The organism is Streptomyces sp. NBC_01546 (assembly GCF_045208355.1).
Lineage (GTDB): Bacteria > Actinomycetota > Actinomycetes > Streptomycetales > Streptomycetaceae > Streptomyces.
In genome coordinates, this window is the sequence record NZ_CP109379.1 from 5,096,940 (window position 1) to 5,151,373 (window position 54,434).

Annotated in this window: 60 protein-coding genes, 2 tRNA genes, 1 pseudogene and 1 riboswitch (2 of these 64 cut by a window edge); of the genes and pseudogenes, 45 read left to right on the forward strand and 18 right to left on the reverse strand. The window is 70.8% G+C overall.

The window, feature by feature from the left end:
* Both OHA89_RS23255 and OHA89_RS23260 read left to right on the forward strand, forming a co-directional pair.
* On the forward strand, positions 1-130 hold the final stretch of the coding sequence (locus tag OHA89_RS23255) for an immune inhibitor A domain-containing protein (RefSeq protein ID WP_406368567.1). Its footprint begins 2,219 nt before the window's first position; 130 of the gene's 2,349 nt are visible here — the last part of the coding sequence; the start codon falls outside the window, past its left edge; it ends in the stop codon at positions 128-130.
* Positions 131-242: 112 nt separating this feature from the next.
* The gene (locus OHA89_RS23260; protein ID WP_215140324.1) at positions 243-554 is read left to right on the forward strand and encodes a hypothetical protein; all 312 of its coding nucleotides are present in this window, start codon (positions 243-245) and stop codon (positions 552-554) included.
* Between the two features lie 7 nt (positions 555-561).
* Here the strand turns inward: OHA89_RS23260 and OHA89_RS23265 are convergent, their stop codons facing one another.
* Positions 562-1,146: a nicotinamidase gene (locus OHA89_RS23265; protein WP_266609572.1), complete on the reverse strand. Its 585-nt coding sequence runs from the start codon at positions 1,144-1,146 to the stop codon at positions 562-564.
* 115 nt (positions 1,147-1,261) lie between these two features.
* Positions 1,262-2,590, reverse strand: coding sequence for a nicotinate phosphoribosyltransferase (locus tag OHA89_RS23270; protein ID WP_266609573.1), 1,329 nt, complete (start codon positions 2,588-2,590; stop codon positions 1,262-1,264).
* Positions 2,591-2,670: 80 nt separating this feature from the next.
* Between OHA89_RS23270 and clpS the strand changes: the two genes are divergently transcribed.
* The 7 genes from clpS to OHA89_RS23305 all read left to right on the forward strand — a co-directional run bounded on the left by clpS (position 2,671) and on the right by OHA89_RS23305 (position 7,350).
* On the forward strand, positions 2,671-2,985 hold the full coding sequence (clpS, locus tag OHA89_RS23275) for an ATP-dependent Clp protease adapter ClpS (protein WP_030717942.1): 315 nt from the start codon (positions 2,671-2,673) through the stop codon (positions 2,983-2,985).
* The gene (locus tag OHA89_RS23280; protein ID WP_215140321.1) at positions 2,985-3,587 is read left to right on the forward strand and encodes a DUF2017 domain-containing protein; all 603 of its coding nucleotides are present in this window, start codon (positions 2,985-2,987) and stop codon (positions 3,585-3,587) included. Before clpS ends, OHA89_RS23280 begins: the two co-directional genes overlap by 1 nt.
* Positions 3,588-3,914: 327 nt before the next feature.
* Entirely contained in the window at positions 3,915-5,354 is a 1,440-nt protein-coding gene (locus tag OHA89_RS23285) for an amino acid permease (RefSeq protein ID WP_266609574.1), read from the forward strand.
* Between the two features lie 77 nt (positions 5,355-5,431).
* Positions 5,432-5,854 carry a M67 family metallopeptidase gene (locus tag OHA89_RS23290; RefSeq protein WP_266609575.1) on the forward strand — a complete coding sequence of 141 codons (423 nt, stop codon included), beginning with the start codon at positions 5,432-5,434 and terminating at the stop codon, positions 5,852-5,854.
* 77 nt (positions 5,855-5,931) lie between these two features.
* Positions 5,932-6,039, forward strand: a complete 108-nt coding sequence (locus OHA89_RS23295) for a putative leader peptide (protein WP_312847437.1) — start codon at positions 5,932-5,934, stop codon at positions 6,037-6,039.
* Between the two features lie 82 nt (positions 6,040-6,121).
* Positions 6,122-6,400: a MoaD/ThiS family protein gene (locus OHA89_RS23300; protein ID WP_215140318.1), complete on the forward strand. Its 279-nt coding sequence runs from the start codon at positions 6,122-6,124 to the stop codon at positions 6,398-6,400.
* The gene (locus tag OHA89_RS23305; RefSeq protein ID WP_266609576.1) at positions 6,400-7,350 is read left to right on the forward strand and encodes a PLP-dependent cysteine synthase family protein; all 951 of its coding nucleotides are present in this window, start codon (positions 6,400-6,402) and stop codon (positions 7,348-7,350) included. Before OHA89_RS23300 ends, OHA89_RS23305 begins: the two co-directional genes overlap by 1 nt.
* A gap of 152 nt (positions 7,351-7,502) precedes the next feature.
* Here OHA89_RS23305 and OHA89_RS23310 read toward each other — a convergent pair whose 3' ends face one another.
* A complete protein-coding gene (locus OHA89_RS23310) occupies positions 7,503-7,850 on the reverse strand; it encodes a DUF488 domain-containing protein (protein ID WP_406367006.1) in 348 nt (115 codons plus the stop codon).
* The gene (locus tag OHA89_RS23315) at positions 7,847-8,272 is read right to left on the reverse strand and encodes a hypothetical protein (RefSeq protein WP_215140315.1); all 426 of its coding nucleotides are present in this window, start codon (positions 8,270-8,272) and stop codon (positions 7,847-7,849) included. Before OHA89_RS23315 ends, OHA89_RS23310 begins: the two co-directional genes overlap by 4 nt.
* Before the next feature lie 195 nt (positions 8,273-8,467).
* Between OHA89_RS23315 and OHA89_RS23320 the strand changes: the two genes are divergently transcribed.
* Complete coding sequence (locus OHA89_RS23320) at positions 8,468-9,220, forward strand: MBL fold metallo-hydrolase (RefSeq protein ID WP_215140314.1); 753 nt, start codon at positions 8,468-8,470, stop codon at positions 9,218-9,220.
* A gap of 68 nt (positions 9,221-9,288) precedes the next feature.
* Here OHA89_RS23320 and OHA89_RS23325 read toward each other — a convergent pair whose 3' ends face one another.
* Entirely contained in the window at positions 9,289-10,515 is a 1,227-nt protein-coding gene (locus OHA89_RS23325) for a PTS transporter subunit EIIC (RefSeq protein WP_215140335.1), read from the reverse strand.
* Between the two features lie 321 nt (positions 10,516-10,836).
* On the reverse strand, positions 10,837-12,138 hold the full coding sequence (locus OHA89_RS23330) for a PTS transporter subunit EIIC (protein WP_266609578.1): 1,302 nt from the start codon (positions 12,136-12,138) through the stop codon (positions 10,837-10,839).
* Positions 12,139-12,391: 253 nt separating this feature from the next.
* Between OHA89_RS23330 and OHA89_RS23335 the strand changes: the two genes are divergently transcribed.
* The 4 genes from OHA89_RS23335 to rdgB all read left to right on the forward strand — a co-directional run bounded on the left by OHA89_RS23335 (position 12,392) and on the right by rdgB (position 14,590).
* Complete coding sequence (locus OHA89_RS23335) at positions 12,392-12,625, forward strand: PTS glucose/sucrose transporter subunit IIB (protein WP_266609579.1); 234 nt, start codon at positions 12,392-12,394, stop codon at positions 12,623-12,625.
* 119 nt (positions 12,626-12,744) lie between these two features.
* Positions 12,745-13,470: a ribonuclease PH gene (rph, locus tag OHA89_RS23340; protein WP_266609580.1), complete on the forward strand. Its 726-nt coding sequence runs from the start codon at positions 12,745-12,747 to the stop codon at positions 13,468-13,470.
* Between the two features lie 88 nt (positions 13,471-13,558).
* Entirely contained in the window at positions 13,559-13,945 is a 387-nt protein-coding gene (locus tag OHA89_RS23345; RefSeq protein ID WP_215140310.1) for a hypothetical protein, read from the forward strand.
* 30 nt (positions 13,946-13,975) lie between these two features.
* A complete protein-coding gene (rdgB, locus tag OHA89_RS23350) occupies positions 13,976-14,590 on the forward strand; it encodes an RdgB/HAM1 family non-canonical purine NTP pyrophosphatase (protein WP_406367007.1) in 615 nt (204 codons plus the stop codon).
* A gap of 45 nt (positions 14,591-14,635) precedes the next feature.
* On the opposite strand, the gene OHA89_RS23355 is transcribed toward rdgB, so the two are convergent.
* From OHA89_RS23355 to bcp, 3 genes are all read right to left on the reverse strand, one after another.
* A tRNA-Leu gene (locus OHA89_RS23355) sits at positions 14,636-14,711 on the reverse strand.
* A gap of 535 nt (positions 14,712-15,246) precedes the next feature.
* A complete protein-coding gene (locus tag OHA89_RS23360) occupies positions 15,247-15,885 on the reverse strand; it encodes an HNH endonuclease signature motif containing protein (RefSeq protein WP_266609582.1) in 639 nt (212 codons plus the stop codon).
* A gap of 147 nt (positions 15,886-16,032) precedes the next feature.
* A complete protein-coding gene (gene bcp, locus OHA89_RS23365; RefSeq protein WP_406367008.1) occupies positions 16,033-16,500 on the reverse strand; it encodes a thioredoxin-dependent thiol peroxidase in 468 nt (155 codons plus the stop codon).
* Positions 16,501-16,614: 114 nt separating this feature from the next.
* Here bcp and OHA89_RS23370 point away from each other — a divergent pair, with 114 nt between their 5' ends.
* The 3 genes from OHA89_RS23370 (at position 16,615) to OHA89_RS23380 (ending at position 17,790) form a co-directional block, all read left to right on the forward strand.
* The gene (locus tag OHA89_RS23370) at positions 16,615-16,932 is read left to right on the forward strand and encodes a DUF3618 domain-containing protein (protein WP_266609584.1); all 318 of its coding nucleotides are present in this window, start codon (positions 16,615-16,617) and stop codon (positions 16,930-16,932) included.
* Positions 16,933-16,978: 46 nt separating this feature from the next.
* On the forward strand, positions 16,979-17,320 hold the full coding sequence (locus tag OHA89_RS23375) for a co-chaperone GroES (RefSeq protein WP_030239046.1): 342 nt from the start codon (positions 16,979-16,981) through the stop codon (positions 17,318-17,320).
* A gap of 47 nt (positions 17,321-17,367) precedes the next feature.
* Positions 17,368-17,438, forward strand: a riboswitch (guanidine-III (ykkC-III) riboswitch).
* Between the two features lie 31 nt (positions 17,439-17,469).
* Complete coding sequence (locus OHA89_RS23380; RefSeq protein ID WP_215140305.1) at positions 17,470-17,790, forward strand: multidrug efflux SMR transporter; 321 nt, start codon at positions 17,470-17,472, stop codon at positions 17,788-17,790.
* 4 nt (positions 17,791-17,794) lie between these two features.
* Here OHA89_RS23380 and OHA89_RS23385 read toward each other — a convergent pair whose 3' ends face one another.
* The gene (locus tag OHA89_RS23385) at positions 17,795-20,287 is read right to left on the reverse strand and encodes a transglycosylase domain-containing protein (protein ID WP_406367009.1); all 2,493 of its coding nucleotides are present in this window, start codon (positions 20,285-20,287) and stop codon (positions 17,795-17,797) included.
* Between the two features lie 198 nt (positions 20,288-20,485).
* On the opposite strand from OHA89_RS23385, the gene OHA89_RS23390 reads away from it, so the two are divergent.
* The 6 genes and pseudogenes from OHA89_RS23390 (at position 20,486) to OHA89_RS23415 (ending at position 25,873) form a co-directional block, all read left to right on the forward strand.
* A complete protein-coding gene (locus OHA89_RS23390; RefSeq protein ID WP_406368569.1) occupies positions 20,486-21,289 on the forward strand; it encodes an ABC transporter permease in 804 nt (267 codons plus the stop codon).
* Positions 21,282-22,157 carry an ABC transporter permease gene (locus OHA89_RS23395; RefSeq protein WP_406367010.1) on the forward strand — a complete coding sequence of 292 codons (876 nt, stop codon included), beginning with the start codon at positions 21,282-21,284 and terminating at the stop codon, positions 22,155-22,157. The genes OHA89_RS23390 and OHA89_RS23395 overlap by 8 nt, the downstream gene beginning before the upstream one ends.
* A 2-nt stretch (positions 22,158-22,159) precedes the next feature.
* Entirely contained in the window at positions 22,160-23,128 is a 969-nt protein-coding gene (locus tag OHA89_RS23400) for an ATP-binding cassette domain-containing protein (protein ID WP_406367011.1), read from the forward strand.
* A 58-nt stretch (positions 23,129-23,186) separates the two neighbouring features.
* A pseudogene (locus OHA89_RS23405) lies at positions 23,187-23,666 on the forward strand (IS200/IS605 family accessory protein TnpB-related protein); the annotation flags it as partial.
* A gap of 54 nt (positions 23,667-23,720) precedes the next feature.
* Positions 23,721-24,380: a DUF1707 domain-containing protein gene (locus tag OHA89_RS23410; protein ID WP_406367013.1), complete on the forward strand. Its 660-nt coding sequence runs from the start codon at positions 23,721-23,723 to the stop codon at positions 24,378-24,380.
* A gap of 134 nt (positions 24,381-24,514) precedes the next feature.
* Positions 24,515-25,873 (forward strand): DUF445 domain-containing protein, encoded by a 1,359-nt coding sequence (locus OHA89_RS23415; RefSeq protein ID WP_406367014.1) that lies wholly within the window; start codon positions 24,515-24,517, stop codon positions 25,871-25,873.
* A gap of 37 nt (positions 25,874-25,910) precedes the next feature.
* On the opposite strand, the gene OHA89_RS23420 is transcribed toward OHA89_RS23415, so the two are convergent.
* Both OHA89_RS23420 and OHA89_RS23425 read right to left on the reverse strand, forming a co-directional pair.
* Complete coding sequence (locus OHA89_RS23420) at positions 25,911-26,210, reverse strand: hypothetical protein (protein ID WP_215140301.1); 300 nt, start codon at positions 26,208-26,210, stop codon at positions 25,911-25,913.
* Between the two features lie 81 nt (positions 26,211-26,291).
* Positions 26,292-26,471 carry a hypothetical protein gene (locus tag OHA89_RS23425; RefSeq protein WP_215140337.1) on the reverse strand — a complete coding sequence of 60 codons (180 nt, stop codon included), beginning with the start codon at positions 26,469-26,471 and terminating at the stop codon, positions 26,292-26,294.
* 176 nt (positions 26,472-26,647) lie between these two features.
* Here OHA89_RS23425 and OHA89_RS23430 point away from each other — a divergent pair, with 176 nt between their 5' ends.
* The gene (locus OHA89_RS23430) at positions 26,648-27,184 is read left to right on the forward strand and encodes a GNAT family N-acetyltransferase (RefSeq protein WP_266609589.1); all 537 of its coding nucleotides are present in this window, start codon (positions 26,648-26,650) and stop codon (positions 27,182-27,184) included.
* A 247-nt stretch (positions 27,185-27,431) separates the two neighbouring features.
* Here OHA89_RS23430 and OHA89_RS23435 read toward each other — a convergent pair whose 3' ends face one another.
* Together OHA89_RS23435 and OHA89_RS23440 are read right to left on the reverse strand one after the other, a co-directional pair.
* Entirely contained in the window at positions 27,432-27,602 is a 171-nt protein-coding gene (locus OHA89_RS23435; protein ID WP_266609590.1) for a hypothetical protein, read from the reverse strand.
* A 124-nt stretch (positions 27,603-27,726) separates the two neighbouring features.
* Positions 27,727-29,454, reverse strand: coding sequence for a hypothetical protein (locus tag OHA89_RS23440; protein WP_406367017.1), 1,728 nt, complete (start codon positions 29,452-29,454; stop codon positions 27,727-27,729).
* Positions 29,455-30,027: 573 nt separating this feature from the next.
* Between OHA89_RS23440 and OHA89_RS23445 the strand changes: the two genes are divergently transcribed.
* The gene (locus tag OHA89_RS23445; RefSeq protein WP_406367019.1) at positions 30,028-31,131 is read left to right on the forward strand and encodes an MrcB family domain-containing protein; all 1,104 of its coding nucleotides are present in this window, start codon (positions 30,028-30,030) and stop codon (positions 31,129-31,131) included.
* A 77-nt stretch (positions 31,132-31,208) separates the two neighbouring features.
* On the opposite strand, the gene OHA89_RS23450 is transcribed toward OHA89_RS23445, so the two are convergent.
* Positions 31,209-32,207 (reverse strand): SEC-C metal-binding domain-containing protein, encoded by a 999-nt coding sequence (locus OHA89_RS23450; protein ID WP_406367021.1) that lies wholly within the window; start codon positions 32,205-32,207, stop codon positions 31,209-31,211.
* A gap of 74 nt (positions 32,208-32,281) precedes the next feature.
* Here OHA89_RS23450 and OHA89_RS23455 point away from each other — a divergent pair, with 74 nt between their 5' ends.
* From OHA89_RS23455 to OHA89_RS23470, 4 genes are all read left to right on the forward strand, one after another.
* Entirely contained in the window at positions 32,282-33,052 is a 771-nt protein-coding gene (locus OHA89_RS23455) for a class E sortase (RefSeq protein WP_406368571.1), read from the forward strand.
* 95 nt (positions 33,053-33,147) lie between these two features.
* Positions 33,148-33,459, forward strand: coding sequence for a DUF6412 domain-containing protein (locus OHA89_RS23460; protein WP_251064008.1), 312 nt, complete (start codon positions 33,148-33,150; stop codon positions 33,457-33,459).
* A gap of 119 nt (positions 33,460-33,578) precedes the next feature.
* On the forward strand, positions 33,579-34,244 hold the full coding sequence (locus OHA89_RS23465; RefSeq protein WP_257556180.1) for a YidC/Oxa1 family membrane protein insertase: 666 nt from the start codon (positions 33,579-33,581) through the stop codon (positions 34,242-34,244).
* Between the two features lie 123 nt (positions 34,245-34,367).
* Positions 34,368-35,225, forward strand: coding sequence for a fumarylacetoacetate hydrolase family protein (locus tag OHA89_RS23470; RefSeq protein ID WP_257556181.1), 858 nt, complete (start codon positions 34,368-34,370; stop codon positions 35,223-35,225).
* 77 nt (positions 35,226-35,302) lie between these two features.
* Here the strand turns inward: OHA89_RS23470 and OHA89_RS23475 are convergent, their stop codons facing one another.
* The gene (locus OHA89_RS23475; RefSeq protein ID WP_406367023.1) at positions 35,303-36,508 is read right to left on the reverse strand and encodes an ALF repeat-containing protein; all 1,206 of its coding nucleotides are present in this window, start codon (positions 36,506-36,508) and stop codon (positions 35,303-35,305) included.
* 88 nt (positions 36,509-36,596) lie between these two features.
* A complete protein-coding gene (locus OHA89_RS23480) occupies positions 36,597-37,700 on the reverse strand; it encodes a Gfo/Idh/MocA family oxidoreductase (protein ID WP_406367024.1) in 1,104 nt (367 codons plus the stop codon).
* Positions 37,701-37,755: 55 nt separating this feature from the next.
* Here OHA89_RS23480 and OHA89_RS23485 point away from each other — a divergent pair, with 55 nt between their 5' ends.
* The 13 genes from OHA89_RS23485 to OHA89_RS23545 all read left to right on the forward strand — a co-directional run bounded on the left by OHA89_RS23485 (position 37,756) and on the right by OHA89_RS23545 (position 50,831).
* Complete coding sequence (locus OHA89_RS23485) at positions 37,756-38,919, forward strand: ROK family protein (RefSeq protein ID WP_406367025.1); 1,164 nt, start codon at positions 37,756-37,758, stop codon at positions 38,917-38,919.
* Positions 38,920-39,240: 321 nt separating this feature from the next.
* Positions 39,241-40,002 (forward strand): hypothetical protein, encoded by a 762-nt coding sequence (locus tag OHA89_RS23490; protein WP_266609597.1) that lies wholly within the window; start codon positions 39,241-39,243, stop codon positions 40,000-40,002.
* Positions 40,003-40,035: 33 nt separating this feature from the next.
* Positions 40,036-40,800, forward strand: a complete 765-nt coding sequence (locus OHA89_RS23495; protein WP_215140284.1) for a GntR family transcriptional regulator — start codon at positions 40,036-40,038, stop codon at positions 40,798-40,800.
* 148 nt (positions 40,801-40,948) lie between these two features.
* A complete protein-coding gene (locus OHA89_RS23500) occupies positions 40,949-42,070 on the forward strand; it encodes a TIGR03364 family FAD-dependent oxidoreductase (RefSeq protein WP_266609598.1) in 1,122 nt (373 codons plus the stop codon).
* A gap of 5 nt (positions 42,071-42,075) precedes the next feature.
* Positions 42,076-42,771: a phosphonatase-like hydrolase gene (locus OHA89_RS23505; RefSeq protein ID WP_406367026.1), complete on the forward strand. Its 696-nt coding sequence runs from the start codon at positions 42,076-42,078 to the stop codon at positions 42,769-42,771.
* Entirely contained in the window at positions 42,768-43,817 is a 1,050-nt protein-coding gene (locus OHA89_RS23510; RefSeq protein WP_406367027.1) for an ABC transporter ATP-binding protein, read from the forward strand. The genes OHA89_RS23505 and OHA89_RS23510 overlap by 4 nt, the downstream gene beginning before the upstream one ends.
* Positions 43,810-44,742 carry a 2-aminoethylphosphonate ABC transporter permease subunit gene (locus OHA89_RS23515; protein WP_406367028.1) on the forward strand — a complete coding sequence of 311 codons (933 nt, stop codon included), beginning with the start codon at positions 43,810-43,812 and terminating at the stop codon, positions 44,740-44,742. Before OHA89_RS23510 ends, OHA89_RS23515 begins: the two co-directional genes overlap by 8 nt.
* Positions 44,729-45,526: an ABC transporter permease gene (locus tag OHA89_RS23520; RefSeq protein WP_406367030.1), complete on the forward strand. Its 798-nt coding sequence runs from the start codon at positions 44,729-44,731 to the stop codon at positions 45,524-45,526. The genes OHA89_RS23515 and OHA89_RS23520 overlap by 14 nt, the downstream gene beginning before the upstream one ends.
* 72 nt (positions 45,527-45,598) lie before the next feature.
* On the forward strand, positions 45,599-46,681 hold the full coding sequence (locus OHA89_RS23525; RefSeq protein ID WP_406367031.1) for a 2-aminoethylphosphonate ABC transporter substrate-binding protein: 1,083 nt from the start codon (positions 45,599-45,601) through the stop codon (positions 46,679-46,681).
* 135 nt (positions 46,682-46,816) lie between these two features.
* Positions 46,817-48,340, forward strand: coding sequence for an alkaline phosphatase family protein (locus OHA89_RS23530; protein ID WP_406367032.1), 1,524 nt, complete (start codon positions 46,817-46,819; stop codon positions 48,338-48,340).
* A gap of 119 nt (positions 48,341-48,459) precedes the next feature.
* Positions 48,460-49,239, forward strand: a complete 780-nt coding sequence (locus OHA89_RS23535; RefSeq protein WP_406367033.1) for an HAD-IIA family hydrolase — start codon at positions 48,460-48,462, stop codon at positions 49,237-49,239.
* A gap of 244 nt (positions 49,240-49,483) precedes the next feature.
* On the forward strand, positions 49,484-50,095 hold the full coding sequence (locus OHA89_RS23540; RefSeq protein WP_406367034.1) for a hypothetical protein: 612 nt from the start codon (positions 49,484-49,486) through the stop codon (positions 50,093-50,095).
* Between the two features lie 46 nt (positions 50,096-50,141).
* The gene (locus OHA89_RS23545; protein WP_266609606.1) at positions 50,142-50,831 is read left to right on the forward strand and encodes a class F sortase; all 690 of its coding nucleotides are present in this window, start codon (positions 50,142-50,144) and stop codon (positions 50,829-50,831) included.
* 94 nt (positions 50,832-50,925) lie between these two features.
* Here OHA89_RS23545 and OHA89_RS23550 read toward each other — a convergent pair.
* A tRNA-Lys gene (locus OHA89_RS23550) sits at positions 50,926-50,999 on the reverse strand.
* A 221-nt stretch (positions 51,000-51,220) separates the two neighbouring features.
* Here OHA89_RS23550 and OHA89_RS23555 point away from each other — a divergent pair.
* The 3 genes from OHA89_RS23555 to OHA89_RS23565 form a co-directional block, all read left to right on the forward strand.
* Positions 51,221-52,540, forward strand: a complete 1,320-nt coding sequence (locus OHA89_RS23555; RefSeq protein ID WP_266612388.1) for a peptidoglycan-binding protein — start codon at positions 51,221-51,223, stop codon at positions 52,538-52,540.
* Complete coding sequence (locus OHA89_RS23560) at positions 52,537-54,195, forward strand: SPFH domain-containing protein (protein WP_266609607.1); 1,659 nt, start codon at positions 52,537-52,539, stop codon at positions 54,193-54,195. The genes OHA89_RS23555 and OHA89_RS23560 overlap by 4 nt, the downstream gene beginning before the upstream one ends.
* A 202-nt stretch (positions 54,196-54,397) precedes the next feature.
* A protein-coding gene (locus OHA89_RS23565) for a lytic polysaccharide monooxygenase (protein ID WP_215147630.1) crosses the window boundary here: on the forward strand, positions 54,398-54,434 show its beginning. It continues 557 nt past the right edge of the window; only the first 37 of its 594 coding nucleotides appear in the window; its start codon is at positions 54,398-54,400; the stop codon falls past the right edge of the window.

Here is a 54,434-nt window from a genome sequence, read left to right on the forward strand (position 1 = left end):
CAAGTACTACTACGACGAGAACCCGACCGGCTCGGTGAAGGTCACTGACACCAACACCAAGATCAAGATCGCCAAGGAGACCTACGACGGTCTCGTCATGACGGTCGAGGTCGGTCCCGCCTCGAAGTAATTCGGTAAAACCGCAGGTCAAAGCATGATCGGCCGTCGCCCTCTAGCGGGCGGCGGCCGATCGCGTTTAGATGCGTGGTGCGAGTTTCTTATTGACGGGGGAGATGACAGCCATGCCCGGTGGAGGTTTCGTCAGATTGCCAGGCGGCAGCGTGGTGGTCGCGCTCACGCTGCCGAGGCCGTCCGGAGAGGACGGCGAGAGCGGCAATGTCCGCGTGCTGGTGCACGCCGCGAACCGGGCCCGCGCCCTGACCAGGCTGCGGAACCTCGGAATGCGGGCGGTGTACCTGCGGGGCAACGCACAGCCGCCGACCCCGGACGAGGTCACGGCCGTCCTGCACCACCCGGACGGCCTGCTCTGGCGCTGTGCGCCCGACGTCGCGGAGGAGCTCTGGCACCCGATCCGGGCCCTGCTGGGCACCTAGCGGGTCCCTAACCGCCGACGAGGGTGACTCCGGCGGTCCGGAGCTCGTCCAGGGCGCGGGCGGTGGTGTGCGGGGCCACGGCGGCCGTCAGGTGCAGCAGCACGCGGGTGGTGAAGCCCGCGCGGGCGGCGTCCAGGGCGGTGGCCCGGACGCAGTGGTCGGTGGCGATGCCGACCACGTCCACCTCGGTGACGTGCCGCTCCCGCAGCCACCGGGCGAGGTCCGTCCCGTTCTCGTCGGTCCCCTCGAACCCGCTGTACGCGGCCTCGTACGCCCCCTTGTCGAAGACGGCGCCGACGGCGCCGGACGCGACGGCGGGGGCGAAGTTCGGGTGGAAGCCGACGCCCTCGGTTCCGGCGACGCAGTGGACGGGCCAGGAGGTCTCGTAGTCCGGCTCGGCCGGGGGGTGCGCGAAGTGGCCGCCGGGGTCGATGTGGTGGTCCCGGGTGGCGACCACGTGCCGGTAGCCGGGGGTGGACTGCCCGATGAGCTCGGTGATGGCGGCGGCGACGTCGGCTCCGCCGGTGACCGCGAGGCTGCCGCCCTCGCAGAAGTCGTTCTGTACGTCGACGACGATCAGTGCGCGGTGCATGACGTGTCCTTCTGCTCGTGGTGGTGTGCGGCGCCGTTGCCGGGGGCTCTGCCCCCGGACCCCCGCGCCTCAAACGTCGGCGAGGCTGGATTGTGCCCAGCAGCGGCCCGCAGGGTTACGCGTACTCCGTCGGGATGACGGCCTCGCCGCGCGAGAGCTGGGTCGCCGAGAGGGGGAGCCCCGCGAGGACGGCCCGGTGGCGGTCGCGCGCGGCCTCCAGCGGCTCGCGGGCGACCACCTCGCCGGCCTTGACCAGCTGTACGAGCAGCTGCGTGTCCGCCAGGGCCGAGGGGACCGGGCCCACGCCCACGACCTCGGCCTCCGGGATCCCCTCGGAGTCCAGCCGCCGCGCCGCCCACTTGCGGCCGCCGATGGAGGTCTTGCCGCCCGTGGACCTCTTCGCCACCGGCGCCAGCGCCGCCTTCGGGTCCGCCGACGTCGCCCGCGCCACCAGCTTGTAGACCATCGAGCACGTCGGGTGCCCGCTGCCCGTCACCAGCTGCGTGCCCACGCCGTACGCGTCCACCGGCGCCGCCGCGAGCGAGGCGATGGCGTATTCGTCCAGGTCCGAGGTGACCACGATCCTCGTCTCCGTGGCTCCCAGCTCGTCCAGCTGCTGGCGCACCCGGTGGGCCACCAGCAGCAGGTCGCCCGAGTCGATCCGGACCGCGCCCAGGCCGGTCCCGGCCACCTCCACGGCCGTCCGTACCGCCTCGGCGACGTCGTAGGTGTCCACCAGCAGGGTGGTTCCGCTGCCGAGCGAGGCCACCTGCGCCGTGAACGCGTCCCGCTCGCTGTCGTGCAGCAGCGTGAAGGCGTGGGCGCTGGTACCGACCGTCGGGATGCCGTACCGGAATCCGGCCGCCAGGTCCGAGGTCGAGGCGAAGCCGCCGACGTACGCGGCGCGGGACGCGGCGACGGCGGCCAGCTCGTGCGTGCGCCGGGCGCCCATCTCGATCAGCGGCCGGTCGCCGGCCGCCGAGGACATCCGGGACGCGGCCGCGGCGATCGCCGAGTCGTGGTTCAGGATCGACAGGATCACGGTCTCCAGCAGCACGCACTCGGCGAAGCTGCCCTCGACCCGCAGGATCGGCGAGCCGGGGAAGTAGACCTCCCCCTCCGGGTAGCCCCAGATGTCGCCGGAGAAGCGGTACGAGGCCAGCCAGTCCAGGGTCCGCATGTCGACGATCGCCCGCTCGCGCAGGAAGTCCAGCACCGCGCCGTCGAAGCGGAAGTTCTCCACCGCGTCGAGCACCCGGCCGGTTCCGCCGACCACGCCGTAACGGCGTCCCTCGGGCAGCCGCCGGGTGAAAACCTCGAAGACCGAGCGGCGGTCGGCGGTGCCGTTCGCCAGGGCGGCCTGCAGCATCGTCAGCTCGTAATGGTCCGTGAAGAGCGCTGTCGACGGCACGTCCACCGGCAGGCCCAGGTCCGCAGGGTTCATGTCCAGGATGCTAGCGCACATTTCGTCAAAGTGACGAGATCTAGGACCCGTTTGTGCGACGGGCCCGTCACGGTGGCAGCATGGGACAAGTGAGTGTTGCTCCTGTAGAGATCGAACGCACCGAATCGGCCGAAGAGACCTTCGCGGTCCCCGAACCCGACGTCCCCTGGGTGACCCTGGTGCACAACGACCCGGTCAACCTCATGAGCTACGTGGCGTACGTGTTCCAGGCGTACTTCGGCTATTCGAAGGACGTGGCGCACAAGCTGATGCTCGACGTCCATCACAAGGGGCGGGCGGTCGTGTCCAGCGGCACCCGCGAGGAAATGGAGCGCGACGTGCAGGCCATGCACGGCTACGGCCTGTGGGCGACCCTCTCCCAGGACCGCAACTGATGGGCGGCACGTTCCAGTCCCTGAAGGGCGGCGGCTCCGCCATCGCGCTCGACGAGATCGAGATCTCCATCCTGCGCTCCCTGGCCGTCCAGCTGCTGGAGCTGATCGGCCCCGGCGAGCCCGAGCCCGCCGAGGACGCCGACCCGCTGGCCGCGCTGTTCGCCTCCGACGGCCCCACCGAGCCCCCGTCGGACCCGGCGCTGGCCCGGCTCTTCCCCGACGCCTACGGCGGCCCGGGCGGCCCGGGTCCCAAGGAGGACGCCGAGGAGCTGCGCGCCCGCTCGGCGGAGTTCCGCCGCTTCACCGAGAACGACCTGCGCACCCGCAAGAGGGAGGACGCGCTGGCCGTCGTGCGCAGCCTGGACGGGCTCACCCCGGCCGGCGACGGGGCGGCGGTGCTGGAGCTGACGGGGGAGCTGCCGCTGCGCTGGCTCGGAGCGCTCAACGACCTGCGCCTGACCCTCGCGGCCCGCCTCGACATCACCGAGGACGACGAGAGCGCGGTGCTGTTCCGGCTGCCGGACGACGACCCGCGCAAGCCGATGGTGATGGCGTACCTGTGGCTCGGTGGACTCCAGGAGACGCTCGTCGAAACGCTGTGACCCTCTGAAGATCCTCAAGGGCGAACAGTGTTCGCTCAGCGGACGCTCAAATCCGGATAACGATCAGATCACCGCGATGCGGTGGTCTGATCCATTTCTGGATCTTTGTTCCGAATTTCCTGTGCCCCACGTCACATTTCGTGCCCTCGGTCGCCCATAAACCCGTGATAAATCTTCACGACCGCCGCCGGGACGCCACCCCTGTCCCGCGGCCTGCTTGGACCGGCGGATCGCCGGCGTGCAACTCCATCCGTATCCGGGGGGATCGAGGACCCGATCCGCAGCCACCAGAAGGCGCGGGTCGGCGTGGAGAAAGGCGCACCAGACATGACCTCTGTGCAGGTCGAGCAGCACGGCAAGACGCCCGGCGAGGGCACTCAGGGCGAGGGCGGCGAGGGTTACCACCGCACGCTCGGCGCCCGCCAGATCCAGATGATCGCGATCGGCGGAGCCATCGGCACCGGCCTCTTCCTGGGCGCCGGCAAGGCGATCTCCAAGGCCGGACCCAGCCTGATCCTGGCCTACGCCATCGCGGGCCTGGTCATCTTCTTCATCATGCGGGCCCTGGGCGAGCTGCTCATGTACCGCCCCGTCGCGGGCTCCTTCTCGGACTACGCCCGCGAGTTCCTGGGCCCCTTCTGGGGGTACGTGACCGGCTGGACGTACTGGCTCTTCTGGGTGGTCACCGGCATCACCGAGGTCACCGCGGCCGCGCAGTACATGTCGTACTGGACCCACGACAGCTTCCCGCAATGGGCCTACGCGCTGATCTTCACGGTCATCCTCTACGCCGCCAACCTGATCTCCGTGAAGCTCTTCGGTGAGCTGGAGTTCTGGTTCTCCATGGTCAAGGTCACCGCCATCGTCGGCATGATCCTGATCTGCGCCGGCATCCTCACCATCGGGTTCTCCGACGCCGCCGACACCGCGACCGTCACCAACCTGTGGAACGACGGCGGCTTCTTCCCCAAGGGCATCGGCGGCACGCTGATGACCCTGCAGATCGTGATGTTCGCCTTCCTCGCGGTCGAGCTGGTCGGCGTCACCGCCGGCGAGTCCAAGGACCCCGAGAAGACCCTGCCCAAGGCCATCAACACCGTGCCGTGGCGCATCGCCGTCTTCTACGTCGGCGCGCTCATCATGATCCTGTCGGTCGTCCCGTGGACGCACTTCCAGCCGGGCGTCTCGCCCTTCGTTGCCGCCTTCGAGCGCATGGGCCTGGGCGTCGGCGCCGCGATCGTCAACTTCGTCGTGCTGACCGCGGCCCTTTCCTCCTGCAACTCGGGCATGTACTCCACCGGCCGCATGCTGCGCGACCTCGCGCTCAACGGCCAGGGCCCGAAGTTCTTCACCAAGCTGACCAAGAGCGGCACCCCGCTGATCGGCACCACGTTCTCCGCCGCGCTGATGCTGGTGGGCGTCTGGATCAACTACGTCGCCCCGGGCAAGGCCTTCGACTACGTCGTCTCCTTCGCCACCATCTCCGGCATGTGGGCCTGGATCATGATCCTGGTCTGCCAGATCCGCTACCGCGCCAAGGCCGACCGCGGCGAGCTGCCGCAGTCCGCCTTCCGGGCGCCGGGCGCCCCCTGGACGAGCTGGTTCGCCCTGCTCTTCATCGGCATGGTCATCGTGATGATGGGCATCGACAAGGACGCCCGCGTCTCGCTGTACTGCGCCCCGCTGTGGGGTCTCATCCTGGGCCTGTCCTACCTGGCCCTGAAGTCCCGCAACCCGCGCGGCGCCGCCTTCGCCAAGGCCTCCTGAACCAGGTCTGTCCACCATTCGGGCCCTCCCGTACCACTCCTCGGTACGGGAGGGCCCGTCTGCTTATCCTGTCGCTCATGCTGACCATCACCCAGGCCCTGTACGACCAGATCGTCGAGCACGCCCGCCAGGACCACCCCGACGAGGCGTGCGGTGTCGTGGCCGGCCCGGCGGGCACCGGCCGTCCCGAGCGCTTCATCCCGATGCTCAACGCGGCCCGCTCGCCCACGTTCTACGAGTTCGACTCGAAGGACCTGCTGAAGCTCTACCGCGAGCTGGACGACCGCGACGAGGAGCCGGTGATCGTCTACCACTCCCACACCGCGACCGAGGCCTACCCCTCGCGCACGGACATCACGTACGCGAACGAGCCCGAAGCGCACTACGTGCTGGTCTCGACGGCGGACAAGGACGGCCTCGGGGAGTTCCAGTTCCGCTCGTACCGGATCGTCGAAGGCGTGATCACCGAGGAGGAAGTGCAGGTCGTCGAGGCCTACTGACCACCATGTGAGCACATAGCGTCCACGATGCGGGATACCACTCCAAACGTGGGACCGGGAATCGTTAACATGACCGCATGGTTTCCCACGACGTGAGCATCGAGACGCCCGGCAGGCTGCTGCTCGTGGCGCGGCTGCACGTCGACCTGTGCCGCCTCGCCAGCGCGATCTGTCCTGCCGTCTGAGCACCAGAGCCCTCTCGCGCGGGGGGCCGACGCACCGCGCGCCTTCACGTTCTCACGCCTTCCTTCACGACTGGAGCCAGCCATGGCCATCGAGGTCCGCATCCCCACCATCCTCCGCACCTACACCGACGGCGAGAAGGCCGTGTCCGGTCAGGGCGCCACCCTCGCCGACCTGTTCTCCGACCTGGAGACGCGGCACAAGGGCATCGAGGAGCGCATCGTCGACGGCGGCCAGCTGCGCCGCTTCGTGAACGTCTACCTCAACGACGAGGACGTCCGCTTCCTCGACGGCATCTCCACCGCGCTGACGGACGGCGACAGCGTCACCATCCTTCCGGCCGTGGCCGGCGGCGCTGTCTGATGCGTTACGACTCCCCGCTGGCAGCCGTGGGCAACACGCCGCTGGTGCGGCTGCCCCGGCTGTCGCCGTCGGACGACGTCCGCATCTGGGCGAAGCTCGAGGACCGCAACCCGACCGGCTCGATCAAGGACCGCCCGGCGCTCCACATGGTCGAGCAGGCGGAGAAGGACGGCCGGCTGTACCCCGGCTGCACGATCCTGGAGCCCACCTCGGGCAACACCGGAATCTCCCTCGCGATGGCGGCCAAGCTCAAGGGCTACCGCATCGTCTGCGTGATGCCCGAGAACACGTCGCACGAGCGCCGCGACCTGCTCGGCATGTGGGGAGCCGAGATCATCTCGTCGCCGGCGGCGGGAGGATCCAACACCGCGGTGCGGGTGGCCAAGGAACTGGCGGCCGAGCACCCGGACTGGGTGATGCTCTACCAGTACGGCAACCCGGACAACGCGGGCGCCCACTACGCCACCACGGGCCCGGAGATCCTCGCGGACCTTCCGTCCATCACCCACTTCGTGGCGGGCCTGGGCACGACCGGCACCCTGATGGGCGTCGGCCGCTACCTGCGCGAGAACGTGCCCGGGGTCAAGATCGTCGCGGCGGAGCCGAGGTACGACGACCTGGTGTACGGCCTGCGCAACCTGGACGAGGGCTTCGTCCCGGAGCTGTACGACGCCTCCGTGCTCACCACCCGCTTCTCGGTCGGCTCGGCGGACGCGGTCACCCGGACCCGGGAACTGCTCCAGCTGGAAGGCATCTTCGCGGGCGTCTCCACCGGGGCCGCGCTGCACGCGGCGATCGGTGTCGGCCGCAAGGCGGTGGCCGCGGGTGAACCGGCGGACATCGTCTTCGTCGTGGCCGACGGCGGCTGGAAGTACCTGTCGACGGGCGTCTACACGGCCGCGACGACCGAAGAGGCCATCGAGGTCCTCCAGGGCCAGCTCTGGGCGTAGCCGCCGCGGCGCCGTTGCTGGGGCTCCGCCCCAGACCCCGCGCCTCAAACGCCGGCGGGGCTGGATTTTGGCTGAGGCCGTCTGCTTTTGCGGGGCTGGATTGCGCGCAGCGCAATTCCAGCCCCGCCGGCGTTTGAGCGGGTGCCGCTGCGCTAGCCGTCCAGCAGCTCCGCGAGCACCGCGGCGTGGCTGGACGCCGGGTCCTTGACCGAGGTCAGGAGGGTCAGGGGCCCCGCCGCAGCCAGGCTCCGCAGCCGGTCCAGCTCCGCCACCGACTCGGGAGCGGCCAGCTCCGCCTCGTACCGCCGCCGGAACTCCACGGCGGAGCCACCACCGTGGAACCACTTCCGCAGCTCCGTCGACGGGGTCACGGCCCGCGGCCACTCGTCCACCGCGGCCGCCTCCTTCGCCAGCCCCCGCGGCCACAGCCGGTCCACGAGCACCCGGACGCCGTCCGCCCCCGGCTCCGGGGGGTCGTAGATCCGCCGGATCCGGATCACCGCCCGCCTCCCAGTCCCTTGACCTCGTCCCAGACGGCCGGATCCAGCATGCCCACCCGCCTGCGGAACTCCCACAGCGACACTTCCTCCGGCCGGTCCGCCTCCAGGTAGCTCGTCCGGCCCTGCGCCCCCACCGTCCCCGGGGGCAGCGGGATCACACCGGCCCGCCGGTCGTCGTACTTCCCGGTGATCCATACGACGCGCGCCCGGTGCCCCCGTACCTGCGCGATCGCCATGACCAGGCAGAGCCTGCCGTCCGCCAGGGACCACAGCTCACCCGGCCGGGGCCGCGGCGGCGGCCCGGGACCGTGCGCGGGCGCGGGCCTGGACCGGCGGGGGAGACCGAGCCGCCTCCCGGCGACCAGCACCACCAGTGCCAGGGCCACGACCGCGGCCACCGCGGGCCACCAGGACGTGTCCATGTTTCGACCGTAGCCGTGCGGGAACGCCCCGGCATGGCAACGCCCGTGCCCATGAGCACTCCCCCGAGTGACAGCACAGGTGATTCCCCCCACAACGGCCCGCCGTGGAGGAGCGACCGGTCGTTTCGCGCCTTACGCTCGACCCACGCACGGCCCGCATTCCGTCCACGGACCGTCCACGGAGGTTCACGCTCCATGAAGCTCACCGTCGTCGGCTGTTCGGGCTCGTTCCCGTCCGCGGAATCGGCCTGTTCGAGCTACCTCGTCGAGGCCGACGGCTTCAGGCTGCTCCTCGACATGGGCAACGGCGCCCTCGGCGATCTCCAGCGCCACATCGGTCTCTACGACCTCGACGCGATCTTCCTGAGCCATCTGCACGCCGATCACTGCATCGACATGTGCGCGTACTTCGTCGCCCGCTTCTACCGGCACGAGGGCGGCCGCTGCGGCACCATCCCCGTCTACGGCCCCGAGGGCACCGAGAAGCGCCTGACCGCCGCCTACGACGACGTACCCGACGAGCGCTCGATGAGCGAGGTCTTCGACTTCCGCACCCTGAAGTCCGGCACCTTCGAGATCGGCCCCTTCCAGGTCCGCACCGAGCGGGTCGCCCACCCCGTCGAGTCGTACGGCATCCGCGTCGAGCACGGCGGCCGCTCGCTCACGTACTCCGGCGACACCGGAACCTGCCCCGAGCTGGCACTGCTCGCCGAGGGCACCGACCTCTTCCTCTGCGAGGCCTCCTTCACGCACGGCAAGGAGGACATCCCCGACCTCCACCTCAACGGCCGGGAGGCCGGGCAGTACGCGCAGGGCGGCGGGGTCGGCCGGCTCGTCCTGACCCACATCCCGCCGTGGACGGACGCGCAGCAGAACATCGCCGACGCCCGCGCGGTCTACGACGGCCAGGTCGACCTGGCCTACGCGGGCGCCGTCTACGAGGTCTGACTTTCCCGAACACGCGGAAGCCCCCGCCCTCCCTTCCGGGAGTGCGGGGGCTTCGACGTGTGGCGGGCTTACTTGGCCTCGGCCTTCGCCAGCTCGGCGAGCTCCTCGTCGGACTCGCGGCCCGGGGTGGGGAGGTTCCACTTGGTGATCGCGAAGCGGAAGACGAAGTAGTAGACGACCGCGAAGCAGAGGCCGACGCCGGCCAGGCCCAGCGGGTTGTCGGCGATTCCCAGGTTCAACAGGTAGTCGACGAGGCCGGCGGAGAAGCCGAAGCCGTCACGCATGCCCAGGGCCCAGGTCAGCGCCATGGAGACACCGGTCAGCACCGCGTGGATCGCGTACAGCACCGGGGCGATGAACATGAAGGTGAACTCGATCGGCTCGGTCACACCGGTGACGAAGGAGGTGAGCGCGAGGGAGAACATCATGCCGCCGACGACCTTGCGCCGCTCGGGGCGCGCGCAGTGCACGATCGCGAGGCAGGCCGCCGGGAGGGCGAACATCATGATCGGGAAGAAGCCGGTCATGAACTGTCCGGCGGTCGGGTCGTGGGCGAGGAAGCGGCCGATGTCGCCGTGGACGGCGCCGGTCGGGGTGTCGAAGGAACCGGCCTGGAACCACGGGAAGGAGTTCAGGAGGTGGTGCATGCCGATCGGGATCAGTGCGCGGTTGGCGACACCGAAGATGCCCGCGCCGACGGCGCCGGAACCGGTCAGCCACTCACCGAGGCCGTGCAGACCCGAGCCGAGGACCGGCCAGATGAGACCGAAGACGATACCGGTGGCCAGACCCGCGAGGGCCGAGAGGATCGGGACGAGGCGGCGGCCGCCGAAGAAGCCCGCCCAGTCCGGCAGCTTGGTCCGGTAGAACTTCTGGTAGAGCAGGGCGGTGATGATGCCCATCACGACACCGCCGAGGACACCGGCGTTGACCGGGGCGTCCAGCATGACGATCTTGCCGCCGACCACCTTGGCAACCTGCGGCAGGTTGCTGTCGGTGAAGGTGGCGAGCACCTTCTGGAAGACCAGGTAACCGGTGACGGCCGCGAGGGCGGTCGAGCCGTCCGACTTCTTCGCGAAGCCGATCGCGATGCCGACGGCGAACAGCAGCGCCATGTTGTCGAGGATCGCGCCACCACCGGCGGCCATGTACCCGGCGATCTTGAGGACGAACGTCGGGAAGACGTCCTTGTCGCCGAGCATGTCGTCCGCGCCCAGGCGGAGCAGGAGTGCGCCCGCAGGCAGCACGGCTACGGGGAGCATGAGGCTCCGGCCGATGCGCTGCATGACGGCCATCACGCCAGCGCCCTTCTTCTTCTCCGCCGCGGGGGCGGCAGCCGTGGTCACAACTTCCTCCAGTGGGCAAGGCGCCGCCAGGGGTGAGCCGGGGGACGGCGACGTCTCGTAAAAGGGGGGGACGCGAGCGCAGACAGGCCCACGTGGTCTACACCAGTTGATGGTGTAGACCAGTTGTAACACGGTCGGGGTTAGATAAGGAACCTTCGATTTCCTGTGGTCTACACCACAGGAGGTTCGTACATGCCCAAGGCCCCCGGATCCGAAGATCCGAGGGCCTTGGCGGCGGGCCGAAGGGCCCGGCGCACTGCCGGACGGGGCCTACGCCTTGACGTTCTCCTTCTGCATCTCCTCGATCTCCTCGTCCGACTCCCGGCCCGGCGTCGGGATGTCGAACTTCGTGATCGCGAAGCGGAAGACCGCGTAGTAGACCACCGCGAAACCCAGACCGATCGGAATGATCAGCCATGGCTTCGTCGCCAGACCCCAGTTGATGACGTAGTCGATCAGCCCCGCCGAGAAGCTGAACCCGTCGTGCACGCCCAGGGCCCACGTCACCGCCATCGACACACCCGTCAGCACCGCGTGGACCACGTACAGCATCGGCGCCACGAACAGGAACGAGTACTCCAGCGGCTCCGTGATGCCCGTGACGAACGAGGTCAGGGCGACCGACAGCATCAGACCGCCGACCTCCTTGCGCCGCTGCGGCTTCGCGCAGTGCGTGATCGCCAGCGCCGCCGCCGGGAGGGCGAACATCATGATCGGGAAGAAGCCGGAGAGGAACTGCCCGGCGTTCGGGTCGCCCGCCAGGAACATCGGGATGTCACCGTGCACGACCTGGCCGTCCTGGTTCGTGTAGCTCCCGAACTGGAACCACACCGGCACGTTCAGGAACTGGTGCAGGCCGATGACCAGCAGCGCGCGGTTCGCCACGCCGAAGATGCCGGCGCCCCCGGAGCCCAGGCCCACCATCCAGTCGGAGAAGCTCTCCAGCCCGTCACCGATCGGCGGCCAGATCCACAGGCACAGCACCGCGAAGGCGATCCCGACGAACGTCATGATGATCGGGACCAGCCGGCGGCCGTTGAAGAAGCCCAGCCAGTCGACCAGCTTCACCCGGTGGTAGCGCTGCCAGAACCAGGCGGACAGCAGGCCCATGACGATCCCGCCGAACACCCCCGGGTTCTGGAAGGTGTACTCGGCGAGGGTGTAGTCGGGCCCCAGGCAGCCGCCCCCGACGTCCCTCGTCCCCTCCGGGCAGGCCGTGGGGAAGACGCGCAGCACGCTCCGGTAGACGAGGAAGCCGACCACCGCCGCCAGAGCCGTCGAACCGTCCGCCTTCTTGGCCATGCCGATCGCGACACCGACGCAGAAGAGCAGCGGCAGACCGAGGTCCGCGTTCAGCAGCGCACCGCCCGCAGCCGCCATCACCTTGGCGACGTCCGTCCAGCCGAGGCCGTCCTTGCCGAACACGTCGGGCTGGCCCAGGCGGTTCAGGATGCCCGCCGCGGGCAGCACGGCGATCGGCAGCTGGAGGCTGCGCCCCATCTTCTGCAGCCCCTGGAACAAGCCGTTCCACCACTGGTGACGTGGCTCTGCTGCGGCGCTGCTCGCGCTCATCGGCGTCCTCCCTGACCGGCCCGTTTTTGGCAGTCGCAACACGTGCGGCACACTGGTGTAGACCAGTCGTGGGCAGGCTGCTGCTGATCGTTATCATTCGGTAGATACCGGTCATGCGCTCGCGTAGCTGGGCCAACCGTGCGTTACCGTGACAAAGCGGCCTGCATGGGCAGTTGCCCGCGCACCGGACGCCGAGACTCGTTCTTCGTAACTCCCCCAGACTCCGTCCGGGGGGACCCCCAAGGAGAAACACATGGCCACCAAGGCTGAGAAGATCGTCGCCGGGCTCGGCGGTATCGACAACATCGAAGAAGTCGAAGGCTGCATCACCCGCCTGCGCACCGAGGTCCACGACGCGAACCTGGTCGACGAGGCCGCCCTGAAGGCCGCCGGCGCCCACGGAGTCGTCAAGATGGGCACCGCCATCCAGGTCGTCATCGGCACCGACGCCGACCCGATCGCCGGCGAGATCGAAGACATGATGTGAGCTGAGCCCACCCGCTCGGCCCCGCACCGCAATACCACCCGCCGCAGTACCACAGGACCCCGTCCCGGACATCCGGACGGGGTCCTCGCGTTCCACTGCCAGGGACTAGGCTCGGAGCCATGTCTCGCATCGACGGCCGTACGCCCGAACAGCTCCGCCCGGTCACCATCGAACGCGGATGGAGCAAGCACGCCGAGGGCTCCGTCCTCATCTCCTTCGGAGACACCAAGGTCTTCTGCACCGCCTCCTTCAGCGAAGGCGTCCCGCGCTGGCGCAAGGGCAGCGGCGAAGGCTGGGTCACCTCCGAATACTCGATGCTGCCCCGCTCCACCAACACCCGCGGCGACCGCGAATCCGTACGCGGCAAGATCGGCGGCCGCACCCACGAGATCTCCCGCCTCATCGGCCGCTCGCTGCGCGCCGTCATCGACTACAAGGCCCTCGGCGAGAACACCATCGTCCTGGACTGCGACGTCCTCCAGGCCGACGGCGGCACCCGCACCGCCGCGATCACCGGCGCCTACGTCGCCCTCGCCGACGCCGTCGCCTGGGGCCAGCAGAAGAAGCTCATCAAGGCCGGCCGCAAGCCGCTCACCGGCACCGTCGCCGCCGTCAGCGTCGGCATCGTCGACGGCGAACCGCTCCTCGACCTCTGCTACGAGGAAGACGTGCGCGCCGAGACCGACATGAACGTCGTCTGCACCGGCGACGGCCGCTTCGTCGAGGTCCAGGGCACCGCGGAGGGCGAGCCCTTCGACCGCAAGGAACTCAACGCCCTCCTGGACCTCGCGGCCGGCGGCTGCGCGGACCTGGAAGCCATCCAGCGGGGCGCGCTGGAACTGTAGGGTCGGCAATCCGCGTCTGTCCGGGTACGGGCGCACGGTGTCACAGCCGTGTGCCCGTCCACGCATACCGAGTTCTTGGGGGACCCAGATGAAGCCGAAGCACCGCGTCGCCGCCATAGCCCTGGCCGCCGCTCTGACCCTCCCGGCCCTTTCCGCCTGCGACGCGATCTCCACGGCGATGGACTGCGCGAACACGGCCGTGGCCATCACGGACGGCGCGAACGACCTCCAGCAGGCGGTCTCCCAGGCCGGCAACAGCCCGCAGGACGCCCAGAACGCGCTCAACCAGATCGAGACGAACCTCAAGAAGATCGGCGACCAGACGGACAACGCCGACCTGGGCAAGGCCATCAACTCGATGAACACGGCGGTCAAGAACGTCCGCACCGCCATCGAGAACGGCGACGCCACCCCGGACATCCAGCCGGTCGCGGACGCGGCGAGCGAGATCTCCAAGGTCTGCACCCCGGGCTGAGGGGCTTCGGCGGGCCGGAATAATGACGCCATGACCTCCACGCCGCCGCGCCTGATCCTGGCCACCCGCAACGCGGGCAAGATCTCCGAACTCCACGCCATCCTGTCCGACGCCGGCCTGCCGCACGAGCTGGTCGGCGCGGACGCGTACCCCGAGATCCCGGACGTCAAGGAAACCGGCGTCACCTTCGCCGAGAACGCCCTCCTCAAGGCCCACGCCCTGGCCCAGGCCACCGGCCTGCCGGCCGTCGCCGACGACTCGGGCCTGTGCGTGGACGTCCTGAACGGCGCCCCCGGCATCTTCTCGGCCCGCTGGGCCGGCGCCCACGGCGACGACGCCGCGAACCTGGCGCTCCTGCTGGCGCAGCTCGGCGACATCGCCGACGAGCACCGCGGCGCCCACTTCTTCTGCGCGGCGGCCCTGGCCCTCCCGGACGGCACCGAACGCGTCGTCGAGGGCCGCCTCCTGGGCACCCTCCGCCACACCCCGTCGGGCACGGGCGGCTTCGGCTACGACCCGATCCTCCAGCCCCTCGGCGAGTCCCGCACCTGCGCGGAACTCACCCCGTCGGAAAAGAACGCCATCTCCCACCGCGGCCAGGCCTTCCGAGCCCTGGTGCCGGTGGTGCGGGAACTCCTGGGCTGACGCGGCGCGGCCGGGTCCCCTGATCTCGGGGGCCCGGCCGCGTCCTGGTACGCCCGGTCGGATTCGAACCGACATACGTGGCCACCTAAAGACCACCGCTAACCAGGTCGCGTACGGGCGCAAGCAGAAACACTCTACTGCGCATGCCACGCGTGTCGCTGACGCACCCGCGATTTAACGACTACGCCGTCCTCCTCGGCACCAGGTGTCCGTCACCGCGTGGCAGTTGGGGCAGAGGAGCCGCAGATTTTCCGCGCGGTCGTCGCTCCAGTCACCGTTCACGTGGTCGACTTCCAAGGTCATGGGCCGCCCACCCCACTCGGGCGACGTCCCGCACATGTCACAGCACTCCGGAACCCCGGTCTCCCGCAGGGCGCGCCGCAGCATGTAGGTCCGAGTCCTTCGCTTGCCGTCGTGCTTGACCAGGATCTCCGCCGCGGGCCTCAGGGGCCCGGGCCCCCGCTTGCCGAGCTGGTGTCCCTGCCCGAGGAAGTGCGATGTGTCGTGCCCTCCCTCCGCGATCCAACCGCGCAAGTGGGCGCGCTGGCCGCCGTGGTCGGGAAAGCCCAGGACTCGAAGGGTTCCGGCAATGCTGACCGACTGGGCTATCGCCTGCGCCAGTTCTTCTCGCGACGGCCGTTCATGGCGTCGGCTGTTCACGGTCGCACCTTGCCCCTGCCTCGGTACGAGTCCGTCGTGGAGTGGCAGTTGGGGCACAGAAGCCGCAGGTTCTCCGGCAGGTTGTTGCGCCAGTCGCCGTCGATGTGGTCCACCTCCAGGGGCAGCGGATAGCCCTGCCAGGTCGCCGGCATGCCGCACATCCGGCACGCGTTCGGAACGCCGAGCGCGGTCAGGGCCTGCTTCAGCTGCTCGCTCTGTGCGCGACGGGCATGAGGGCCGTCCTGCTTGACCAGAACGTTCTCCGGGCTCCGGCGGACCTTGGTGCGACCGGCAGGCGAGGGCAGCTTGAAGTGCGAGGTATCTATGCCGAAGGCCCTCACCCTGCGGGTGATGTGAGTGTGGTGCCCGCCCACGACGTCGAGGCCGAGCCGCCGGAGCACGTCGCACATGGTCGTCGAGGCGGCGACCGCCTCAGCCAGCACCTCCCTGGTCCACTTCACCCCGTCCTGCTCGAAGTGCGATATGTCCACGCCCAGCTTCCGCATTCGGTCGTGCAGATAGCGCCGCGAGCCGCTCTTCGGATCCACCCCCAGGTGCTCCAACGCCTCCGTCAGCGTGCGCGACGCACTCGCCGCCTCCGCCAGGCGTTCCCTCGTGTACGGACTGATCGGCATCCGCGTCCCCCTCCGTGTACCGGCCGCGCGTGCGGCCCTCGTACGGAGTAACGGACCGATAGTCGGACGGTTACGGCTCAATTCGTCCGATAAACGGAGCGGCCCGCACCGGTTGGGTGCGGGCCGCTCCGTTCGGGAGAGGGCGGGTCAGATGCCCAGGTCCTTGATGATCTTGGCTACGTGGCCCGTGGCCTTGACGTTGTAGAAGGCGCGCTCGACCTTGCCGTCCTCGTCGACGACCACCGTCGAGCGGATGACCCCGGTCACCGTCTTGCCGTAGAGCTTCTTCTCGCCGTACGCGCCATAGGCGGTCAGGGTCTCCTTGTCCGGGTCGCTGACCAGGGTGACCTTCAGGTGCTCCTTCTCGCGGAACTTCGCGAGCTTCTCCGGCTTGTCCGGGGAGACGCCGATGACGTCGTAGCCGGCCGTCGCCAGGACGTCCAGGTTGTCCGTGAAGTCGCAGGCCTGCTTGGTGCAGCCCGGCGTCATCGCGGTCGGGTAGAAGTAGACGATGACCTTGCGACCCTTGTGGGCGGCCAGCGAGACCTCGTTGCCGTCCGCGTCGGGCAGGGTGAAGGCGGGGGCGGTGTCGCCCGGCTGAAGTCGCTCGCTCATGTCGGCAGTCTCCTCACGAGGGGATCGGTATGGCACGAGACTAAGCTGCTGACAGACTGTTCATGGCGGACTACGCCCCCACGGACGACCCACGACCACGACGGAGGCAGCGCGGTGCCGGAAGCCAGGACCCCCGCACAGATCGAGGCGGACATCGTTCGCCGCCGCGAGCAGCTCGCCGAGACGCTCGACGAGATCGGCGTGCGCATGCACCCGAAGACGATCATCGGGGACGCGAAGGCCAGGGTCGCCTCCACGATCGACAACACCGCCGGGCGAGCCTTCGTCGCGGCGAACCGTCTCGTGACGGACATGAAGGACGGCCTGCGCCACGACGACGGGGCCCCGCGCGTCGGGCGGATCGTGCCCGTCGCGCTGCTCGCGGCCGGTGTGGTCGGGCTGCTCGTGGTCGCGGCGCGGCGCAAGCGCTGATGACCCTGCGGAGCGCGGGTCTTACGAGGGCAGGTAGGTTCGGGACGTGAGCGAGAACACCACCCACGACAAGCTGCCCATCCGGATGCTGCACGACCGCGTGCTCGTGAAGTCCGACCTGCCGGAGGGCGAGCGCCGCTCGGGCGGCGGCATCCTCATTCCGGCGACGGCCGCGGTGGGCAAGCGGCTGGCCTGGGCTGAGGTGGTCGCGGTCGGGCAGAACGTACGGAGCGTGGAGCCCGGTGACCGGGTGCTGTACGACCCCGAGGACCGGGCCGAGGTCGAGGTGCGGGGTGCGACGTACGTGCTGATGCGCGAGCGGGATCTGCACGCCGTTGCCGCCGAGCGGCTGGAGGGGTCGAAGGACTCCACGGGCCTTTATCTCTGACCGTTGATTCGTGGACGGGGCTGGTGGCCGAGGTCACCAGCCCTTTTCGCTACCCTTTGCTACGGTTGAGGGGAACCCGACGAGACGCGCCGTACCGGGTACGACAAGACGACGCACCCCGTATCGCTTGATGTCTCGGAGGTGCCGTCATGGCCTGGGTTCTGTTGCTCGTCGCCGGTCTGATCGAGGTCGCTTGGTCGATCGGGATGAAGTTCACCGAAGGTTTCACCCGGCTGTGGCCCAGTGTGTTCACGGGCGCCGGGATCGTCGCCAGCATGGTGCTGCTCTCGTACGCCGCCAAGACGCTGCCGATCGGTACGGCGTACGGGGTGTGGGTGGGCATCGGCGCGGCCGGTGCGGCCGTGCTCGGTATGGCGGTGCTGGGTGAGCCCGTCACCGCCGCCCGGATCTTCTTCATCTGTCTGCTGCTGGTCGCCGTGGTGGGGCTGAAGATGACCTCCGGTCACTGACCTGTCATTCCAGGAACGCGGACGGCGGGCGCCGGCCCCCGGTGGCGCCGCCGTCCGTGCCCTGCCCGCCCTGGGTGGTCTGGCCCTGAGTGGTGCCCCCTTGGGTCTGTCCGCCCTGGGTCTGTCCGCCTTGGGTCTGTCCGCCTTGGGTCTGCCCGCCCTGCGTCTGTCCGCCCTGCGTCTGTCCGCCCTGGGTCTGGCCACCGTTGTTCTGGCCTCCCTGGTTCTGCCCGCCTTGGTTCTGGCCTCCGTTGTCCTGGCCTCCGTTGTTCTGCCCGCCGTTCGGCCGGGTCGGCGGGAAGGGCGGGCTCGGCCGTGCCGGGGCGGTCGGCGTGCCGTCGCCGTCCGGTGTCTCCTCCGGCTCGCCCGACTCGGTCGACGACGACGGCGGCGACGGCGGGGGCTGGGCCGCGCCCGGCTGGAGTTCCAGGTCGAAGTCGACGGGGTCGGTGCCCTCCAGGGCCGTCTTCGTGTAGGCGGCCCAGATCCGCGCCGGGTAGCCGCCTCCGCCGATGCGGGACTCCCCGAGGGCGTTGTACAGCGACTCCAGGGAGCCGGTGTCCGGGTCCTGGCCCATCATCGAGACCACCGTGACCAGGTCCGGGGTGTACGCCGCGAACCAGGCGGAGCGGTCCAGTTCGCCGGTCCCGGTCTTGCCGGCCGCCGGGTGGCCGGCGGCGAGCGCCGCCGTGCCGGTGCCGTTGTCGACGACGCTGACGAGCATGGAGGTGGTGGTGTCGGCGGCCTCGCGGCTGACGGCCTGGGTGGCGGCGCGCTCGGGCAGCGCGATCGTGTCGTCCTCCTTGGTGATCTTCTCCAGGAAGGTGTACGGGGTGCGCCGGCCGTGGTCCGCGAGGGTCGCGTACGCCTGTGTCATGTCCAGGATGCTGGCTTGCAGGGTGCCGAGCGCCATGGCCGGGACGGGTTCAAAGTTGGGGGTGTCCTCGGGGACGCCGAGGGCGACGGCCGTCTCCTTGACCTTGCGGGTGCCGACGTCGACTGCCATCTGTGCGTACACGGCGTTGACGGAGAGGTCGGTGGCGGTGTTGACGGTGATGTTCCCGTACGAGACCTGGCCCTCGTTCTCGGGGGCGAAGCGGATCCGGCCGCCGACGACCGGGCGCTTGTTGTCGCCGTTGTAGACGGTGTTCGGGGTGATCCGGCGGCCGTCCTGGGTGCGGGAGTCGTTCTCGACGGCGGCGGCGAAGACGAACGGTTTGAAGGTGGAGGCGACCTGGTAGTCGTGCCGGGTCGCGTTGTTCACGTACTGCTTGGTGTAGTCGATGCCGCCGTACATGGCGACGACCTTGCCGGTGGCCGGGTCGATGGAGACCCCGCCGGCCCGGACCACCCGGTCCGCCTTGCGCTTCTCCGGGTCGAGTTTGCCGACCATCTGGCTGTCGACGGCTTCGACGAAGGCGTTCTGGCGGCGTCTGTCGATGGTGGTGGTGATGCGGTAGCCGCCCTCGGCGAGGGTCTTGTCGTCGAGGATCTTGTTTTCGGTGATGTAGTCCTTGACGGCCTCCACGAGGTACCCGCGCTGGCCGGACAGCCCGGCGGCCGCGCGGACCTTGCCGGGTTCGGGGAACTTCGTCGTGGCGCGTTCGGCCGCCGGCAGCCAGTCCTTCTTGACCATGCCGTCGAGTACGTAGTTCCAGCGGGCGAGGGCGCGGGGGCGGCTCTGGGGGTGCGAGACGACGTCGAAGGCGCTGGGAGAGTTGAGGAGGGTGGCGAGGTACGCGCCTTCGGCGGTGGTGAGGTTGGCGACGTCCTTGCCGTAGTAGGCCTGGGCGGCGGCCTGGATGCCGTAGGCGTTGCGGCCGAAGTAGCTGGTGTTCAGGTATCCCTCGAGGATGTAGTTCTTGGACTTCTCGCGGCCGAGTTTGATCGCGATGAAGAACTCCTTGACCTTCCGTTTGATCGTCTGTTCCTGGCCCAAGTAGTAGTTCTTGACGTACTGCTGAGTGATCGTCGAACCGGACTGGGTGCCCTTGCCGGTCGCGGTGTTCCAGGCAGCGCGGAGCATCGCCTTCGGGTCCACTGCCCGTTCGGAGTGGAAGTCCCGGTCCTCGGCGGCCAGTACGGCCTCCTGGACGGTCCGCGGGATCTGTGAGAGCGGCACGTTGACGCGGTTGACCTCGCCGTCGCGGGCGAGCTGGGAGCCGTCGGAGTAGAGGTAGACGTTCGACTGCGCGGTCGCGGCGGCGTTGGCCGGCGGAATGTCCACGAGCAGGTACCCGGCGACGAGGGCGCCGCCGAGCAGCAGGGCGAGGAGCAGGACGGCACCCAGGACCATGCGCCAGGTGGGGAGGGCGCGGCGCCAGCCGGTCCGCTTCCGGCGGGCCTTCTTTCCGGGCCTCGGTGCCGTGCCGGGCGGCCCCTGTGCCGTGCCGGGCCTCCGTGCCGCGCCGGGCTGTTGCGGTCGTGTCGGCGATCCCTCGGGCGGTGTGTCCGGGTCGCGAGGGGTCCAGCCCGGGGGTGGTGACTGGTCGCTCATCTCCAGGACTCCTCGACGCCGTGCGAAATATCCACTTCTGTACCTCATGGTGTCTACCCGATGACCGGTGATTACGCGCCGGACGGGGGTAAATCGGTCGCGTGGCTCGCCCCTCCGCACTAAGCTCGCGCGCTTTGGCCGACGTAGGAACGACGTGGGAAACGGAGGGATACGGTGCGTCAGAGAGCGTGTGATCGGGTGCGGCTCTACCTGGCTGTCGGGGCAGGCGGATTCCGGCGCTACGCCACTTACGGGACGGCGACGGCGGCCGGTGTGTTCACCAACACCGTGTTCGGTTTCATCGTCGCGTACACGTACATCGCGCTGTGGGACGAGCGGCCCGGACTCGGCGGCTACGACCAGGCGCAGGCCCTGACCTTCGTGTGGGTGAGCCAGTCGTTGCTCGCCGCCGGGGCGTTGATCGGGGGCGGTTTCCAGGAGGAGCTCCAGGAGCGTGTCCGTACGGGGGACATCGCCGTCGACCTGTACCGGCCGGCGGACCTGCAGATGTGGTGGCTCGCGGCCGACCTGGGGCGGGCCGCCTTCCAGTTGGCGGGGCGGGGCGTGGTCCCGCTGGCGGTCGGGGCGCTGGCGTTCCGGCTGGCGCTGCCCGCCGATCCGTTGCGCTGGCTGCTCTTCCTGGTCTCCGTCGTGCTCGGGCTGACGGTGAGTTTCGCGCTGCGCTATCTGCTGGGGCTGGCGGCGTTCTGGCTGATGGACGGGTCCGGGGTCAATCTGATGGCGAACGTCGTCGCGATCTTCTTCTCCGGGGTGCTGCTGCCGCTGACCGTGTTCCCGGGCGGCTTCGGGGAGTTGGTCCGGAGCCTGCCGTGGTCGGCGATGCTCCAGGTCCCGATGGACGTGCTGCTGGGCGAGCATTCCGGAGCCGGGAGCGCCGCCGGAGCGCTGGGGTTCCAGGGCGCGTGGGCGTGCGTACTGCTGGGCGCGGGGCGGCTGTTGCAGTCGGCGGCGACGCGGAAGGTGGTGGTCCAGGGTGGCTGAGGCGGTGCTGGAGCGGGAGCCGGCGCGGAAGTTCGATGTCGTGGAGGTGCCCCGGCGCGGCCGGGTGCGGGAGGGGCTGCGCGGTTACGGGCTGATCGTCGCGATGTGGATCCGGTCGACGATGACGTACCGGACGTCCTTCTTCCTCTCGGTGTTCGGGAACGCGGCGATCCAGATGCTCGACTTCATCGGGATCTGGATCATGTTCCGGCACGTGGACGCGCTGGGCGGCTTCTCGCTGCCCGAGATCGCCCTGCTGTACGGGTCCTGCTCGGCCTCGCTGGGACTGGCCACCCTGCTGCTCGGCAACACCGACCGGGTCGGCGTCCGCGTCCGCGACGGCTCGCTCGACACGATGCTGGTGCGCCCGGTTCCGGTGCTCGCGCAGGTCGCGGCGGACCGGTTCGCGCTGCGCCGGCTGGGGCGCATCGGGCAGGGGCTGGCGGTGCTGGGCTGGGCGGTGTCGGCGCTGGACGTGGACTGGTCGGTCGGGAAGGCGCTGTTGGTGCCCGTCATGATCGTGGCCGGGGCGGCGATCTTCGCGGCGGTGATGGTGGCCGGGGCCGCGTTCCAGTTCGTCGCCGGGGACGCGGCGGAGGTGCAGAACTCCTTCACGTACGGCGGGAACGCGATGCTCCAGTACCCGCCGACGATCTTCGCGCAGGACCTGCTGCGCGGGGTGACCTTCATCGTCCCGCTGGCCTTCGTCAACTGGCTGCCGGCGCTGTACGTGCTGGGGCGGCCCGACCCGCTGGGGCTGCCGGGGTGGGTCGCGTTCCTGAGCCCGCTGGTGGCCTTCGTGGTGTTCCTGCCCGCGTCGCTGGCGTGGCGCGCGGGAGTCCGTTCGTACCGAAGCACGGGGAGCTAGCTGTGTCGGATGCGTTGATCTCGCTGGACGGGGTCGAGAAGGTCTTCGGAGTACGGCGTCGAGTGGGCCTGATGCGCCGGGAGAAACGCCAGGTCAGGGCGGTGGACGGGATCAGCTTCGAGGTGGCTCGGGGCGAGATGGTCGGCTACATCGGGCCCAACGGCGCCGGGAAGTCGACCACGATCAAGATGCTGACGGGGATCCTGACCCCGAGCGGCGGCCGGCTGCGCGTCGCGGGCATCGACCCGGCGCGGGAGCGGTTGCGGCTCGCGCACCGGATCGGGGTGGTGTTCGGGCAGCGCACGACGCTGTGGTGGGACCTGCCGCTGAAGGACTCGTACGGTCTGATGCGGCGGATGTACCGGATCCCGCGGGCGCGGTTCGAGGAGAACCTGGATCGCTGCGTGGAGCGGCTGGACCTGGCCGAGCTGCTCGACGTACCGGTGCGGCAGCTGTCGCTGGGGCAGCGGATGCGCGGGGACATCGCGGCGGCGCTGCTGCACGATCCGGACGTGCTGTACCTGGACGAGCCGACGATCGGGCTGGACGTGGTGAGCAAGGCGAAGGTACGGGGCTTCCTGCGGCAGTTGAACGAGGAGCTCGGCACGACGGTGCTGCTGACCACGCACGACCTCCAGGACATCGAGCAGCTGTGCGAGCGGGTGATGGTCATCGACCACGGGCGGCTGATGTACGACGGGGCGCTGGCCGGGCTGCACTCGGCGGGGTCGGTGGGGGAGAGCGAGCGGACCCTGGTGGTCGACCTGGAGCGGGAGCTCGCGCCGATCGAGGTGGCGGGCGCGCGGGTGGTGAAGGTGGAGGGGCCGCGGCAGTGGCTGGCGTTCCCGGCGGGGGCTTCGGCCGCGCCGCTGGTCGCGGCGGTGGCGGCGCGGTACCCGCTGGTGGACCTGTCGGTGCGGGAACCGGACATCGAGGACGTGATCGCGCGGATGTACGCGGGGCGGGGGTAGCGGGCGGGGGATGGCGGGCCGGGGGTTACGAGCTGTTGGCTTGTAAGACCACTCTTGTGAGAAGCATGGCCGCAGGAAGCGGTTCCGGCAGCTGATCTCCGGCATGCCGACCGGCAGACTCAAGGCCCGGCTTGTCTCGATGGCTGCCGAGCACGGTCTCGCGATTGTCGCGGTCGACCCGGCCTACACCTCGAAGTGGGGTGGCCGGCACTGGCAGAAGCCGCTGGCCACTTCGCGCCGAAAGATGTCCCGTCACGATGCCGCCGGTATCGCGATCGGACGACGCGCCCTCGGACACCCGATCCGGCGACGGACGGCACCGCCCCGCGACGACCAGAGCGATCGTCGCGGGCATCGGACCGCCCAGGCCAGGCCGAGTGACTGGGGGCGTGAGGGAAACCGCCCACCCGCCACGGACCACGCCCCCAGAGACGTGTCGCCGAACGGGAAGAGAACGCGGAGACCCAGCGCATCCAAAACCGTTCGGGATGCACGCAGTGACAGGCTGTGGGTCCAAGACTCACTCCTGCTCACTTGATAGGAACGGTTCAAGCCGTACAACTCCCCGGGTTCCCTGCATAGGCTGGTCCGCATGAGTGACGAGCGGCCGGAGAAGCCGTTGCCGGAGCTGAGGGCGTCGGATGCCGACCGGGACCGGGTGGTGGAGCGTTTGCGGGACGCCGTCGCCGAGGGCCGGCTCGACATGGAGGAATTCGAGGAGCGGCTGGAGGCGGCGTACAAGTCGCGGACGTACGCGGAACTGGAACCGCTGACGCGGGACCTGCCGGCGGTGGGGGCGGTCTCCGCACCCGCCCCGGTGGGCGTCCCGGCCGGCGCCTCGTCCTGGCCGGCGAGGATCGGGGGGACGGCGACGTCCACCACGGCCGTGGCCGTCATGTCGGGGTTCCAGCGCAAAGGGGCGTGGACGGTTCCCGCCCGCTTCGACGCGGTGGCGTTCTGGGGCGGCGGGGAGCTGGACCTGCGCGAGGCGAACTTCGCGCAGCCCGAGGTCGTGATCAACTGTGTCGCGATCATGGGCGGTATCGAGATCACGGTGCCACCGGGCGTGGCCGTCGACGTCCGGGGCATCGGCGTCATGGGTGCCTTCGACCAGCGTGTCGGCAGCGGTCCGACGGAGCCGGGCGCTCCGCGTGTGGTCGTGACGGGCTTCGCGTTCTGGGGCGGGGTGGACATCAAGGTCAAGTCGCCGAAGCGCCCGAAGTCCGGGCCATCGCTTGAAAAGGGGCTGTAGCAGGGGCTTGTAGTGCCCGCCCCCCCCACGCCGAGCCTCGGGGCGCGAAACGGCGTGCCGGGAACTCCTGGCGGCTCCCAGGAGTCGGATGCTATGCAGACAAAACCGGCGCCCCCGGGGGAAGGCAGGACCACGTGGACCACCGCACCACCGTCGGAGGTGCCGCCCCACCGCCACCGACACCGCCACGGACACCACGAGCGGCGGCGACCCCGCCCGCCCGCGGCGCGTTCGTGTTCAGCGCCGCCGACGAGGAGCGCCGTCGCGGCGTACGCCGGATGAAGACCACCGCGACCGGCCTGCTGATCCTGGTCGCGCTGGTCTACGTACTGGCCAAGTACGCCCAGCACGCATGGGGCGCCGGCGGCTGGGCCGACTACGTCGCGGCCGCCGCCGAGGCCGGCATGGTCGGCGCGCTCGCGGACTGGTTCGCCGTCACCGCCCTGTTCCGGCGGCCCCTCGGCCTGCCCATCCCGCACACGGCGATCATCCCGACCAAGAAGGACCAGCTCGGGATCTCCCTCGGGGAGTTCGTCGGCGAGAACTTCCTGTCCTCCGACGTGGTCAAGGCCCGACTCCATTCCCTCGGCATCGGCGGCCGCCTCGGCGCCTGGCTGGCGGAGCCCGCGCACGCCGACCGGGTCACCGCGGAGCTGGCCACCGCCCTGCGCGGAGCGCTGACCGTACTGCGCGACGCCGACGTGCAGGCCGTCGTCGGCGAGGCCATCACCCGGCGCGCGGAGACGGCCGAGATCGCGCCGGGCATCGGCAAGACCCTGGAGCGGGTCGTCGCGGACGGCGGCCACCACCGCGCCGTCGACCTCGTGTGCGCCAAGGCCCACGACTGGCTGGTCACGCACGGGGAGTCGGTGATGGACGCGGTGCAGGGCGGGGCGCCCGGCTGGACCCCGCGGTTCGTGGACCGCAAGATCGGCGACCGCGTGTACAAGGAGCTGCTCCGCTTCGTCACGGAGATGCGGGACATGCCCGAACACCCGGCGCGCGGGGCGGTGGACCGGTTCCTGACGGACTTCGCGGCCGACCTGCAGTCGGACACGGAGACGCGGGCGCGGGTCGAGCGGCTCAAGTCCGAGCTGCTGGCGCGCGGCGAGGTCCAGGACGTGATCGCCTCCGCCTGGACCGCGATCCGATCGATGATCATCTCGGCGGCGGAGGACGAGCAGAGCGAGCTGCGCCTGCGGGTCCGTTCCTCACTGATGTCCCTGGGGGCGCGGCTGGCCACCGACGGGCGGCTCCAGGACAAGGTGGAGGGCTGGATCGAGGGCGCGGTCGTCTACGTCGTCACCAACTACCGGACCGAGATCACCTCGCTGATCACGGACACGGTGGCGGGCTGGGACGCCGAGCACACCTCCCGCAAGATCGAGGCCCACATCGGCCGGGACCTGCAGTTCATCCGCATCAACGGCACGGTGGTCGGCGCCCTGGCGGGCCTGCTGATCTACACGGTGTCCCGGGCGTTCGGCGCGTAGGCTCAGCGCCTTACCGGGCCTCAGGGGCGGTCGGCGATCAGGGGCGGTCGGCGACGGCCCAGGACGCGGCGGCCACGACCCCGGCGGCCCCGAAGACGGCCGGCCACGCGCCGACCTTCTTGGCCAGCGGGTGCGCGCCCGCGAAGCCGGCCAGGTACAGCGCCCCGAGCCCGGCGGCCGCGGGCGCTCCGCCCCGACGGTGCCACTCGCGTCCGGCGGCGAGCCCGGCGGCGCCGAGGACGACACCGCCCAGGGGCCGCTTCTTGGTCCACCGGGCGACGGCGTAGCCGCCGACCAGCCCGGCGGCCGCCACCACGGAACTCGGTACCCGCGCCATGTCGAACTCCTCGGTTTCTCTTGCTGCGTCGGTGGCCGTATCGGTGGCCGTGTCGACGGTCGTGTCGATGTTCCTACGAGGCTAACGCGGGCGCCCGGCCATCCGGCGGGCGCCCAGCACCCACACCACCACGACCACGGCTCCGCCGATCAGGGCGTCCGGCACGGCGTCCCGTACGGCGCGCGGCAGCAGCGCCACGACGCCCAGGACGAGAAGAAAGGCGAGCGCGCACCGGCCGGCCGCCCGAAGCAGTCTGTCCACGGCTGCTCAACGCGGGCGCCGGGCCTCCCGACACGGAGGGCGGGGAGGGGATTTGTCGCACACTCGCCGGATCCGTGCGGTGTGCGCTCCGGGAACCCGAAGGGCATAAATTCACTCTCCCCACCCAAAGGGGAAAATCCACACTCCCCGCTACCACTCTCAGGAGCCAGGACATCGTGATCTGCTACGGACAGGCCGTCCTCGACCTCGTGGACGAACTGGTCGACGCCTACGCCGACGTCTTCTCCGGACCACCCTGGAACGAGGACGAAGAAACCATTCGCCAGTTCGCCGCCCGCCTCCCCGTGGACGCCCGGCGCCGTGGCTTCCGTACGGCCCTCGCCCAGTCCGCGACCGGCATCGACGGCTTCGCCACGGGCTGGATCACGCCGGCCACCTTCCCCAAGAACCGCGCATACGCGCAGGTCGCGGCGCAGCTGGGCCCGGACCGCGTGAAGGAGCTCCTGACCGGGGCGCTGGAGATAGACGAACTCGCCGTACGCCCGTACGCGCGCGGCCGCGGCACGGGCCGGGACCTGCTCACCGAGATCACCGCCGACGCCCCGGACCGGCGCGCCTGGCTGCTGACCTCCCGCCTGGCCACCGACACCGTGGCCACGTACCGCCGCCTGGGCTGGCACGAGGTCCCGGCCCGCCCGGGCACGGAGACGGGCGTGATCGTCTTCCTCTCCCCGGACCACCCGAACCGCTAGCACCTGCGGTGTCCGCCGGACCCCGGCGGGGCATACCCGCCGCATGATCACGACCCGGCAGACCCAGCAGCAGACCCGGCAGCAGGCCCAACAGCAGGCCCGGCAGACCAAGCCGCCCCAGTCGGCCCGGCACGCCCGCGCGCCCCGGCGCCAGCTCAACGTGGCCACGCGTCACCAGCTCACCGCGGCCGGCGTCCCCGACGGCACGATCACCTCCCGCACCCGCCCGGGCGGCCCCTGGCAGCGCTTACTGCCCCGGGTCTACCCCCTCCAGACCGGGCCCCCGGACCACCGTCAACGCGCCCTCGCCGCCGTCCTGTACGCCGCCGAGCCCGCCGCCGACCCCCTTTCCGGCGACACGGCCGCCCTCACCGGCGGCGCCGCCCTCGCCCTCCTCGGCATCCGCGAGGCCCCGCACACCCCGGCCGACGTCCTGATCCGCGCCCCGCGCAGGCTCACCGGCACCCCGGCGGTCCGCCCGCTCCCCACCTCGCGCTGGCCGCCGCGCACCATCACGGTCTGCGGCATCCCCAGCACCGCTCCTATGCGAGTTGGCCAGTGTTGGCCGAATCGCGATGAACCGGGCCAGGCGCTGGGCGTCTGGTACCGGGTGTCTCCCGAACGGTCTTGGAGACGGGGAACAGCACGAGCTGATCGCTTCGGCTCCAGCAGGTCTTGGTGCCCTGGTGGGGCGTGCCTGTGGTCCTTGGCGGGCTTGCGGTCCCGCGTGCCCTTGGTCGGGGGACGGTCTGGCCGGTAGCTCTCCGCGCCACGATCCTCTGGTCGTGTGCGGTCACACCTGGCCGACGCCGTGCCCCGTGTCCGAGGGCGCGCCTGCCGATCGCCGTCGCGGCCGCGTGGTGGCCGGTGACGACGGTGGTCTTCGATTGCTGCTGGAGAGGGTGCTGCCAGTGCTGAGCTCCCCAGCGGGAGGTGTACGCGGGATCGACCGCGACGACGAGCAGGCCTGCGTGGTGGGCCATGCCGGACAACCGCTCCCGGAACTTCGCGGTCGGCAGACCGGCGACGATACGCCGGAACGTCTTGCCACGCTTACCGCGTCCCATGGTTTCGCGGCCGGTGGCGCGGGTGTCGGCGAAACCGAGGTTCTCGATGGCCAGACCGGCGCAGTCGTTCGCCCTGGCGAGGTCGATCAGTGTGGTGATCGCGGCCCGCAGACGGCCGTCACGCTGCGATGAGGGTCCGGTCAGGGCGGTGGGCACGGTGACCGGCTCGCCGACGGGGTTCCCGTGCGCATCCACGACGCACGCGGCGAGATGGTCTGCGTTGAGGTCCACGGCCAGCAGCCGGACACCGGAGGCGGCCAGCTCGACGGGAGTCGGCAGCACCGTGTGCGGGGTGGGCCAGGACGCGTCCAGGTACCAGCGGCCGCGTTCGGGGTCGCAGGCGATTTTGTAGCGGACCGACTGGTTGGCGGTGGCACGGTCCAGCCACTCGTCCCGACGGTGAGTGAAAGTCACCTTCGCGGTGAGCCGGTATCGGCCGCGCGAGGCGTTCGCCAGGTGCCGCATAGGTTCGGGCAGGACGATCGTGACCGTGCCGTCGCCGGGATCGACGGTGATCGTGTAGTTCCCGTACGGCGCGCCCGACTCTCCGTCGGCGGCCAGGAACATGCGTTCCGCGTCCCACCGTTCCCGCCACTCGGCGTCGGCGAGACCGGCATCGGCGAGGTTATGGCGGATCTTCGCGAGCCGCTTTCCGCCGACAACGATCGCCGGGTGCCCGGCCTCGATACGTGCCTCCACTTCGGCCAGGCGTGCGGTGAGCACCTGCAACCGGTACTGCTTCTGAGCTCGCTCTTTTTGGTCCGGGTATCCGCGAACACCGCCCACGCGCTGCCCGCACGGCACCGTCAGACGATCACGGATCTTGGCGATGGTCCGGCGCAGGGACGCCCGCTCGTCGAACAGACAGCGCAGGCTGAGCTGGTACTGATCCTCAGAGGCGCGGGTGATCGCACCCGCCCAGCGCGATGACGACACCTTCGTCAGTGCCCGCTTCCGCTCCGCCCGTCGATTGTCCTTCACCGGCACCCGGCCGATACGGACACGCTCCGCCAGATCGGCACGGGCGTGATGACCGAGGTGATGACCCAGGAGTGTCAGGACCTTCTCATCCGACGAACTCAGGCACAGACGGTCCCGGATACGAGCACCGGTAGGGGGCGCGACCGTGAACGGATCGGTCAGCGTGCGCAGTTCCCGCTTCTTTCTACGTGCACCGCGTGCCACCCGCAGCCCCCTGTCCACCTACCACCGCGACCACACCGCCCCCGCACAGGCAACCAGTCCAGCCAGGCCGCAAGCCCTGTATCACCACCCACGTTCACCCATATGAGCTACTCGATGGCCGACCATCTCGATCACGCTCGACAGGAGCGATGGCTCGGATCTCGCCGAAGGTGCCGAGGATGCTCGGCGCGTCTTCTAGACACGAGGCGAGACACGGACCCCAGTTCTAAATCACGCCTAAGCCCTTGCCTTCGATGGCCTCGGCGCCACCCACGTCACCTCGACGGCCTTTGTCCACAACACGGTTTCCCGAGTTGTCTCCCGAAGGCTCGGCTACCGGCCAACTGGGGCGCACCGCACCGCACCGCACCGCACCGCATCGCAGTCGACGGCCGAGCCATGGGCGCCCACGAAGAATGTCTTGTGCTTGTTTGGTGTTCATTCACGCTGGGATGTTGGCCAGGTGACCTTCGGTTTGCCTACGAACCTCCGCCGGTAGCGGTTCGTTGTGACATATCCAGCCATCGGTCAATGCGTGGCCGGATCCCGCCTACTTGTGAGCACCCGGCCGTGATCATCTAAGGTCTGGCCATGGGTATACGGGATGTGCTCCTTGCGGTGGCCAGCACCTACGACCGAAGGGCGGGGACGGGCCGCGGCGTAGTGGCTCAAGACCTGCTGAGAGGGCTCCAGGCGCGGAGCGATTTGGGGGCGCCGGCAGGTCTCCTTCTGAAGGGATATGGCGGAAGCGGTAGCGCCAGCAGCACTCCATGGATTGGGGTGTATGACCCCGATGTGACGATAGATCCGAAGGAAGGGCTCTATCTTGCCTACATCTTTGCTTCGGACCTCACGTCCGTAACGCTGACGCTCCAGCAGGGAGTTACCCAGCTTGAGAAGCTCTACGGGGCTCATCGCGACCTGTATGGGGCTCTTGAGCGCAAGGCCTCCGTTCTGCTTGCGGCACTGCCCGGGCCTCAGGTCGAAGGTTGGATCGCCAAACCAGAGTTGCGGGGAGACGGTTGGAGGCCGCGAGCCTATGAGGCGAGCAGCGTGGTGGCGCGACGCTACGACCTTGCCGTGCTTTCGTCGGAACAGAAGCTCATCGACGACCTGTGGCACGCCAGTGGACTACTCCAGCTCGCCGCAGGTGTCGAGAAGAGCATGGTTTACCAAGCTGAACCGGATGGTTTGGCCGTGCACTTTGCTCCAAGCCGGCACGATCCGCGGGACTTGCTGGATGGTTTCAAGCCCAAGAATAGTAGCGACTATATTGCGGAGATCCAAGCAAGAAGACAGAGGAAGAGTCGCCGCCACGAGTATCTGATCGCGGAGTTTGGGCCGTACGCTGAGGAGCGTGGGTTTAAAGCGACGACCGAGAAGCAGCACCCGAGGGATCTCGTGCTAACGCGCCAACTTGGCGGCAGATCGGAATGGTTGGTTGAGGTGAAGGTTGTTGAGAGTGGAAGTCCGACCCGTGCCGTGCGTGACGCACTTTCGCAGCTGCTTGAGTACAGTTACTTCCTTTATGGGGATCAAGGGCCCGAACACCTCCACCTCGTAGGTCTTTTCACTGAAGATATTGGTCCTGCCTTCACTGCCTATCTAGAGAAGTACAAGATCGCTTCCGTGTGGAGAACAAGGGACGGTTGGAGTGGATCACCACTGGCGAAATCGTGGGGGCTCACTCCATAGCAGAATCGTTTAGCCGCGCTGCTCTTGTCGTGCCTGCTGAGATGGCTGATGCCTCTCAGTAGGCAGAGCGGCTCGACCTAAACGACCCCGTGGCACTCCGCGTAGGGCTTGCCTGAGGTGCACCAGCAGGGGTTGGTGGGCGTGGGGGGCCAGGGGGTGGCCTTGCCGCGGGCGGCCAAGGTGGTGGCGTATTCCGCGAGGAGGGACGGGGAGGCCGGGGAGGTTTTCTCCGAGGCTGCGAAGGCCTCGTACGACGGGACGCTTCCCGTGACGATGCCGAGGTTCGTCGTGCCCGAGGCGGCGAGGGCGCGGAGGGAGGATTCCACCTGCGTCAGGTGGACCTCGTGCGAGGGGTACTCCGCCGCGAGGGTGGGGTACGAGGTCAGGAGTTCCGCCAGCTCGCGGGCCGGCCAGTGGAGGATCGCCACCGGGAAGGGGCGGGAGAGGGCCGCGCGGCGGTCGCCCAGTTCGGCACGGAGGCGGGCGATCTCGGCGCGGAGTTCGGCCGGGTCGTCGGAGCCCAGGGCCCAGATGCGCTTCGGGTCGTGGAGTTCGTCGAGGGGGATCGGGCCGATGTGGCGGGTGTCGGCGACCATGTCCCAGTCGTCGTGCGGACGCCCGAGCAGGCGGCGGACCCGGTGGCGGCCCGTCAGGAGGGCGGTCGTGGCCGGGGTCAGCGGGTCGTTCTCCGAGATGAGGAGGGTCGCCGCCTCGGTGAAGCAGTCGTGCGAGGCCTCCAACTCGTCGTGAGTCTCGAGGGCTTCCGCGATGACCTCCCACGGCGCCGGGTCCTTCGGGGAGGCGGCGCGGATGCCCGAGATCAGGGCGCGGGCTTCCGGTTCGTGGCCGTACTCCCAGAGGTTCGCCGCCTGCAGGGCCTTGATCAGGTGCGGGTTGGCCGGCGAGGCGGAGAGCAATTGGTCGTACAGCGCGCTGGCGCGGTCCCGTGCGTCTGCCAACTCGAGGTGGGCAGCGGCCTGGAGGAGCAACGGCTCCTGGTCCTCGGGATAGCGGGTCGCCGTGCGGATGAGGCGCTCGGCTTCGGCGATGTGCTCGGCAGGCGTGTCAGGGCGCATGGATCACACCGTACTGCTGCTGGTCAGTTGACGGGGGAGGACTTAGGGTGCCGCCCGTGCGGGATCCCATACCTGTGGTGGTTCAGGGGAGCGGCCGGCGGGTGCGCCGGGCCGGTCTCGCGGGGGTGCTGTGGGTGGCCGCCGAGCTGACCGTCACCGTGGGGGTGGTGGTCCTGTTGCTGGTGGTGCATCAGGTGTGGTGGACCAACCGGCAGGCCGTCGCCGCCGCGCAGGAGCGGGTCAGGGAGTTGGAGAGTGACTGGGCCCGTGCGCCGGATGGTCCGGAGGAGCCCGCCGATCCGGTTGCTTCCGCTCCTTCCGGCGACGAGGAATCCGTTTCGTCGCCGTCGCCGAAGGTCTCTGCGACCGTGCCGGCCCGTGCCCCTGCGGCCAAACCGCCGGCCCGGGACCAGGCGTACGCCGTGCTGCGGATCCCCCGGCTCGGTCTCACCGTCCCCGTCGCTCAGGGGATCGACAAGCGGGCCGTGCTCGACAAGGGGTACGCCGGGCAGTACCCCGGGACCGCCCGTCCCGGGGAGCAGGGGAACTTCGCGCTGGCCGGGCACCGCAATACGCATGGGGAGCCGTTCCGGTACATCAACCGGCTGCGGGCCGGGGACGAACTGATCGTCGAGGTGCGCGGGCAGCGGTACACGTACGTCGTCGGGAAGGTGCTCGGTGAGACGACCGAGCGGGACACCGGGGTCATCGCGCCGGTGCCGCGAAGCCTGGTGAAGCCGGACTACGGGTACAGCGAGCCCGGTGCGTACATCACGCTCACCACCTGCACGCCCGAGTACACGTCCAAGTACCGGCTGGTGGTGTGGGGGACTCTGAGGTCTTGATCCGACCTCGTTGTCAGTGGGGCCGGTTAGTATCGATCACAAGGAGCGGGTCTCGTACGGAGGTTCGCGCGGGGGAGTGGAAGGGGGAGGTCCGAATGGCTCGGCGCTTTCTTCTTCTGTTTGCCCGGACCTCACTGGTGCTGGTGCTGCTCGGGGGAGTCCTCGGGCTGTTCGCCGGGGAAGGTGGGCTGGGAGCGGTCGTTGTCGCTCTGGCCGCCACCGTTGCCGTGGGCGCCGAGGCCCTGGCCGCCGCCGCACGTCTGGTGCGGCCCGTGCCGCCGCACCGAATACGCACCGCGATCCGTGATCGCGAGCAGCGCACGGCGTTCCTGCCGCAGCGCGATCCCGATGCCTCGGGCCGGTCGCGGCCCAGGGCGCCCGGCCGTCTGGTCCCGACGGCCGCGTAGGGGCGCGCAGTAACCTCACGCCTTCTCTGATCACTGTTGTCGCCCCTCGCGGGTCGTCACGCCGAAATGCATCTCCCTGCATCTCTTTCGACGTCGACGAGACCCTTCGGAGGGCCCACGTGTCCGTTTTCACCCACCTTGTTGCCGAGCTGGGCCGGCTTCTCGAGCCGGTACTGGCCGAGTCCGCGACCGCTGCCGCGATCGTGCTGTTCACCGTGCTCGTACGGCTTGCCCTGCATCCGCTGAGCCGTGCCGCCTTCCGCGGGGCGACCCCGGTGGCGGGGTGCCTGCCGGTGCTGCTGCAGCTGCCGGTGTTCTTCCTGATGTACCAGGCCTTCACCTCGGGTGACGAGCTGCTGGCACACCGGCTGTTCGCCGCGCCGCTGGGCGCCCGGTGGACCGAGGCGCTGGGGGAGGGCGGCCTGCTGGGGGCGCAGGGGCTGGTGTTCCTCGGGCTGTTCGCGGCGATTGGCGTGGTGGCTGCGTGGAGCGCGGTACGGGGGCGCCGGGCTGCTGCCGCGGCCGCGCTCGCCCCGGCGCCGGCCGCCCCGACCGGGGCCCCGGCCGCTCCGGCCGGGATGAGCCCCGAGCAGCAGGAGGTCATGCGCAAGCTGGGCGGCGTACTGCCCCTGCTGTCCTTCGGGACGCTGATCACGGCTGCCGTGGTGCCGCTGGCGGCCGGGCTGTACCTGCTGACCACCACCGCGTGGTCGGTGGCGGAGCGCGCCTGGCTGCAGCACCGCAAGGAGCGGGCGGCTGCCGGAGCGGCGCGTTCCAGCCTGTGAACAGGGTCTTGCGGATTGGTCGGACTTCTTGGAGGATCAACCAATCCTCCGATGGCCGCAACCCATCGGCCGGCGCCTGGGCACGCCCATGCGCCGACCACCCACGACCACGGGAGAATGCCCATGAAGCTGCTGCGTGTCGGACCCGTCGGGTCGGAGCGCCCCGCGCTGCTCGACCAGGACGGCACCCTGCGTGACCTGTCCGGCCTGATCACGGATGTGGACGGCATTCTCCTCGCCGACGACTCGCTGCTCTCCCGGGTACGGGACGCGGCGGAAGCGGGCGAGCTCCCGGTCCTGGACGCCGAAGGGCTGCGCATCGGCGCGCCGGTCGGCCGCATAGGCAAGATCGTGGGCATCGGGCTGAACTACTTCGGGCACGCGGCCGAGATCGGCGCGGAGCCGCCGGCCGAGCCGATCCTGTTCCTGAAGGCCGCGGACACCGTGGTCGGCCCGGACGACACCGTGCTGATCCCGCGCGGCAGCGTGAAGACCGACTGGGAGGCCGAGCTCGGCGTCGTCATCGGCAGCACCGCCCGCTACCTGGCCTCCGCCGAGGAGGGCCTCGCACACGTCGGGGGGTACCTGCTGGTCAACGACGTCTCGGAGCGCGAGTTCCAGATCGAGCGCGGCGGCACCTGGGACAAGGGCAAGAACTGCGAGACCTTCACCCCGCTCGGCCCCTGGCTGGTCACGGCCGACGAGATCCCGGACCCGCAGGTCCTGGACGTGAAGCTGTGGGTCAACGGAGAGCTCAAGCAGGACGGCAACACCGCGGACCAGATCTTCCCGGTCGGCGAAGTCGTCCGGTACCTGAGCCAGTTCATGACCCTGTACCCGGGCGACGTCATCGTCACCGGTACGCCCGCCGGTGTGGCCATGGGCCAGCCGGAACCGAAGCCGTACCTGCGGGCCGGTGACGTCGTGGAGCTGGAGATCGACGGCCTGGGCCGCCAGCGCCAGGAGTTCAAGGGCGCCTAGCCGAGGCGTGAGAACACGGAAGGGGCGGGCTGCCATCGGCAGCCCGCCCCTTCCGCGTGCGTGGTGTGCGATCCGGCTCAGCCTTCGGCCGACGTGCGGCGACGGCGATTGGCGAGCACCAGGCCGGCGCCCGCGGCGAGTGCGGCGGCGCTGCCGCCCGCGAACCAGACGTTCTCGGAACCGGCGCCGGTGTTCGCGAGCGGGGCGGACCCGCCCGCCGCGGTCACGTTGCCGTTGCCGCCGGTGCCCTGGGCCGCGGCCTGAGTGGCGCCGCCGGTGGTGCCGGTGCCCGTGGACCCGTTCTTGTCCTTGTCCTTCGCGTCCTTGTCCTTCTTGTCCTGCTCCGCCTTGGCGGCCGCGTCCTCGGCGGCCTTGTCCTTGGCGCGCGCCTCGTGCTGGCCGGTCATCAGGAACGCCGCGCGGTCCTCGGGCGTTCCCTTGATGGCGGCGATGGCGGCCTTCTTCAGCTCCGGGCCGGCGTTGTTCAGCATCGCCCAGATCAGGACGCTGTTGTCCTCGTCGCGCAGCTTGTGCTGGCCTGTCTTGACGAACTCGCGCAGCTCCGCGTTGGACGGGTGCCCGTTGAGGAGTGCGTTGATGGCCGCCTTCAGGCCCGGGCCGGCGCTCTCGTACATGCGCGAGAGCTCGACGCGGTCGTCGCTCGCGCGGATGTTGTGCTGGCCCGTCTCGATGAACTCGCGCACCTGCTCCGGGGTTCCGCTGCGCAGGAGCTTCTCGACGGCCTCGCGGATGCCGCGGCCCGCGCCGTTCAGCATGCGGAACAGCTCGACCTGGTCGTCCTCGTACCGGGCCTTGTGCTGCCCGACGGCGAGGAACTCCTTCAGGGCGGCGTGGGTTCCGGCCCGCAGGGCCTTCTCCGCCTCGCGCTTGACGGCGACGCCGCCGGCGCTGTGGATCCGGGAGACCAGGACCTGGTCGTCGACGTACTGCTCCTTCTGCCAGTCGACCTCCAGGAAGTGCCGCATGTCCGCGGCCGTCCCCTTGAGCGCCTTCTCGGCCGCCTCGCGCACGCCCGGCCCGCTCGCCGGGTCGGCCAGGATCGCCTGGATCGCGGCCCGGTCCTTCGCGGCCTGCGGGTCCTCCGCGGGCTTCTCCGCGGGCGGCTGTCCCTCGGAGACCCGGTCCGGCGCGGTCGGAGACGACGGCGTGGACGGCGACGGGGCGTCAGCGGCGAAGGCCGGCGAGGAGAGCAGGACGGCCGGGGCCATCGCGGCGGCAGCGACGACCGACGCGATCCGGGGCAGCTTCACAGAGGATTCCATTCTTCACACATGTGATGATCGTGATGGCAGCCTGTGCAGGATAGATCGTTTGTCCGCCCCGGAAACGCCGATTTTCATGAGCCCTGGCTCACAGCTCCACGACCACTCCGTCCCGGGACGAGGCACGGGCCGCCTCCAGTACGTCGAGGCAGTGCGCGGCCTCGTACGCCGTGACCGGCACGGGCCTGCCCTCGAGCAGGGCCGCGGCCACCGCCGCGTAGTACGCGGGGTAGTCGCCCAGCTCCGTCGGGACCGGGGTTCCGGCGCCGGTCAGCGGGGACTCCCCGGAGCCCACCCGGCCCCACAGGTGCGGGGGCTCCTCGCCCCACGGCACGTCCCCGTCCGGCCGCATTCCCTCGCGCAGGGCGCCCTCCTGCGGGTCGAGGCCGTACTTCACGTAGCCGGCCCGCGAGCCCAGGACGCGGAACCGCGGACCGAGTTGGGCGGTGGTGGCGCTGACGTAGAGGTGGGAGCGGATCCCGTTCGCGTGCGTGATGGCGATGAAGGTGTCGTCGTCGGTCTCGGCGCCCGGGCGGCGCACGTCGGCCTCCGCGTAGACCCGTACCGCCGGGCCGAACAGCACCAGTGCCTGGTCGACGACGTGACTGCCCAGGTCGTACAGCAGGCCGCCGACCTCCTCCGGGGCGCCCGACTCGCGCCAGCCGCCCTTGAGCTGCGGGCGCCAGCGCTCGAAGCGGGACTCGAAGCGCTGGATCTCGCCGAGTTCGCCGTCCGCGAGGAGGCGGCGGACGGTGAGGAAGTCGTTGTCCCAGCGGCGGTTCTGGAAGACGGACAGGAACGTTCCGGTCCGCTCGGCGAGGGCGGCGAGTTCGCGCGCCTCGGCGGCGGTGGCGGCGAGCGGCTTGTCCACGACGACGGGGATCCCCGCGGTCAGGGCGGCCGTGGCGAGCGGCACGTGGGTCTTGTTGGGGGAGGCGATCACGACGAGGTCGAGGGCGTCGGCGCCGCCCGCGCGCTCCCACAGCTCGTCGGGGGAGGCGGCGATCCGGACGTCGGGGAACTCGGCGAGGACCTGCGCCTGTCGGCCCGGATCGGAGGTGACGACCGTGTCGAGGACGAGCCCGTCGGTGGCCGTCACGAGGGGGGCGTGGAAGACGGAACCGGCGAGTCCGTAGCCGACCAGGCCGACGCGGAGGGGGGCGGGGGAGGAAGGGGAGGCGGGGTTGCTCATGTAACCACTTTGGCAACAGTGTTGCCAAAGTGCAAGGAAGGTGGACAATGGACTCGTGAACAGGGGTAGCGGGGACGGGCGCGGCGGGGTGAACCTGCCGGCGCTGCGCGGGCACAACGAGGCGCTGATGCTGGATCTGCTGCGCGGCGCGGGCCCGGCGGGCCTGGGCCGCGCCGAGCTCGCGTCCCGTACGGGACTCACCCCGCAGGCCGTCAGTAAGATCACGGCCCGGCTCAGCGCGGACGGGCTGGTCGCCGAGGCCGGGCGAGCCGCGTCCACCGGCGGTAAACCGCGCACCCTGCTCCGGCTGGTGCCGGACGTACATCACGCCGTCGGAGTGCAGCTGGACCGCGACGAGCTCCGGGCGGTACGGGTGGACCTGGCGGGCCGCGTCGTCGCCGAGGGCGGTGGCCCGCTGGACTTCGGGGCCGGCCCGGAGTCGGTGGTGGAGGCGGTCGTACGGGCGGTCGCGCGGGTCGGAGACCCGGCCGGGCTGCCGCCCCTGGGCGTCGGGGTGGCCGCACCGGGGCCGCTCGACCACCGGGCCGGGACGATGGGGCGGGTGACGGGGTTCCCGAGCTGGAAGGGCTTTCCGCTGCGGGGGGTGCTGCAGGGGCGGCTGGGCCTGCCGGTGCTGCTGGACAAGGACACGAACGCCGGCGCGGCCGCGGCGGCAGGGGCGTGGCTCCGGGCCGCCTGGCCGGATGCGGATGCCGGGCGTGTCGCCGATGCCGCGCCGGATGCGCATGCGTATCCGTTTGCCGGCGGAGGGCCCCGCACCTGCGTGTACCTGCATGTCGGGACCGGGCTCGGCGCGGGGTTGTGGCTGGGCGGCGAGGTCTACCGTGGTGAGCGCTCGGCGGCGGGGGAGTTCGGGCACCAGGTGCTCCTGCTGGACGGGCCGCCGTGCCGGTGCGGGGCGCGCGGCTGCGTGGAGGCGCTGTGCCTGGGGGCGGTTGCCCGAGGTGATTTTCCCGAGGCGGCGCGGATCCTGGGCGAGGCCGCGGCCAATCTGGTGGCGCTGCTGGATGTGGACCGTGTGCTGCTCGGCGGGCGTGTGGTGGCGGCGGCGCCGGACGTCTTCGTGGCCGGGGTCGGGGCCGTTCTCGCTGCCCGCGCGCTTGATCCGGCCCGGCCGGTGGTAGCCCTGGCGGGGGCGGGGGTGGCGGAGGGGGCGGCGGAGTTGGCGCTCGGGCCGGTGTTCGGGCGGGCGGGGTGACGTCGTGGCGGTGGCGTGCCGTGCCGTGCCGTGCTGGGTGCCGGGTGCGGCGCCGTTGCCGGGGCTCCGCCCCGGACCCCGCGCCTCAAACTCCCCCAGACTCCGTCCGGGGGGACCCCCAGGCGGGGCTGAAAGGGGCCGGGCGGGGCTGGATGGGCCGGGCGGCGCTTGACGGGTTGCGCTGTTTGGGCGTAAACCGGAACGACTCGGGCGCGGCGGGCGGTAGCGGGTCGCGCGTGCGTGGCAGGGTGCGGGCTGGGACCGGGGTGATTGTCACCTGGTCCGACCATTGACCCGTCCGGCGAGCAGCGAAGGTCTTCCATGCGAGTGCGCAAAGCCCTTGCCCTCGGCGCCGTCCTCTCCGCCGCCCTGGTCGCCGCCACCGCCACCACCGCCCCCACCGCGGCCGCGGACATCGGTACGGGCGGCGGGGCCCGGCCCGCGCCCGCGCTGCCGTCCCGCGCGAAGGCCACCTGCGGGGACGGGAAGAGCACCGCCTTCCCCATCGGGGCCCGGATCCGCGGCGGACCGGCCGTGTACCGCACCGGCGGCGGACCGCAGACCTGGTACCTGGACCTGACCAACACCACGGACTCCCTGTGCACGGCCATCCACCCCGTGGTCGTCCTCACCGACAAGGCCCGCGCCCTGCGCCCCGCCCACCTGCGGATGGAGTTCGACACCCCGAGCGGTACCCTCCCCGTCAGTCTGGAGCGGACCGACCGGGACGAGATCATCGCCGTGTTCGACGGCGGTTCCGCCTTCCCCGGGTTCACCGTCGCCGCGGGCGGGTCGCTCACCGTCAGGGTCGGCCTCGCCTTCGCGCCCGACGCGCCCACCGGTGAGGTCGTCGCCGACGCCGCCCTCGTGCAGCGCAACGGCGACGACGGCGAGTGGATCGGCGAGGCCGGCGGCTACCGGTTCTCCGTCGAGGGCCCGGAGGATCCCCAGGAAGCGGGCTCCCTCGCGCACACCGGGCCCCGCGAACTGGCGTACGGCGCCGGGGCCGGTGCCGCGGCGGCCCTCACCGTCGGCGGCGGACTGGTGATCGGGGCCCGGCGGCTGCGCGCCCCCGCCCGCTGACCTCCGTACATCCGGCCCGCATAGAGTCCCAGCGTGGAAGAACAGACCCAGCACCACCGCCCCGGCTCGCCCGTCCGCTCGGGCATTCCCGAGCACGGCCGCATCCCGAAGTACTACGCCGTCAAGGCCCGCATCGCCGAGCTCCTCGACGAGCTCGGCGAGGGCGGATCGCTGCCCACCGAGCGCGATCTCGCCGAGCGGTACGAGGTGTCCCGCGAGACCGTCCGCCAGGCCCTGCGCGAGCTGCTGCTGGAAGGCCGCCTGCGCCGCGCCGGCCGTGGGACCGTCGTCGCCGGCCCGAAGCTGGAGCAGCCGCTGTCGCTGGCGAGCTATACCGAGGGCGTCCGCCGCCAGGGCCGCCGCCCGGGCCGTCACCTCATCGGGCTGGAGCAGTTCCCGTGCCCGCCCGACCTCGCCCCCGGCATCGGCGCCGAGGCCGGCGAGCCGGTCTGGCACCTGGAGCGCGTCCTGCTGGCCGACGACGAGCGGGTCGGCCTGGAGAGCACGTACGTACGGGTGGCCCGGGCTCCCCGGCTCGACAGCGATTTCCAGCCGGACTCCTCCTTCTACGGATACCTTCGCGACCGGCTCGGCATCTCCTTCGGCGACGCCGACGAGAAGTTGGAGACGGTCCTCGCGACGCCCCGCGAGGCCCTGCTGATCGGCACCCCGCCGGCCCTTCCCATGCTGCTCATCCACCGCTTCTCGCGGGATCAGGACGGCCGGCCGCTGGAACGGGTGCGTTCGCTCTACCGTGGCGACCGGTTCAGCTTCACGACCCGTCTGCGGCCCGAATAGTCCCGAGCCAACCCACCCTTACCGGCCATAAAGGGGCGTATTCAGATCACAGAAAGATAACGGGTCTAGTCCAAGCTTGGGGGGCTGTTCACCGGCGCGTTGCCCGCCGGATCCTCCCGGGTCACGGGGCGCGCCCACCGTGAACGGCGTGAGAGTCATAGTCGTCGGAGGCGGCGTGGTCGGCACCATGCACGCCTGGCAAGCAGTCCAACGCGGCCACGAGGTCGTCCAGATCGAGCGAGAGGCCGAGGCCCGCGGCGCGTCGCTGCGCAATTTCGGCCAGATCTGGGTCAGCGGCCGGGCCGGGGGCGAGGAGCTCGACACCGCCCTGCGGGCCCGCGAGCTCTGGGAGCGCATCGGCGCGGAGGTGCCCGGCCTGGGCTTCCGCGCCATCGGCTCCCTCACCCCCGTCCGCAACGCCCGTGAGTACGCGGTCGCCGAGGCGGCCGTGGCCCGCCCCGACGCCGCCGCACGCGGCTACAAGCTGGTGACCGCCGAGGAGGCGCGGGAGATCAACCCGGCCCTGCGCGGCGCCTTCGAGGCCGCGCTGTGGTGCGAGCGGGACGCGGCCGTCGAACCGCGCACCGCGCAGCTCCACCTGCGGGAGGCCCTCAAGGCCACCGGCCGCTACACCTTCCTGCCCGGGCGGGAAGTACGCGAGGTCGCGGGCCCGGGCGCCGTCCGCGACGACCACGGCGACGTCCACCGCGGCGACGCGGTCGTCCTGGCCACCGGGGCCTGGCTGTCCGGCCTGGTCCGCGAGCTGGTCCCCGACCTGCCCGTGCGCCGCGTCCGGCTCCAGATGATGCAGACCGCCCCGCTCGGCGAGCGGCTGACCACCTCCGTCGCGGACGCCGACAGCTTCCGCTACTACCCGGCCTACAAGTCCGCCGCGCTCGACGAGCTCAACGCCGGGCAGGCGCAGGCGCCGATCGCCGCCGCGCACAAGATGCAGCTGCTGATGGTCCAGCGCCTGGACGGCGGACTGACCATCGGCGACACCCACGAGTACGAGCACCCCTTCGCGTTCGACACCCTCGAAGACCCCTACGAGCACCTCACCGAGGTGGTCGAGTCCTTCCTGGGCCGCCCCCTGCCGAAGATCAGGCACCGCTGGGCGGGCGTGTACGCGCAGTGCACCGACACCACCCGCGTCGTCCACCGCCAGCAGGTGGCCGACGGCGTCTGGCTGGTGACCGGACCCGGCGGGCGCGGCATGACCTGCTCGCCCGCCATAGCCGAGACCACCGCGAACGAACTGGGCTGGTAAGTCAGATGACCGAGAACACCAAGAGCAACCTGATCGTCCTCGACATGGCCGGCACCACCGTCGCCGACGGCGGCCTCGTCGAGCGCGCCTTCGAGCGCGCCGCCGAGCGCCTCGGCGTCGAGCCCGGCAGCGCCGACCAGGCCGAGAAGCTCCAGTACGTGCGCGACACCATGGGCGAGTCGAAGATCTCCGTCTTCCGCCACCTCTTCGGTACGGAGGACCTCGCCCAGCGCGCCAACTCCGCCTTCGAGGAGGCGTACGGGGAACTCGTCGACGGCGGGCTCATCGCCCCGGTTCCCGGCGCCCGCGAGGCCATCGAGAAGCTCCGCGCCGACGGTCGCACCGTCGCCTTGACCACCGGTTTCGCCCGTGTCACCCAGGACGCCATCCTCGACGCCCTGGGCTGGCAGGACCTGGCGGACCTCACCCTCTGCCCCGCCGACGCGGGCGGCCGCGGCCGCCCGTACCCGGACATGGTGCTGGCCGCGTTCCTGCGCACGGGCGCCGTGGCCGACGTACGGGAGATCGTCGTCGCGGGCGACACCGCCTACGACATGCTCAGCGGCCGCCGCTCCGGCGCCGGGACCGTGGCGGGCGTCCTCACCGGCGCCCACGACCGCGCGGCCCTGACCGAGCACGGCGCGACCCACGTCCTCGGATCCGTCGCCGAACTCCCGCAGCTGCTCGCGGAGTCGGCGTGAGCGGCATCCGCTTCGACGGGGTCAGCGTCGCCTACGGCGGCACCACCGTCCTGGACTCCCTCGACCTGACCGTCGAGCCCGGCGAGGTGATGGCGCTGCTCGGCCCCTCCGGCTCCGGCAAGACCACGGCGCTGCGGGCGGTCGCCGGTTTCGTACGGCCCGTCGCGGGCCGGGTCCTGATCGGCGGCCGGGACGTCACCGCGCTCCCGCCGCACAAGCGCGGCATCGGCATGGTCGTCCAGCAGTACGCGCTCTTCCCGCACATGCGGGTCGAGGCCAACGTCGCCTTCGGTCTGAAGGCCCAGAAGGCGCCCAAGGCCGAGATCCCCGGCCGGGTCGCCGAGGCCCTGGACATGACCGGCATGGCGGCCTACGCCAAGCGCTACCCGCGCGAACTGTCGGGCGGACAGCAGCAGCGCGTGGCCATCGCCCGCGCCCTCGCCATCCGCCCCGGGGTGCTCCTGCTCGACGAGCCGCTGTCCGCGCTCGACGCACAGCTGCGCTCCGGGATGCTCGCTGAACTGGCCCGCCTGCACCGCGAACTGCCCGACGTCTCCATCCTGTACGTCACCCACGACCAGGTCGAAGCGCTCACCCTGGCCGACCGGATCGCCGTCATGGACAAGGCCCGGCTCCAGGACTGCGGGACCCCGCAGGAGCTGTACCGGGCCCCGCGCACCGAGTTCACCGCCTCCTTCGTCGGCAACGCGAACCTGCTGCCGGTGACCGTGGCCGAGACCGGAGCGGTCTTCGAGGGCCGCCCGCTGGCCCTCGACCGCGGCCGCGCCACGCCGGGGTCCACCGCGACCCTGTGCGTACGGCCGCACCTGCTCGGCCTCGGGGACGGCCCGAACGCGCTGAGCGGCCGCATCGCCGAGGTCCAGTGGCGCGGCTCGACGCACCGGCTGTACGTCGACGTGGACGGCCACCGCGTGAAGGCGGACCTGCCCGAGCTGCGGGAGACCCCCGCCCTCGGGGACCGGGTGACCCTGCACTTCGAGCCCCGCGATGCCGTCCTGTTGTCGGCGGGAGTGTCCGATGGCTGACGCCACGCGCCTGGCCTCCGCTCCCGCCTCCACCCCGGGCCCGGCGGTGCCGGCCGCCGAGCTCGCCCCGGGCCCGCGCCGGCCGGGCGGCGCCACCGCCCGGCGCGGGATCCCCCGGTGGGTGTGGACCGTGCCGCCCGTGGCCGTGCTCGCGCTGGTGTTCCTGTACCCGCTCGGGCTGGTCGTTCAGCAGTCCTTCACCCCCGAGAACGGTGGCGGGGCCTTCGACGCCTACGGCTCCGTGTTCGCCTCCACCGCCTTCCGCGAGGCCGTGGGGACCACCGTCTGGCTCGCCGTCGGAGCCACCGCCGGCTGCCTCGTCCTCGGCTTCGCGCTCGCGCTCGTCATCGCCTTCGTGCCCTTCCCGGGGGCCCGCGCCGTCGCCAAGTTCATCGACGTCTTCCTCTCCTTCCCCTCCTTCCTCATCACCCTCGCCCTGCTCTTCATCTACGGCACCGTCGGCATGGCCAACGGCGTCTGGACCGACTTCACCGGCGCCGCCGACGGGCCCTTCCACTTCCTGACCACCCCCTGGGGCGTCCTGCTCGCGGAGATCACGTACTTCACGCCCTTCGTGATGCGCCCCCTGCTCGCCGCCTTCTCCCAGCTGGACACCGCCCAGCTGGAGGTCGCCGCCGGTCTCGGCGCCCGGCCCGCCCGGATCATCCGGCAGGTGATCCTCCCCGAGGCGCTCCCGGCCCTGGCCGCGGGCGGCAGCCTCGTCCTCGTCATGTGCCTCAACGAGTTCGGGATCGTCCTGTTCACCGGAGCCAAGGACGTCACGACCCTCCCGATGCTCATCTACGGCAAGGCGATCCTCGAATCCGACTACGCGGCCGCCTGCGTGGTCGCCGTCGTCAACATCGTGATCTCCGTCGGCCTGTTCGGCCTCTACCGGGTGGTGAGCAAGCGTGCTGGTGCATAGCAAGACCGGCCGGTGGGCCGTCTGGAGCCTCTTCGGCCTCCTCTTCCTGCCCCTCTTCGCCCTGCCCCTGCTCCTCGTGGTCGCGGCCTCCTTCGCCACCCACTGGTCCGGCGCCTTCCCCTCCGGCCCGACCACCGCGAACTACGCCTCCGCCGTGCAGGGCGAGTCCCTCCAGGCCCTGACCACCAGCCTGGTCACCGCCGTGGCCGCCAGCCTGCTCGCGCTCACCGTCGGCACCTGGGCGGCGCTGGCCGGCGCCGCACTCGGCAAGCGCGGGAAGCGGTCCCTGGACGCGCTGTTCGTGCTGCCCGTCGCCGTGCCGTCCGTGGTCGTCGGCCTCGCCGTGCTCGTGGCCTTCAGCCGGCCGCCACTGCTCCTCAACGGCACCAGCTCGATCGTCATCCTGGCGCACACGATCCTTGTCACGGCGTTCGCCTACCAGTCGGTCTCGGCGGCGATCGTACGGCTCGACCCCGCGTACGAGCAGGCCGCAGCCTCCCTCGGCGCCCGCCCCGGCTACGTGCTGTGGCGGGTCAGACTCCCGCTCCTGCTGCCGTCCCTCACCGCGGCGGCGGGGCTCTGCTTCGCCCTGTCCATGGGCGAGCTGAGCGCCACGATGATGCTCTACCCGCCGGACTGGATGCCCCTCCCGGTCCGGATCTTCACGGCCACCGACCGCGGTTCGCTCTTCAGCGGATCCGCCGTCGCCGTGGTCCTGATGGCCACCACCCTGCTCGTGCTGCTGGCCGTCTCCCGCATCCGCACCAAAGCCTCCTACCGCTGAACCTCGCACCCCCGCACCGCCGTAACCCCTCGCTGATCCCCTGCTGACTCCCTTTCCCCGTAAGGAAGTTCCATGCCCAGCAAGCTCCTGCTCCGTACCACCGCCGCCGTCTCCGGCAGCCTTGCCCTGGCCCTCTCACTCACCGCGTGCGGCGGCTCCACCACCGCCGACTCCGGCGGCAAGGACGGCGGCGAGAAGGTCGTCACCGTCTACAGCGCCGACGGCCTCAAGAGCGAGAAGGGCGACGGCTGGTACGACAAGGTCTTCGCCGACTTCACCAAGAAGACCGGCATCGAGGTCAAGTACGTAGAGGGCGGCTCCGGCGAGATGGTGCAGCGCGCCGTCCGCGAGAAGACCAACACCCAGGCCGACGTACTGATCACCCTGCCGCCCTTCATCCAGCAGGCCGACGGCAAGGGCCTCCTCCAGGCCTACAAGCCGCAGGGCTCCGAGAAGGTCAACGGCGCCGACAAGGCCGCCGACGGCAAGTGGACCTCGGTCGTCAACAACTACTTCGGCTTCATCTACAACAAGAAGGAGCTCGCCGAGGCCCCCAAGACCTGGGAGGAGCTGCTGGACGCCAAGTACAAGGGCAAGCTGCAGTACTCCACCCCGGGCGTCGCGGGCGACGGCACCGCCGTCCTCATCAAGGCCATGCACGACTTCGGTGGCAAGGAGCAGGCGAACGAGTACCTGAAGAAGCTCCAGGCCAACAACGTCGGCCCGTCCTCCTCCACCAGCAAGCTGGCGCCGAAGACCGACAAGGGCGAGCTGCTCGTCGCCAACGGCGACGTCCAGATGAACTTCGCGCAGTCCAAGTCCATGCCGAACCTGGGCATCTGGTTCCCCGCGAAGGAGGGCGGCAAGCCCACCAGCTTCGCCCTGCCGTACGCGGCGGGCCTCGTCGACAAGGCCCCGCACACCGAGAACGGCAAGAAGCTCCTCGACCACCTCCTCAGCGAGGAGGCCCAGCAGCTGGTCAGCGGGGTAGGCGGCGGCTTCCCGGCGCGCACCGACGTCAAGCCGACCGACGCCAACGCCGTCGAGCTCACCAAGATCATGACGGGCGTCGAGATCTTCGAGCCGAACTGGGCCGACATCGACGCGAACCTCACCGGCTACGTCGACGCGTGGAAGTCGGCAACCGGCAGCTGACCGGTTACTTCCCGGCCACCCCGGTCCGGGAAAGTGACGCTTGCATAACGGGTCTGGACCGAAGTGCCCTTCGGTCCGGACTCGGTGCATTGCCCCCGCACCCTTCGCCGCTCACTTGCTCCCCAGGAGGAGTACGTGTCCACTGCCCTGCCCGGACGACGCGTCATCGCCGTGACCGCCTCTGCCGCCGCCCTCATCGCCGCCTCCGCCCTGGCCACCCCGGCCGGCGCCGCGGACGCGGCGGCCACCACCGACAAGGTGCTCGTCATCGGCATCGACGGCGCGGTCCTCGACCGCGTCAAGGCCGCCAACGCCCCCAACCTGAAGGGCCTGATGGCCCAGGGCCTGACCGCCCGCAGCACCCTGTACGCGAACCCGATGGCCGCGACCTCCTCCGGCCCCGGCTGGTCCACCATCGCCACCGGCGTGTGGCCCGACAAGCACGGCGTGAAGGACAACTCCTTCGCCGGCAAGAACTACACCGCCTACCCCGACTTCCTGACCCGCATCGAGAACGCCAAGCCGGCGCTCAACACCTACGCGGCCGCCGACTGGGAGCCCATCACCTCCACCGATGCGGGCGGCCCGATCTTCTCCGCCAAGGTCGACAAGCGCCTCTCCCTCAAGGGCGACCGCGACGGCTACGGCAGCGAGGACCCCAAGATCGCCGCCGCGGCCGCCGCCGAACTGCAGGGCCAGAACCCGGACGCCGCCTTCGTCTACCTCGGCGAGATCGACGTCGCCGGCCACTCCTACGGCGCCGCCAGCCAGCAGTACCTCGACGCCATCGGCCGCGTGGACACGCTGATCGGCCAGGTGCTGACCGCCGTCCAGAACCGCCCGACCTACAGCCAGGAGAACTGGAAGATCCTGGTCACCACCGACCACGGCCACACCGACTCCGGTGGCCACGGCGGCTCCACCATCCAGGAGCGCGGCACCTTCGTCATCGCCAAGGGCGCGGGCATCGCGGCCGGTTCGGTACGGGACGACGTGAAGCTGGTCGACGTGGCCGCGACCGCGCTCGCGCAGGTCGGCGTCCCCACGGCCGCGCTGGACGGCGTCCCGCTGGACGCCCCCGACAGCGACCCCTTCGACACCCTGCGCCCCAATCTCCAGGCCCGTGTGGACGAGACGGGCATCCCGGCCGGCGTGAAGGGCTTCACCCACACCCCGCCGGCGGGCTGGTCCGTCGACAACTCCAAGATGGGCACGGGCGGTGTCACCGAGTGGGCCGGATGGGCCTTCGCGACCGACGAGTTCTGGAGCCAGGCGCAGCGCGACCAGTGGCGCGAGCTGAACGTCCGCTCCCGTGACGTCTTCGCCGTCGCCGACTCCGACGAGTGGGACGACAAGACCCACACCGGCAGCTTCGACTCCACCCTGATCACCCCGAAGTGGGCGGTCACGGGAGGCACCACGAAGAACCTGTCCTTCCAGACGCACTACCGCCACGAGGCCGGGCAGACCGCCCAGGTCCTGGTCTCCTACAACGGCGGTGCGCCCTCCGTCGTCAAGAGCTACACCGCCGACGCGGTGGCCAAGACCGAGTCCCTGAACCTCCAGGTCCCGGCCGGTGCCACGGAGGTCCAGATCCGCTTCCGCTACAGCGGCAGCAACAACTGGTACTGGACCGTCGACAACGTCCGCCTGGGCTGAGCCCAGGCCCCCGGGGTCCGGGCCGTGGACGCACGGAGCGTCCCCGACCCGGCCCCGATAGGGTGGTAGAGACCAGAGGTCACAGAGGTCAGACGCCACCGAGAGCGGAGAACAGTCCAGTGGCAGAGCGCAAGCCGATCGAATCCTGGCTCACCGACATGGACGGGGTCCTCATCCACGAGGGCACCCCGATCCCCGGCGCCGATGCCTTCATCAAGCGGCTGCGCGAGTCCGGCAAGCCCTTCCTGGTGCTGACCAACAACTCGATCTACACCCCCCGCGACCTGCAGGCGCGCCTCAGCCGCATGGGCCTCGACGTCCCCGTCCAGAACATCTGGACCTCCGCGCTGGCCACCGCGAAGTTCCTCGACGACCAGCGCCCCGGCGGCACCGCGTACGTCATCGGCGAGGCCGGTCTGACCACCGCCCTGCACGACATCGGCTACATCCTGACCGACCACGAGCCGGACTACGTGGTCCTGGGTGAAACCCGGACCTACAGCTTCGAGGCCATGACGAAGGCCGTCCGCCTGATCAACGCGGGCGCCCGCTTCATCTGCACCAACCCCGACGAGACCGGCCCCTCCACCGAGGGCCCGCTCCCGGCCACCGGCGCCGTCGCCGCACTGATCACCAAGGCCACCGGCAAGAAGCCGTACTTCGCGGGCAAGCCCAACCCGCTGATGATGCGCACCGGCCTCAACGCGATCGGCGCGCACTCCGAGACCAGCGCGATGATCGGCGACCGGATGGACACCGACGTGCTGGCCGGCCTGGAGGCGGGCATGCAGACCTTCCTCGTCCTCACCGGTCTGACCTCGGTCGCGGACACCGAGAAGTTCCCGTACCGCCCGACCAGGACGGTCGACTCGATCGCCGACCTGGTGGACCTGGTTTAGGGCCTGTCCGGCCGGTCAGGTCAGGCTCGCGTGCCCTGGCACGCACGCTCGCCGCGTTGTCGTCGGTCACCGACGCTCCGCGTCGATTCCCTCCTCCGCCTTGCGAGCGCACGCACCAGACCCCGCTCACTCATCTGGCCTGACCGGCCGGACAGGCCCTCACGCGTACGGCTGACACGTACGGCGCCGCTCCGGATGCGGGGCGGCGTCCCGCGCGTGAATCTCCTTGTTGAGGAGGTTCACCATGCGCAGTGTTCACATCGCTCTCCGTGCCGCCGGGGTGGCCGTCGCCCTGACGGCGTTCTCCGCGGTGACCGCGCCCACCGCCCTCGCGGGTGAGGAGGATCGCGGTGGCAGCGGCGACCGCGGCAGCATCTCGGTCGAGCCGGACCCGGCCCACCCGGGAGCGCAGGTCAAGCTGCGCGTCAGCGGCTGCGACGGAACCCGGGGCGCGGCCAAGTCCTCCGTCTTCGTGGCGGACGCCGAACTGTACGGCCGCGACAGCGGCCGCAGCCCGCTCTACGGCGAGGCGATCATCAGCTCGCACGTCCAGCCGGGCCGGCACTCCGTGCGGGTGACCTGCGACGGCCACGACAAGGTCAGCGGCTCCATCGAGATCGCCCACGACCGGCCGAGCCATCACCCCTCGCCGGTCTGGCCGGTCCACGCGGGCGGCGGCGGCATGTCCGCCGAACTCGCGGAGAGCTCCCGGCTGGCCGCTGCGGCCAAGAAGGACCACGGCGACGACGGTCCCGGGCTCCCGCACACGGTGATCGGCGCCGTCCTGGCCGCCGCCGCCACCCTGGCCGTCGCGGGCCGGGCGCTGGCCCTGCGCCGCCGCCGCAGCGGCGACTGAACGGACGGGACGGAGACCGGGCGAGCGGCGACGGAACGAGCGGCGCATGAACGAGTGGCGCACGAGCGAGGGGCGCATGAGCGAGGGCAAGTCCTCCGGCAGTGGCCGACTGCTGACCTTCGCCGCCTGGACGGTGCTGGTCCTGGGCCTGTGGCTGTGGGGCCGGCAGATCACCGGGGTCCCGGCCCCCCTCACCGGCCAGGCCGGCGGGGCGGTGGGCCCGGTCCTGCCCGCGGCCCGCGCCCCCCTGGCCGCTGCCCTGCCCCAGCGCGTCGACGTGCCCTCCATAGGCATCCAGGCCCCGGTGATCCCCCGGGGTCTGGACGCGGACGGCGCGATCGAGGCGCCCCCGTACGAAAGCCCGGGCACGGTGGGCTGGTGGAGCAACGGCGTGCAGCCCGGCGCCGCCGGGGCCGCGCTGATGGTGGGGCACGTGGACACGAAGGCCAAGCCGGCGGTGTTCTACGGCCTGAGCTCGGCGCAGCCGGGCGACAAGGTGCGGGTGGTGCGGGCGGACGGTTCGGTCGCCGAGTTCACCATCGAGGACGTACGGGTCTACGAGCGTGCGGCCTTCGACCCGCACAAGGCGTACGGCCAGCGGGTGAAGGGCCGCGCCGAGCTGAGGCTGGTGACCTGCGGGGGTTCCTATGACAAGACGGCCAAGGAGTACACGGCGAACGTGGTGGTCTCCGCCTATCTGACGGGCGCCGGGGTCCGGCCGGGCGCGGCGGCGTAGGGAGTGTCTCGCCGGGTGAACCGGTGAACCGGGCGAACCGGGCGAAACGAAGAAGCCCCTCGCAGCTTTCGCTGCGAGGGGCTTCCTCCGTCTGTGCGCCGCCAGGGACTCGAACCCCGGACCCGCTGATTAAGAGTCAGCTGCTCTAACCAACTGAGCTAGCGGCGCTTGCTGACAGGGAAAACTCTACCCCACCTCGAGCGGTGCTCGTGACCAGCCACGCCCGCCTTGTCCGATTAACCCATGTTTAAGGGGTTTGTCGTGCACGATATGTGTGGCCGTGCCGCATCTGATGACCCGCCAGATGTGGTTCCGGCTGACCAGTGGACGAGCAGGGGAGTGGACGGAACCGCATGACGATGCAGCCTCCGACGCATGTGCAGACGCCGATGCCGATGCCCGCCTTCGAGGAGTACGAGCCCGCGGGCGACTGCGCGTGCCGGGGGTGCGCCCAGCGCCGCCGCGCCCTTGCCCGCGCGCGGGCCATACCGCTGCGGGACGGGGGTCACCCCGCCGCTCGAGGGGCCCGCCGGGCGCTGGTCCTGGCCACCGCCGCCGGAGTGGTCCTCGGCGGTGGCGGCGCGGCCGCGGTGGCGGTGACCGCCCCGGCCACCGGGCCGGTGGCCCTGGACGACCCCGGCTCCCCGCAGGGCGGGCGCGCCCCGCTGCACGGTCCGAAGAAGGGCCCGGTCGGCAAGCCCGGGGCGCCCTCCGGCGTGAAGCGGATCGACCGGACGACGATCATCAACCGGGCGAAGCTGTGGCTGGACGCGAAGGTCCCGTACAGCATGTCCGAGTACTGGACGGACGGGTACCGGCAGGACTGCTCGGGCTACGTCTCGATGGTCTGGAACCTTGGTACGAACGAGTGGACCGGCAGCCTCGACAAGTTCGCCACCAAGATCACCAAGGCTGATCTGCTGCCGGGGGACATGCTCCTCTTCCACAACCCGGCGGACCCCAACAACGGCTCGCACGTGGTCGTCTTCGGCGGCTGGGTCGACGAGACGCAGACGCACTACATCGCCTACGAGCAGACGCGGCCCACGACGCGCAAGCTGGCCACGCCCTACGGGTACTGGGCCAACGCGACGAAGTACATCCCCTACCGGTTCAACGGGGTCACGGGCGGGATCCTGCCCGAAGAGCCGGTGCCGGGCCCCAAGCCGGGGGACTCGACGGTGTTCCCCGGCGCCGCGAAGTTCGCCCCGGGCCAGACCAACGACCACGTGGCCCAGCTGGGCCGGATGCTGATCGAGCGCGGCGCGTACCGGTTCTACCCGAAGGGGGTGGCCGACCGGACGTGGAGCGATCACGACAAGCTCGCCACCCAGGCCTTCCAGCGCGCCCAAGGCTGGACGGGCGCCGACGCGGACGGTACGCCCGGCGCGCACACCTGGCGCCTGCTGGTCGAGCGTCAGGGCATCGACATCCCGCCGACGGTCGGGGCCGCGCCGGGGCCTGGCGGCGTACGGGCCTACCCCGGGGCCTCGGTGTTCCGCCCGGGCCGGTCGCACGAGGCGATCACCGCCCTCGGCCGCCAACTGATCAAGAAGGGCTTCGGCAAGCACTACACATCCGGTCCGGGGCCTCGCTGGAGCGAGGCGGACCGCCGCAGCGTCGAGGCCTTCCAGCGCGCGCAGGGCTGGCGCGGTGCCTCGGCCAACGGCTACCCGGGCCCGGAAACCTGGCGCCGGCTGTTCGCATGACGGAGGACACGATGTACCCCACGCGCACCACCTCGGCCACGGGCACCTTCCGGGTGCCACCGGTGGCCGGCCCCGCTCCTGTCGCCGCTCCCGTTCCCGTTCCCGTTCCCGTCCCTGCTTCCGCCCCCGTTCCCGCCCCTGTTCCGGCGCCGGTGTGGGGTGTCGCCGCGCCCCGCGAGGCGGTTCCGGCTCCGGTCTCGCTTCCGGTCTCGGTTTCGGGCGAGACCTCGACCGGCTGGGCCACCACGCCGGCGGTCCTGCTGGCGGCCGTGCCCGAGGTACCGGCCGCCCGGGCCCAGGCCGAGCCCGAACCGGTGCACGCGGGCCTGGACATCCCGCACCCGCAGGACGAGGCGGCCCACGCCGGCGTGGCCACCCTGCGCCTGCGGATCACCGACGCCGAGGCCGCCGCACCATCCACGGAGCTGCCGGACCCCGAGCCGGACCCGGAGCCCGAAGTCGAGATCGCAGCCGAAGCCACGCACTCCGGTGTGCCCGGGCCCGGTGTGGCCGAGATCGTCGCCCAGGCCGTGGCGCGCGGCCTGGAGAAGGAGAAGGAGGACGAGGACGCCCCCCAGGACATCCCCGTCCCCCCGGTCCCACCGCTGCGCGGCGCCGCCGTCACCGAGGTGCCGGTGCACCTGCCGTTCCTCGGTGAGCCCAAGCGCCTGCCCGCTCCGGCCGCCGCTCCGGCCCGCCCGGCCCCCGCCCCCCGGCCGCCGGTCGCCCCCCGCCCCGCCCCCGGCCGCCGGGTCCCCCGGGGCGACGACCGGCTCCGGGAGCACCGCGGCCCCGTGCTGCCCGGCTGGATCGGCGTGGGCATCGGCGGGCTCGCCCTCGCGGGCTGCACGGCCGTGCTCTGGCGGGCCGGGGCCGTCCCCGCCACGATCGTGGCCGCCTTCGGCGCGACCCCGCGCGCCTACCAGGGGCTGCGTGCCACGCATTGGCCCCCGCTCGCCTTCCTCGGCATCGTCGCGCTCCTCGCCCTCGGCGGACTCGGCCGCTCCCGCACCGGCCATGCCTGGGTGCTCACCCTCTTCGGCCGCTACCGCGGCACGGTCCGCCGTACGGGACTCACCTGGATCAGCCCCCTGCTGCTGCGCCGCCGGGTCGACGTACGCCTGCGGCACTGGCGCAGCGAGCCCATGCCCGCCGTGGACTCCGGCGGGCTCGCCCTCCAGGTCGTCGTCCAGGTCGTCTGGCAGGTCAAGGACACCGCCAGGGCCGCCCTGGCCGTCGCGGACCACGTGGAGTACCTGGCCGAACAGGTCGAATCCGCCATGGCCCGCGTGCTGTCCCAGCTCCCCGCCGACGCCTTCCACGAGGACGCCCCGACCCTGCGCGACGCCGAGGCCGTCGGTGACGCGCTGACCCGGATGCTGGCGGCGGAGACCGAGGCCGTCGGGATCGAGGTGTTCTCGGCCCAGCCGACCCGGATCGAGTACGCGGCCGAGGTAGCCGATGCCATGCGCCGCCGCCGGGTCGCGGCGATCGACGCCAAGCACCGGGACACAGTGCTGACCTCGGTCGTGGACGCCGTAGACGACACCGTCCACCGGCTGACCTCGCGCGGGCTCGTCGAGCTCGACGACTACGAGCGCAAGGCGCTGGTGAAGGACCTCACGGTCGCCTTCTACACGGGGCGCTGCGAGTAGCGCGTCCGGCGGTACGGGAACGGGTGGCCGGATTCGAGCGGACCACCCGTTCTTCCGTTGGTATGGACATGGCCAACTCTCGTCAATAACCTGTGACTTGGTCTAGACCTAAGATCCGACAGATCTGAACATCATCCCCACGCGTGCGCACGCTCTCGCCGAACTCCCCCCACGTTCAAGGAGCATCATGCGTAACCTCCGCATGCCCGGACGGGCGGGCGCCGCCGCGCTCGGCCTCG

What these genes read in the sequence shown, in the direction of transcription:
- OHA89_RS23285 (WP_266609574.1), top strand. Translation starts at nt 3,915, where the DNA reads ATGACCTCTGTGCAGGTCGAGCAGCACGGCAAGACGCCCGGCGAGGGC.
- OHA89_RS23325 (WP_215140335.1), bottom strand. Translation starts at nt 10,515, where the DNA reads ATGGCCGTCATGCAGCGCATCGGCCGGAGCCTCATGCTCCCCGTAGCC.
- OHA89_RS23470 (WP_257556181.1), top strand. Translation starts at nt 34,368, where the DNA reads ATGAAGCTGCTGCGTGTCGGACCCGTCGGGTCGGAGCGCCCCGCGCTG.
- OHA89_RS23540 (WP_406367034.1), top strand. Translation starts at nt 49,484, where the DNA reads ATGCGCAGTGTTCACATCGCTCTCCGTGCCGCCGGGGTGGCCGTCGCC.
- OHA89_RS23295 (WP_312847437.1), top strand. Translation starts at nt 5,932, where the DNA reads ATGGTTTCCCACGACGTGAGCATCGAGACGCCCGGCAGGCTGCTGCTC.
- OHA89_RS23410 (WP_406367013.1), top strand. Translation starts at nt 23,721, where the DNA reads ATGAGTGACGAGCGGCCGGAGAAGCCGTTGCCGGAGCTGAGGGCGTCG.
- rph (WP_266609580.1), top strand. Translation starts at nt 12,745, where the DNA reads ATGTCTCGCATCGACGGCCGTACGCCCGAACAGCTCCGCCCGGTCACC.
- OHA89_RS23460 (WP_251064008.1), top strand. Translation starts at nt 33,148, where the DNA reads ATGGCTCGGCGCTTTCTTCTTCTGTTTGCCCGGACCTCACTGGTGCTG.
- OHA89_RS23385 (WP_406367009.1), bottom strand. Translation starts at nt 20,287, where the DNA reads ATGAGCGACCAGTCACCACCCCCGGGCTGGACCCCTCGCGACCCGGAC.
- OHA89_RS23480 (WP_406367024.1), bottom strand. Translation starts at nt 37,700, where the DNA reads ATGAGCAACCCCGCCTCCCCTTCCTCCCCCGCCCCCCTCCGCGTCGGC.
- OHA89_RS23265 (WP_266609572.1), bottom strand. Translation starts at nt 1,146, where the DNA reads ATGCACCGCGCACTGATCGTCGTCGACGTACAGAACGACTTCTGCGAG.
- OHA89_RS23270 (WP_266609573.1), bottom strand. Translation starts at nt 2,590, where the DNA reads ATGAACCCTGCGGACCTGGGCCTGCCGGTGGACGTGCCGTCGACAGCG.
- OHA89_RS23490 (WP_266609597.1), top strand. Translation starts at nt 39,241, where the DNA reads ATGCGAGTGCGCAAAGCCCTTGCCCTCGGCGCCGTCCTCTCCGCCGCC.
- OHA89_RS23505 (WP_406367026.1), top strand. Translation starts at nt 42,076, where the DNA reads ATGACCGAGAACACCAAGAGCAACCTGATCGTCCTCGACATGGCCGGC.
- OHA89_RS23260 (WP_215140324.1), top strand. Translation starts at nt 243, where the DNA reads ATGCCCGGTGGAGGTTTCGTCAGATTGCCAGGCGGCAGCGTGGTGGTC.
- OHA89_RS23380 (WP_215140305.1), top strand. Translation starts at nt 17,470, where the DNA reads ATGGCCTGGGTTCTGTTGCTCGTCGCCGGTCTGATCGAGGTCGCTTGG.
- OHA89_RS23475 (WP_406367023.1), bottom strand. Translation starts at nt 36,508, where the DNA reads ATGGAATCCTCTGTGAAGCTGCCCCGGATCGCGTCGGTCGTCGCTGCC.
- OHA89_RS23345 (WP_215140310.1), top strand. Translation starts at nt 13,559, where the DNA reads ATGAAGCCGAAGCACCGCGTCGCCGCCATAGCCCTGGCCGCCGCTCTG.
- bcp (WP_406367008.1), bottom strand. Translation starts at nt 16,500, where the DNA reads ATGAGCGAGCGACTTCAGCCGGGCGACACCGCCCCCGCCTTCACCCTG.
- OHA89_RS23305 (WP_266609576.1), top strand. Translation starts at nt 6,400, where the DNA reads ATGCGTTACGACTCCCCGCTGGCAGCCGTGGGCAACACGCCGCTGGTG.
- OHA89_RS23450 (WP_406367021.1), bottom strand. Translation starts at nt 32,207, where the DNA reads ATGCGCCCTGACACGCCTGCCGAGCACATCGCCGAAGCCGAGCGCCTC.
- OHA89_RS23560 (WP_266609607.1), top strand. Translation starts at nt 52,537, where the DNA reads ATGACGGAGGACACGATGTACCCCACGCGCACCACCTCGGCCACGGGC.
- rdgB (WP_406367007.1), top strand. Translation starts at nt 13,976, where the DNA reads ATGACCTCCACGCCGCCGCGCCTGATCCTGGCCACCCGCAACGCGGGC.
- OHA89_RS23315 (WP_215140315.1), bottom strand. Translation starts at nt 8,272, where the DNA reads ATGGACACGTCCTGGTGGCCCGCGGTGGCCGCGGTCGTGGCCCTGGCA.
- OHA89_RS23515 (WP_406367028.1), top strand. Translation starts at nt 43,810, where the DNA reads ATGGCTGACGCCACGCGCCTGGCCTCCGCTCCCGCCTCCACCCCGGGC.
- OHA89_RS23525 (WP_406367031.1), top strand. Translation starts at nt 45,599, where the DNA reads ATGCCCAGCAAGCTCCTGCTCCGTACCACCGCCGCCGTCTCCGGCAGC.
- OHA89_RS23335 (WP_266609579.1), top strand. Translation starts at nt 12,392, where the DNA reads ATGGCCACCAAGGCTGAGAAGATCGTCGCCGGGCTCGGCGGTATCGAC.
- OHA89_RS23300 (WP_215140318.1), top strand. Translation starts at nt 6,122, where the DNA reads ATGGCCATCGAGGTCCGCATCCCCACCATCCTCCGCACCTACACCGAC.
- OHA89_RS23330 (WP_266609578.1), bottom strand. Translation starts at nt 12,138, where the DNA reads ATGAGCGCGAGCAGCGCCGCAGCAGAGCCACGTCACCAGTGGTGGAAC.
- OHA89_RS23555 (WP_266612388.1), top strand. Translation starts at nt 51,221, where the DNA reads ATGCCGATGCCCGCCTTCGAGGAGTACGAGCCCGCGGGCGACTGCGCG.
- OHA89_RS23290 (WP_266609575.1), top strand. Translation starts at nt 5,432, where the DNA reads ATGCTGACCATCACCCAGGCCCTGTACGACCAGATCGTCGAGCACGCC.
- clpS (WP_030717942.1), top strand. Translation starts at nt 2,671, where the DNA reads ATGGGACAAGTGAGTGTTGCTCCTGTAGAGATCGAACGCACCGAATCG.
- OHA89_RS23420 (WP_215140301.1), bottom strand. Translation starts at nt 26,210, where the DNA reads ATGGCGCGGGTACCGAGTTCCGTGGTGGCGGCCGCCGGGCTGGTCGGC.
- OHA89_RS23320 (WP_215140314.1), top strand. Translation starts at nt 8,468, where the DNA reads ATGAAGCTCACCGTCGTCGGCTGTTCGGGCTCGTTCCCGTCCGCGGAA.
- OHA89_RS23545 (WP_266609606.1), top strand. Translation starts at nt 50,142, where the DNA reads ATGAACGAGTGGCGCACGAGCGAGGGGCGCATGAGCGAGGGCAAGTCC.
- OHA89_RS23445 (WP_406367019.1), top strand. Translation starts at nt 30,028, where the DNA reads ATGGGTATACGGGATGTGCTCCTTGCGGTGGCCAGCACCTACGACCGA.
- OHA89_RS23280 (WP_215140321.1), top strand. Translation starts at nt 2,985, where the DNA reads ATGGGCGGCACGTTCCAGTCCCTGAAGGGCGGCGGCTCCGCCATCGCG.
- OHA89_RS23360 (WP_266609582.1), bottom strand. Translation starts at nt 15,885, where the DNA reads ATGCCGATCAGTCCGTACACGAGGGAACGCCTGGCGGAGGCGGCGAGT.